Here is a 43004-nt window from a genome sequence, read left to right on the forward strand (position 1 = left end):
GTCAGCCGACGCACGCCCTGGGTTCCCGCTTTCGCGGGAATGACGAAGGTGGGGAAACGGCAGCTCCCCACCCCAAAGCAGGCATTGGCTTCAAACAGGCCTTTCCTACATTATCCGGCTGTGCCAGCTTTCATCCGGTGGATAAAGCGGTCGTGGTCCAGCTTGCGGATGCGACACGGCGAGGTGCGCCGGGCGCGTTCAACATATCGCGAGATCCCGATCTGGCGATGCAATAGGCTGAACTTTCCTGAACTTTGGAAGGATGGCGCGGGCCTTCCCAATCAGACACCGCGCGTCCGATCCTAGTCCTCCGCCAGCGGGAAGGCCACCGAAACCCGCGTGCCCTTGCCTAGCTCGCTTTCGATGTCGAGCAGCCCCTGATGGCGCTCGCTGATATGCTTGACGATCGCGAGGCCCAGGCCGGTGCCGCCGACCGAGCGGCTGCGCGCCTCGTCGACGCGGTAGAAGCGCTCGGTCAGGCGCGGTAGGTGATCGGGGGCGATGCCGTCGCCCTCGTCGCTCACCGACAGGCGGACGCGCTGTCCTTCGCGGGCCAGTTCGACCGTCACCGGCGTGCCGGCGCGGCCATATTTCATGGCGTTCGAGATGATGTTGTGCGCGAGCTGGCCGAGTTGCGCTTCGTCGCCGAGCATCGGCTGCGGTTCGGTCCCGAATTGTGCCACGATGTCCTTGGGCCGCGCGGCCTCGCTGTCCTGCAATTGCGCGATCGTCCGGCGCACGATCGCGGCGAGATCGACCGGCGTCGTCGGACGGCGGAAGCGGTCGGCCTCGACCCGCGAGATCGACAATAGGTCGATGACGAGCTGTTGCATCCGCCCGGCTTCGCGTTCGATGATCGAAAGGAAGCGGTGGCGCATCGGGCCGTCGCCTTCGCCGTTCATGTCCTGCAACGTCTCGACATAGCCGAGAATGGCGGCGAGCGGCGTGCGCAACTCGTGGCTGGCGTTGGCGACGAAGTCCGACCGCATCCGGTCGGCGGCGTCGATCGCCGAGCGGTCGGACAGAAAGATGATCCGGTCGCCCCCCGACAAGGCCGCGACGCGCATCGTCCAGCGCTGCCCCGGGCGCGGAAAGTCGACGAGATTCAATGTTTCGAGCGGCACTTCGCCGCCGATGCGCGCCAGCCATTCGGTTGCGGCGGGATGACGGATCGCGGTGCGGACGTCGGCGCCGACGATGTGCCGGCCGAGCAGGCGGACGGCCGCGTCGTTGGCGATCGTCACGATGGTGCCGGCGACCCCGATCAGCGGCTCCTGTTCCTGATCGACCCAGAGCGCAAAATCGGGATGGCGCAGCAAGGAAAGCGGCGGCACTTCGGCGGGAAGGGCTGCCTGCGGTTCGGGAAGCGACGCGGGGAGCGCGGCATGGACCGCCGCTACACCGATGATGCCCGCCAGCGCGAGAATCGCGATGGTCAGCGCGTCGCCGCCGGCCAGCGCGGCAAAGATCGCCGCGACCGCGATCAATGTCAGGGCGGCGACAAGGCTCGAAAGGCGATCGAACATCGGCTCCGCGCCTCGCATGAAGCGCGGGTCCGCGCAAGGATGTTCGCAGCCGTTAACCCCCGTCCGGGACATGTCCCATTGCGGGAAGCGCGGCGATGGGTGCGGTGTTTCGCTTTTCCTGGCGGCTGCGTTGGGCTATGCGCTTCGCGATGGAAAATAGTGATATCCCGGCCGAAAATCCCGTTCAGGATGAAGAAGGCGTGCCGTCGCGGCGCCGGATGCTGGCGCTGGGCGCGGTCGGCGTGTCGGCGGCGCTGACGATCCGCCCCGCCTTTGCCCAGGCCGCGGTGTCGGTGATGAACTGCGAGATTCCGGTGCCGGGGCCGACCGGCGCCGGTCAATATATCGATGCGGGCGGCAGGCTGGTGCCGGCCGGGACCAAGGGCGCTTTCCCCGGCTCGCCGCGTCCCTTTACCGGCGAAGAGGTCAAGCGCGCGTTTCGCGGCCAGACGCTCCCCGGCGCTACCTACAATCAGTCGCAGGCGTATCTTCAATATATCCGGCGCTTGCAGGCGGGGCAGAGCGGCTTTACCTGTTTCGCATCGATCCAGATGCCGCGCTGATCGTCCCTGCTCCGGGCGATGACCGGCATCGCCAGACAAAGGGATATTTGTGAAACTAGCTTCGCTCAAAGCCGGCCGCGACGGGCGGCTGGTCGTCGTGTCGGACGATCTTGCCTGGTATGCCGATGCGGGCCAGATCGCCCCGACGATGCAATATGCGCTCGACAATTGGGCCTATGCCGCGCCGCGCCTCGCCGCGCTGGCCGAAGACCTCAATCACGATGCGATCCCCAAGGAGCGGTTTCACGAACGCGACGCCGCCTCTCCGCTGCCGCGCGCCTATCAATGGGCCGACGGCAGCGCCTATGTGAACCATGTCGCGCTGGTGCGGCAGGCGCGGGGGGCGGAGATGCCCGACAGCTTCTGGCACGACCCGCTGATGTATCAGGGCGGCAGCGATGCCTTTCTGGCGCCGCGCGACCCGATCCCGCTCGGCGATCCGGCCTGGGGTTGCGATATGGAGGCCGAGGTCGTCGTCGTCACCGGCGACGTGCCGGCGGGGATCGACCCGGTCGCGGCGCGCGCGCATATCCTGCTCGTCGGGCTGACCAACGACGTGTCGCTGCGCGGGCTGATCCCCGCCGAACTCGCCAAGGGGTTCGGCTTCTTCCAGTCGAAGCCGTCGAGCGCGATGTCGCCGGTGTTCGTGACGCCCGAGGCGCTCGGCGACCGCTGGCAGGGCGGCAAGCTGCACGGCGCGCTGTGCGTCGACCTTAACGGCCAGCCGCTCGGCCGCGCCGACGCGGGGGTCGACATGACCTTCGACTTCGGCCAGCTCATCGCGCACGCCGCGAAGACGCGCAATCTTGGCGCGGGAACGATCATCGGGTCGGGCACGGTCTCGAACCGCGATGCCGACGGCGGTCCGGGCAAGCCGATCGGCGAAGGCGGGCTCGGCTATTGCTGCCTCGCCGAGGTGCGGACGGTCGAGACCATTCGGCAGGGCGAACCGAAGACGCCCTTCATGCAGAAGGGCGACGTCGTGCGCATCTGGATGGACGACGAACGCCATCACAGCATCTTCGGCGCGATCGAACAGCAGGTCGGCTGATAGAAAAAGGGCGGGATCGCTCCCGCCCTTCGTCGTTGCATCGATCTTTGCGATCAGCCTTTTCCGCCGCCGAACCCGCCGCCCGACATCGCGTCGCTCAGCGAACAGGCCGCCGGGCCGAGGATGACGATGAACAGCACCGGCAGGATGAACAGGATCAGCGGCACGGTCATGATCGCGGGCAGGCGCGCGGCCTTTTCCTCGGCGCGCATCATGCGTTCGTTGCGGAATTCGGCCGACAGCACGCGGAGCGCGCTCGCCAGCGGCGTGCCGTATTTTTCGGTCTGGATCATGGTCGTGACCACACCCTTCACCGATTCCAGATTGACGCGATAGGCCAGATTTTCGAACGCCTGCCGGCGCTCGGTCAGGAAGCCGAGTTCGATCGAGGTCAGCGCGAATTCCTCGCCCAGTTCGGGATAGGCGCGGCCAAGCTCCTTGGCGACGCGCGCGAAGGCGGCATCGACGGTCAGACCCGCTTCGGCGCAGATCACGAGCAGATCGAGCGCGTCGGGCAGGCCCTTGCGGATCGCGTCGGTGCGCTTTTGCCGTTTGTTCTGCACGAACAGGTCGGGCGCCTTGTAACCAAGGATCAGCGCGGCCATCGTAAAGCCGGAACGCTTGAACGGCGTCATGTCGGGCCACATGTCGACCCAATAGATCAGAAAGGCGGCCAGCCCGCCGAACAGGATCGGCAGTACGAGACGGCCGAAGATGACGGTGACCGCGAGATCCTTGGACCGGATACCGGCCTGCGCCAGCTTTTGCTGAACCTCCTGGATCTGCCCTTCCTGCAAGACCTGCAACCGGCCGAGGAAGGTGCGCATCTTGTCGGCGGTCTGATTCTTGCGAACCAGCTTCGCGCGGCGCTTGGCGGTCGAAGCGGTGATCCCGGCCTTGAGCTGTTCGCGGCGGTCGTTGAGCGCCTTGACGCGCTTCGCCATCGGATTGCGGACGGTCAGCGCGCCATAGATGGCGAAGAGCACCGCGCCGACACCGACCGCGGCCAGCATCGTTGCCGCCCACACGACATCGACGCCCATCAGCGTCGGGCCGGGCTGTGCTCCGGAAAATGCGGCGAGGAGGAAATTGCTGTTCATCTGCCGCCCTTCAAATCTCGAAGCTGATCATTTTTTTCATGATGAAGGCGCCGATGCTCATCCAGATAAGCCCCCCGATTCCCGCGATGATCAGACGCTGTTCGGAGAAGAAGCCCGCAAGATAGGAGGGATTCATCGACCAGACGACGCCGAAGACGAAGAAGGGCAGGGCGCCGACGATATAGGCCGAGGCCTTGGCTTCCGACGACATGGCGCGGATTTTCAGCTTCATCTGCGCGCGCTTGCGCAACACGTCGGACAGGTTGGCGAGCGTTTCGGCCAGGTTGCCGCCGGTCTCGCGCTGGATCGCGATGGTGATGCAAAAGAACTGGAATTCGGGCGTGCCGATCATCTCGGCGGTTTCCTGAAGCGCGGCTTCCATCGTGTTGCCGATGCGGATTCGCTCGATCACGCCCTTGAATTCCTCGCCGACCGGGCCCGGCAATTCCTGGCTGACGACCTGAAAGGTTTCGGTGACGGGAAGGCCCGACTTCAAACCGCGAACGAGCAGGTCGATCGCGTCGGGAAAGCGGGTATTGAATTTCTGGACGCGCCTCGAGATCACTCTGCCGACAAAGGCGTGAGGCAGGCCGATGCCGGCCATCAATCCCGCCATCACGGCGAGCATGAAAGGCGTGCGCAGAACGAGCAATCCCCCGGTCGCGACGACGAACAGCCCCATGCACCAGAATATATATTGAGTGAGGTTCCAGCCCTTGCCGGTGCGGCGCAGGCGCTTTTCCATCAGGTCGCGGCGCGGCACCAGGTCGGAGAGGCTGCTTCCGCCCCGGCCGTCGACCGCCTGGATCGTCTTGCGCATCTGCGCCGCGACAACCGCCTCGGTCGATGCGGCATGGCGATCGCGCACCGACGCCAGCCGGCGGCTTTTCGCCTTGCCGGCCGACGGGCCCGCAAAGGCGAGAGCCAGCATGGCAAGCACCATGACGGCGGCGGTAACGATCAGGATCATTTGCAGGTTCATGATGGCCCTTTTGTCCGCTTCCTGCCTGGAAGATCGCGGCGGCCGGGAAGGCCCGGCCGCCGCGATGCCCTTATTTCGCGCCCTTTTTTGCGACCAGCGTGCCGAGGCCGCCGAGCTTGCCGAGCAGCGAGCCGCCGGCCGGTTTCGCTTTGCCGGTCGCGGCCGCTTCCTCGTTGCTTTCGTCGGCGCCGTCGATGACGATGCGCATCAGGCTGGACCAGGCCTGGGCGCCCTTGGTGCCCTTGCAGATTTCGGCATAGGATTTGCCGAGCTTCGCGGCCTGGCTGACCAGCTTGGGGTCGAACGGAATCGTGATGTCGATCGGACGTTCGATCGACGATTCGAATTCCTTGCGCGACAATTCGCCGACGGCATTCTGATATTTGTTCGCGGCCAGGATCACCCGCGCGCCCGGCACGTGATGTTTGAACCACGAGAGGAGGCGGATGGTGTCGCGCGCCGAGGCGAGCGTCACGTCGCTGACGAGCAGGATCGTGCCCGCTTCCTGCACCAGGTGCGGAAAGGGGATCAGGACGTGGCGCGGAATGTCGACGATCGTCATTTCGAACGCGCCGCGCAATTCCTCTTCGAGCTGGAAGAAGGCCGACCCGTCTGTCATCACCGGCTGATGGATCGGCGCCTCCGCCGACAGCAGGCTGAGCTTGTCGGAGGCACGCACCATCGCGCGTTCGATGAACAGGCCGTCGATACGGCTGGGGTTGTCGATCGCGTCGATCAGCCCGCGGCCAGGCTCCAGGTCGAGCGTCAGCGCGCCGGTTCCGAAATGCACGTCGAGGTCGAGCAACGCCGTCTGCCGGCCGCCCTGTTCGCTCATCACCCACGCCAGCGACGTCGATACCAGCGACGCGCCGACCCCGCCGCGCACGCCGACGACCGCCGTCATGTGGTGCGGCTTGTCGTCGTGCATGTCGGCATGTTTCGGCGCCGACAGCATCGCCTGCGCCATGGTGAAGCTTTCACGCACCTGGTCGAGCGAAAGCGGCTTGAGCAGATAATCCTGGATGCCGCTCGACAAAAGGTCGCGGTACAGGCGAACGTCGTTCACCTGACCCGCCGCGATCACCACCGTGCCCGGTTCGCAGACTTCGGCGAGTGCGTTGATGTCGTTGATCGGATCTCCCGATTCGGACATGTCGACAAACAGGATGTTCGGGCTTGCCGACACCGAAAGCGACTGGACGGCATTGCGCAGCCCGCCCTTGTTGCACTTCTCGATCGGCCAGCCCAGATCGGCGGCGGCGACGCGGATCAACTCCAGCGTATCGTCGTCGCAGACGAAGGCGTTGAACGGATCGCGCAGCCCGGCTGCTTTGAAAGGAGCGTTCACTGGCCGCCTCCGCTGTTGCTCGTTGCCGTCTCCTTGAGTTGACCGGCACCCGTCTGGGGCTTTTCACGATAGGTCTTGATCGCGCGCGTCGCCGCGTTGGGATCGTTGACCGTGGCCCGGTTGCCCTTGATCAGGTCATTCGGGTCGGCGACCATCGCCGCGAGATTGCTGTTCGTCGCGCAGCCATAGTTGGACGAGGTCGCGTTGGTCGGATTGATCGACGACCGGCTCGACCAGTCTGGGCAACCCGGCACATGCGCCGATGCGCGCGTCACGATGACGCGAACATAGCCGGGCGGCACCGCGCCGGTCGTCACCGGAACGTCGGAACTCAGCAGCAGGCCGCGACGCTCGACCATCGCGCGGATCGTCGCCTGCGCTTCGCCCGCGCCGTAAACCGACGGGTCCTCGATCGACACGCGGTCGCCATAGCGAACGCCCATCGCGTCGAGCCATCCCTGGAGACGGCCCTGTTCGCTCGGCACCAGGTCGCCGCTGTCGACGGCGACGTCGAACTGGTGGATGCTGTTGCGGACCACCGGCTGGTGGATCGATTCCAGGCTGTGGTTGCTGTTTGCCGCTCCCGTGCAGCCCGTCAGCGACGTTGCCAGTGCCAGGGCGGCGGTCCAAGTTGCAATTCTGCTCATCACTCTGCTCCCCAAAACCAGCGTCATTTCTTGTTCAGGCTAAAGCCCGGCGCGACATCTGCGCCGCCCCGCGCGCGATCCGCATCGCCGACCGTCGTGTCGAGCGTCGGCTTCGGCCGGTCGCCGCCGGTCACGCCGTCGCTCGTCTGATTGAGCAGCAGGCGCTGGAGGTCGTTGGCGTCCTGATAGGCGTCGGTCGGCAGCTTGATCTCGTTCGCCGACACCGGCTGAACCAGATAAGGCGTGACGACGATGACGAGTTCGGTCTCGCCGCGGCGGAAGCTGTCCGACTTGAATAGCGTGCCGAGGATCGGCACGTCGCCGAGGCCCGGAATCTTGTCGATCGCGCCGATCGAGCGGTTGTTCATCAGGCCCGCGATCATGAAGCTTTCGCCCGAACCCAGTTCGACCGTCGTTTCCGCGCGGCGGATGGTGAGCGCCGGGATCTGGAACCCCTGCATCTCGATCGCGCCTTCGGTCGACAGTTCCGACACTTCGGGGCGGACGCGCAGGCTGATGCGGCCGTTCGACAGCACCGTCGGCGTATAGGCGAGGCTGACGCCATATTTGCGATATTCGATCGTCGTGCCGGCGAAATTGCCGGGGATCGGGATCGGGAATTCGCCGCCCGCCAAAAAGTCGGCCGTCTCGCCTGAAATCGCGGTCAGGTTGGGCTGCGCCAGCGTCGCGACCATGCCCGATCGTTCGCCAAGGTCGAGCGACGCCATCAGGTCGAGCCCGAACAGACGACCCGCGCCGGCAAGGCTGCTGGTGCCGGCGGGCGTGGTGAACTGATATTGCGTGCCCAACGTGGTGCTCGTGATCGGCAGGCCGGTCCGTGGATCATAGGGCCGCGGCACAGGGCTGCCGGGAAAGACCGCCGTCGGCGCGGGGATGTCGGAGATCGTGCCCGGCGACCGGCCACGGAAAATGCCGCCCAGGAAGCCGCCCGTCATGTCGCGGGTCAGCAGATTGCCGCTGATCTCCTTGACCAGCGAGCGATTCACTTCGGCGATGCGGACCTGCAGATTGACCTGCAGCGGCGTCGCCGTACGCAGGCGTGAAAGCACCTTGGTCTGCTCGCCGACGAACGCCTGGACCAGCCGTTCGGCCTCGGCGGCGTCGTCGGGCGACGCGACCGTGCCGGTGAGCAGCACGAAGCCGTTCATCGTGTTCGAGGTGATCTTTGCATCGGGCATCGCCAGCGTCAGCATCTGGTCGATCGTCTCGATATTGTTGCCGACGCGGGCGACGGTCGAATAGACGACCCGGCCGCTGGCGTCGGTCGCATAGATGCTCGTTTCGCCCGGCGCCTTGCCGAAGACATACAGCTGGCGGCCCGAGCGGACCTGGACGTCGGCGACCTTGTCGTCGGCGACGAAGACGTCGGTCATCGGCGCCGACAGGCTGACCAGGCGGCCGCGGCCGACCGACAGGTCGATGCTGCTGCTGGCATTCTGCGTCGCCTGGGCCGAAGCCTGCTGCGTCGGGGCGGAGATCAGGGTCGCCGCGACCAGGCCGATCGCCAGGGTGCGGGCGAGCGCGGCCGCCTTGAAACGGGTTTTGCTGGTCATCTTACTTACCCCCAACCGGAACTTCGGTCATCTTGTCGCCGCGGGTTACGCGAACCACGGGACCCCGCGGCGCCGCGGGGGCGCCCATCGCCGCCGGCGTGCTGCCGCCAAAGGACTGCTGTTGCGGCTGCTGGCGCGGGGCCGACACGCGGCCGCTCACCGGAACCCAGAAGCGCGAGACATCGCCGCCCGTGGTGGCCGAGCTTTTGTTCGCGGTCGGCCGCGCGGCGGCTTCGGCGAGCATCTTCTTTTCGGCGGCGGTGCCGCCGCCGGCCGGGACGTTGACTTCGCCCGACGCGATCGCCGCTTCCAGGTCGCCGCTGTTTTCGGCGAGCGGACGGAGCGCGAGCGACAGCTTGCCCATATTCTGCGCGACGGCGATCTTCTCGGCGATCTCCGGCGTCGCTTCGAGCGTCACAGAGCCGAAGGTGCGGACCGGCGTCTTGCCGGTTTCATCCTCGGCATCGTAGCGCTGGTCGGTCGCAAGGACGCGAACGTTGCGGACGATCGTCTCGGCCGTATAGAGTTCGTCGTCGGGATAGGCGCTGCCTTCCTTGACCTTGAGCTCCTGTGCCAGAACCACGTCGACGCGGTCGCCCGGGAAGACGAAGCCGGCGACGCCCTGTTCCTGCGAGACCTTGACCGTCACGGCGCGCATCCCCGGCCCGAGCGCCGCGGCGAGGAAGCCGCGGTCGTCGGGATGGACGAGCGCGCCCTGCGTCAGCGGCTGACCGGCGGTGATCGGATAGCGCACCACGGTGCCGACCAGCGTCTGGACGTCGGTCTTTTCCTTCAGGAAATAGGCCTTCTCGACCAGCTCCTTCGGCCAGGGCTGAAAGCGGAAGCTGTCGGGACCGATGATCGTGCCGGTCGGCAGCTGCCGGGTCGCGACCAATATCATGGGTCCGTTGATTTCCGGCGCAGCGGCCGCCCGTGCGGTCGGCGTCGACGCGCCGCGCATCATCTGATTGACCCCGAACGCAGCCCCGATCGCAATGACCAGCGCGCCGACGATCAGCATAATCTTTCGTGTATCCACGATTTTCGCCTCCTACGCCGAACCAGAGATGGTGGCGCTTGCCCTCAACTCGATGCGATAGACTGAAACTGGTTAAGATAGTGTTGGTGAAGCGCCCAAAGGCCGGCGATTGCGATCGCAACGCCGTAGGGAACCTCTATCGCCTTGTCCGAAGGCCGTATTTTCGACTGGATCAGCATGACGGCCGACAGGACGCCTCCGCCGATCGCCATGACGGTCAGCATCGGAACGAACAGCGGCAGCGGAATCCACAGCATGACCGCGCCGATCATCTTGACGTCGCCGCCGCCCATCGCGCCGATCGCGAACAGCCCGGCAAAGAGCAGAAAGACGCCGAAGGCGGCCGCGAACTGAAGCGCAATATCGGGCCAGACCGGCCACCCCGCCGCGATCCAGAAGGGGATGGCGAGTAACGCCATCGCCGCGTTGAGACCGTTGGAGATGGTGCGCGAACGCAGGTCGCTGACTGCCGCGGCGATCATCAGCACGCCGAGAAGAGCTATCAGGCCAAGGGAAATCGAGCCGCTTTGCATCGGCTTTCCTTTACGCATCATGGCTTACCAAAGAGTAACCATATCCCCCGCGCGGGTTGCATTCCGGCGCGCAGCCGATATGCGGCGGCGATGACCGATGCGCTGCCTTCCTCGACCGACGTGTTGATCGTCGGCGCGGGCATCGCGGGTGCTGGCCTCGCGGCGATGCTGGCGCCTCATCGCCGCGTCATGATGATCGAGGCCGAGGATGTTCCCGGCTATCACGCGACCGGGCGGTCGGCGGCCTTTTGGCAGGAAACCTATGGCGGGCCCGGTGTCCAGCCGCTGTCGATCGCGTCGTTCGAGACATTGCAGGCGCCGCCGCGCGAATTTTCGGCGCGCGGTTTTCTGTCGCCGCGGACGGCCATCAACCTCGCTCGGCGCGGGGATGCCGCCGCGGTCGATACCTTCGTCGCCGGCTTTGCCGCTCAGGCCGTGCCGATGGAGCGGATGTCGGCGGCCGAGATCGCGCGCCTTGTTCCGGGAATCCGGTGCGAATGGAGCGAGGCTGCCTTCGAGGCATCGTGCAGCGATATCGACGTCGGCGGGCTTCACGCCGCCTATCTGCGCGCGGCCCGGCGCGCGGGCGCGATGCTGGCGACGCGCGCTCGTCTGACCGGCGCGCGCCGCACCGGCGCGGGGTGGGAGGTCCGCCTGGGGGACGAGACCGTCCACGCGAAGCTGATCGTCAACGCCGCCGGGGCCTGGGCCGACCGGGTCGCCGAAGCGTGCGGCGCCGCGCCGCTGGGCATTCAGCCCTATCGGCGAACCGTCATTCAACTTCGGCTCGACTATCCGGTGCCCGCCAGCCTGCCGCTGGTGATCGACATCGGCGGAAATTTCTATTTCAAGGGCGAAAGCGAAGGGCGGATCTGGCTCAGCCCGCATGACGAAACGCCGTCGCCGCCCTGCGACGCGGCGCCCGAAGAGCTGGATGTCGCGCTGGCGATCGAGCGGCTGCGGCAGGTCGTCGACTGGCCGATTGCGGCGGTCGAGCGGAAATGGGCGGGCCTGCGCAGTTTTGCGCCCGACCGCTTGCCCATCTTCGGCGCCGATCCTCACGTTCCCGGTTTCGTCTGGTGCGCGGGGCAGGGCGGGTTCGGGATTCAGACCTCGCCGGCGATCTCCGCGCTGCTCGCGGCCGAGCTCGGCGCAGCCGCGCCGGAGGGCGCGATAGGGCGTGTCGATCCGGCGCCCTATGCCCCATCGCGGTTCGCCTGAGCCGCATCTAGCCGCTTGCGCGGCGAGATGGGTGGATTACCATGGGCTTAGCCGCGCCACCCCCGTCGCGGCCTGACCTGTGGAGGATGGCATGGCCCATTATTTCGAGATCAAGAAGAACAAGAAGGGCGAATTTGTCGCCTATTTCAAATATAATAGCGAATCCATCTTCTGGACCGAAGGCTATAGCAGCAAAGCTTCGGCGAAGAACGCCATCGAGTCGATCCTCAAGAACGGGCCGGGCGCCGAAGTCCGCGAAGCCGAATAACAGCGAGGGCGCGGGCGTTCAGCGCGCCCGCGCCACCTCCAGCGCCGCATCGCTCGCCAGCTTGTCGGCCAGTTCATTGTCGCCGTGCCCGGCATGGCCCTTGACCCACAGCCATTCGATGTCGTGCCGCGCCGCCTCGGCGACGAGCCGCTGCCACAGATCGGCGTTGGCGACCGGCTTCTTCGCCGCGGTCTTCCAGCCGTTGCGCTGCCAGCCGTGCACCCATTTGGTGATGCCGTCGCGGACATAGATGCTGTCGGTCGACAGTTCGACCTGGCAGCGCCGCTTGAGCGCGGCGAGCGCTTCGATCGCGGCCATCAATTCCATGCGGTTGTTCGTCGTGTCGCGCTCGCCGCCCGCCAGCGTCTTGACCACATCGCCCCAGCGCAGCACCGCGCCCCAGCCCCCCGGGCCGGGATTGCCCTTGCACGCGCCGTCGGTGGCGACGATCACCGTCCTGCCTGCGGTCATGCGGCGGCGAACAGGCTGGCCGCGTCGTCGGCACGATAGCGGCGCAGGCGGGCGAGGAAAGGTGCCGGGTCCTTGCGCATGACGAGCGCGTCGGCGGGTGTGTGCACCCAGTCGTGCGCGCGGGTCAGCAGGAAGCGCAGCGCCGCGCCGCGCGCGAGCAGCGGCAGCGCGGCGATTTCCGCTTCGCTCAGCGCGATCTCGCGCGCATAGCCGCGCATCAGCGCCTGCGCGCGGGCTGGGTCGCAATGGCTGCCGTCGTCCGAAAAGGTCCACGACGCATGGGTGACCGCGAGGTCATAGGCGCGAAAGTCGCTCGCCGCGAAATAGAAGTCGATGAGTCCGGTCACCGTTTCGCCGAGCATCAGCACATTGTCGGGGAAGAGGTCGGCGTGGATGACGTGCGCGGGAAGCTCCGCGGGCCAGTTCGCGTCGAGAAAGGCGAGCTCCGCTTCGACGATATCCTGCAATCCCGAAATCACCGCGTCGAGGTCGCCGGTCGCATCGGCGATCGCGCGCCAGTGGCGGTGGCCCATGCTGTTCTCGCGCCCGCCGGGAAAATCGGCGGCGGCTCGGTGCATCGCGCCGAGCGCCGCGCCGACCGCTTCGCACTGGCCCGCCGTCGGATGGCTCGGCGATATGCCCGACAGAAACTGGATGATGCAGGCGGCGCGCCCCGCGATCTGCTGGATCGCGATGCCTTCGCGGTCGTGGATCATCGCCGGAACCGGGCAATCGCGGCCCGCGAGATGGTCGAGCAGATCGACGAAGAAGGGCAGATCGCCGACCTGCACCCGCTTTTCATAAAGGGTCAGGATGAAGCGCCCGCCGCTCGTTTCGAGCAGGTAATTGCTGTTCTCGACCCCTTCGGCGATGCCCTTGCACGACCGGACGGTGCCGATGTCGTAGCGGGAAACAAGGGTCGCGAGGTCGTCGGGATCGACGTGCGTATAGACCGCCATCAATCGGCCACCGGATCGAGCCCGCGCGGCAGCTTGAACACCATATTCTCCTCGGCGGTCACCACGACGTCCTCGATGATCGGGCGGTGCGCGGCGACGGCGTCGATAACCTCGCGGACCAGCGTTTCGGGCGCGCTGGCGCCTGCGGTGATGCCGAGCGTGGCGATGTCCGTCAGCCAGGCGGGATCGATGTCGCTGCCGCGCTGAACGAGATGCGCCGGGGTGCCCAGCCGCTCGGCGACCTCGACGAGGCGCAGGCTGTTCGAGCTGTTGGGCGCGCCGATCACGATCATCCGGTCGCAGCGCTGCGCGATCGCCTTCACCGCGTCCTGCCGGTTCGATGTCGCGTAGCAGATATCTTCGCCGCGCGGTCCGGCGATCGACGGGAAACGATGCTGGAGCGCCGCGACGATGTCGCGCGTGTCGTCGACCGACAGCGTCGTCTGGGTCAGGAAGGACAGCATGTCGGGATCGGGCGGCGCCAGCGCGGCGACATCGTCGACCGATTCGACCAGGGTCATCGCACCCTCGGGCAATTGGCCAAGCGTTCCGATTACCTCGGGATGGCCGGCGTGGCCGATGAAGATGATGTGGCGGCCGCTCTCGTTCGCGCGTTCGGCCTGGCGATGCACCTTCGAGACCAGCGGGCAGGTCGCGTCGATATAGTCGAGCCCCCGCGCCTCGGCCTTGGCGGGCACCGCTTTGGGTACGCCGTGGGCGCTGAACACGACCGGAACGCCGTCGGGAACCTGATCGAGCGATTCGACGAAAATCGCGCCCTTGGCCTTCAGCGATTCCACGACATAGCGGTTGTGGACGATTTCGTGGCGGACATAGACCGGCGCGCCGAAGCGGATCAGCGCCAGTTCGACGATGCGGATCGCCCGGTCCACCCCGGCGCAAAAGCCGCGCGGTGCCGCGATCAGGACCGCAAGTTCGGCGCTTTCCTGCGCGATCGGTTGGGGAGCGTTCATGATCCGCGCGCTCTAGCCTAGCTCGGTATATGCGGTAAAGCAGGTTCGTCCGTGTTGCGCCTCGTTCATCGCACCGATAAGAAGCGGCGCGCATGGAACGTCGGACAGCCGGTTCGTCGGACCTGCCAGAGATTTGGAAAGCCCGGTTTCTATGATGTTCATGTCCTCTTCGTCCCGCAAACTCGTCGCCATGTTGTGCGGGGGCGCGGCCCTGGCGACGATAGCCGGGTGCGCGAAGGACAATGACATCGACGTGTCGGCGGGCGGTGCGGGCATCACCGCGACGCGCAGCACCTGTCCGGCGGTCGCCGTCCCGGCCTATACGGGCGACATCACCCTGTTCGACCCGGCGACCAGCCGCGACGCGCGGGCGATCGACGTCGTCGCTACGATCACCAACGTCACGCCGCAATGCAACGATGAGGGCGAGAAGGTCTATCAGCTCGCCAATTTCGACGTCGTGGCGACGCGCCGCGACGCGGGCCCCGCGCGCACCGTGACCTTGCCCTATTTCTCGACCGTGGTGCAGGGCGGCACCGCGGTCATCGCCAAGCGCGTCGGCCAGGTTACGGTCAGCTTTGCCGAAGGTCAGCTGCGCGGCACCGGGCACGGCGAGGCCGCCGCCTATGTTGATCGCGCGGCGGCGACGCTGCCCGCCGACATCCGCGAACGCATCACGCGCAAGCGCAAGGCGGGCGAGGAGGATGCCGCGATCGACCCGCTGAGCATCCCGGAAGTTCGCGCCGCGGTGCAGCGCGCCAGCTTTGAACTGCTCGTCGGCTTCCAGCTCACGCAGGACCAGCTCGAATATAACGTCCGACGATAAGGTCGGCGGCGGCGCACCCGCGCCGTTCGCTTTCGTTCATGCCCTGCCGCGCCGACGCGAGGCAGGGCTTTTCGCGTGCCCAAAGCTGCGTTAGGGCGCGCGCGACTGTTTTCTTCGCTTCAAGATAGGCCCGCCGTGACCCTGTTCAGCCGTTTTTCCGCCCATATCGACGCCGCGCTCGATGCGCTGGAGGCGCGCGACGCGCTTCCCGCCGGGCTCGACCGGAGCGCGATCAGCGTCGAGCCGCCGCGCGATCCCTCGCACGGCGACGTCGCCACCAACGCTGCGATGGTGCTCGCCAAGCCCGCGCGCACCAATCCGCGCGCGCTCGCCGAACAGCTTGTCGCCGAACTCGGCGCGCTGGCCGAGGTGACCGAAGCGAGCGTCGCCGGGCCCGGCTTCATCAACCTGCGCCTTGCCGACGACAGCTGGCGGAGCGAGCTCGCGCTGATCCATGCCGAGGGCGGCGATTACGGCCGCTCGGCGATGGGCGAGGGGCGGCGGGTCAATGTCGAATATGTTTCGGCGAATCCGACCGGACCGATGCACGTCGGCCATTGCCGCGGCGCGGTCGTCGGCGATGCGCTCGCCGCGCTGCTCGAATATGCGGGGCACCGGGTCACCCGCGAATATTATGTCAACGACGCCGGGGCGCAGGTCGACGTGCTCGCGCGCTCGGTCCACATGCGCTACCGCGAGGCGCTGGGCGAGGCCGTCGGGGCGATCCCCGAGGGGCTCTATCCCGGCGACTATCTGAAGCCCGTCGCCGCGAAGCTCGCCGCCGAATATGGCGACCGCTACGCCGCCGCGCCCGAAAGCGCATGGCTCGGTCTGTTCCGCGCCGAGGCGGTCAGCGCGATGATGGACATGATCCGCGCCGACCTCGCCAAGCTCGGCATCCATCACGATCTCTTCTCGTCCGAAGCGGAGCTTCAGGCGGAGGGCAAACCCGCCGCCGCCGAAAAATGGCTGCGCGATCACGATCTGGTCTACGATGGTCAGCTCGAAGCCCCGAAGGGCGAGACGCCCGAGGATTGGGAGCCGGTCGAACTGCCGCTGTTCCGTTCGACCGAGTTCGGCGACGATCAGGATCGGCCGATCAAGAAATCGGACGGAAGCTGGACCTATTTCGGCGCCGACCTCGCCTATCATTACCAGAAGGCGCAGGACGCCGACGAGCTGATCGACATCTGGGGCGCCGACCATGCGGGGACGGTCAAGCGGATCAAGGCCGCGGTCGCGGCGCTGACCGGCGGCAAGACGCGTTTCGACGTCAAGCTGGTGCAGATGGTCCGGTTGCTCAAGAATGGCGAGCCGTTCAAAATGTCGAAGCGCGCGGGCAATTTCGTCACCCTCGCCGATATCGTCGACGAGGTCGGCAAGGATGCGGTGCGCTTCACCATGCTGACGCGCAAGGCCGATGCCCAGATGGATTTCGATTTCGCCAAGGTCGTCGAGGCATCGCGCGACAATCCGGTCTTCTATGTCCAATATGCCCATGCGCGGATCGCGTCGCTGAAGCGCAAGCTCGCCGAGGCCGGCGTTGCGGCGGCGGCGCCGGACCCGGCGCGGCTCGACGACTATGAACTCGGCCTCGTCAAGCTGCTCGCGCAATTCCCGCGTATCGTCGAGGCGGCGGCATCGGCGCGCGAGCCGCACCGTATCGCCTTCTACCTCGGCGACCTCGCCGCGGCGTTCCATGCCTGGTGGAACATGGGTAACGACCGGCCCGAAGCGCGTGTCATTTTGGCAAACGACCCCGAACTGACCGCGACGCGGCTTTATTTGGCCGACGGAATCGGGCAGGTTATCCGCAACGGGCTCCACCTGATGGGAGTGGAAGCCCTTGAGGAGATGAGCTGATGGCGGACGGTAAGGGCGAAACGGGGGCCGGCGAGGGCCTGGGGCTCGAAGACGACGACCGCCTGCCGTGGCTCGAAGCCGCCGACGGCTATGAAGAAGATGGCGAAGTGTCGCCGGTCCGCCTGCTGGTGATGGTGCTCGGCGGGCTGCTGCTGATCGGTGCGGTGCTCGGCGCGCTCTGGTGGCTTCAGAACGGCGGCGCGCGCGGGCAGGGCGAACTGATCGCGGCGCAGCAGGGCGATTACAAGGTCGCGCCGAAGACCGACGGCGCCAAGACCTTCGAGGGCGAGGGCGCCGCGAGCTTCGCCGCGACCGAGGGCGCGGTTCCGGCGGGCAAGGTCGATCCGACGCGGATGCCCGAGGAGCCCGCGGTGACCCCGGCCGAGCGCGAAGCCGCCGCCCGGGCCGAAAAGGCGAAGGCCGACAGCGAAAAGGCGGCCGCGGCAAAGGCCGAGGCGGCGCGCATCGCCGCCGCCGACAAGGGCAAGCCGGGACCCGCCGCCATGTCGGTCAAGACCGGCGATACAGCGGCGGCGGACAAGGCGCAGGCGGGCGGTTCGGCGACGATCCAGCTCGGCGCGTTCAGCAGCGAAGCCGCGGCGGCGAAGGCGTGGACCAATTTGTCGAAGCGCTTTCCCTATCTGGCCGGCCTCGGCAAATCGGTGTCGCCGGCGACGGCGGGGGGCAAGACCGTCTATCGGCTCCGCGCCGCGGCGGGGACGGCCGCCAACGCGGCGTCGCTTTGCGGAAAATTGCGCGTCGCGGGTGAAAATTGCGTCGTCGTCCGCTGATTCGGCCCGCTTGGCCGCAGAGGACATTGGTTCGCTCCCTCCGCCATGCCATGTTGAGGGCCAGGTTGGAGATGAGGGGGCGCCGGCCGATGGAGGTTGACGCACGATGATACCCGCGATTTTCGGGCTTTCGGGCCTGACCCTGACCGATGACGAGCGCGCCTTCTTCCGCGACAGCGACCCCGCGGGCTACATCCTGTTCGGCCGCAATATCGCGAACCGCGAGCAGCTTCGGCGCCTGACCGACGATCTGCGCAGCCTCGACGGGCGCGCCAGCCTGCCGATCCTCATCGACCAGGAGGGCGGCCGCGTCGCGCGGATGAAGGCCCCCGAATGGCCCGATTTCCCGAGCGGCGCAGCGTTCGACGCGCTTTACGAGCGCGCCCCGGCCAGCGCGATCGAAGCAGCGCGGCTCAACGCGATGGCGCTCGCGGTGATGCTTGCCGAGGTCGGGATCACCGTCGATTGCCTGCCGCTGCTCGACGTGCGGCAGCCGGGGGCGAGCGATGTGATCGGCGACCGCGCGCTCGGCAGCGAGCCGATGCGCGTCGCGGCGCTCGGCCGCGCGATCCTGAGCGGGCTTCAGGACGGCGGCGTCGTTGGCGTCGTCAAGCATATCCCCGGCCACGGCCGCGCGATGCTCGATACCCACGAGGCGCTGCCGATCGTCACCGCGTCCGACCATGATTTGCAGAGCGATCTCGCGCCTTTCGCGGCGCTGCGCGACGCGGCGATGGCGATGACCTGCCATGTCATCTTCGACGCGTGGGACCGCGAGCGGCCTGCGACCCTGTCGCCGACCGTGATCGACGGCATCATCCGCCAACGTGTCGGCTTTCACGGCCTGCTGATGACCGACGACCTCGATATGAAGGCGCTGTCGGGCACCGTCCCGTCGCGCGCCGCCGATGCGGTCGCCGCGGGATGCGACATCGCGCTCAACTGCTGGGCGAAGATGGACGACATGGTCGGCATCGCAAAGGCGCTCGACCCGATCAGCACGCTCTCCCTCGCGCGGCTCGAAAGCGCGATGGACAGGATTTCGGGTGCGCACGACCCGCGTCAGTTCGCGGTGCTCATCGATCAGCGCGACGCGCTGCTGGCGCTCGCCTGATGGAGGAGCTGCCGCTCGCCTTCGAACTGGCACCGGCGGCAGCGGCCGAGCGCGAGGATGCGCTGCAACTCAATCTCGACAGCTGGGAAGGGCCGCTCGACCTGCTGCTGACGCTCGCGCGCGGGCAGAAGGTCGACCTTCGGCAGATTTCGATCCTCCAGCTCGTCGAGCAATATCTCGCCTTCATCGCCGAAATGCGCGCGAAGCTGGAGGTCGCGGCCGATTATCTGGTGATGGCGGCGTGGCTCGCTTATCTCAAATCGGCGCTGCTGCTGCCCAAGGACCCGCTGGAGGAGCCGTCGCCCGACGAACTCGCGCTGCGGCTGCAACTGCGGCTCCAGCGTCTGGCGGCGATGCGCGAATCGGCGGCGCGGCTGCTCGCGCGCGACCGCATCGGCCGCGACGTCTTTCTGCGCGCGAAGCCGGAAGGGCTGCGCGACGTCCGGGTGCGGCGCTGGGATGCCAGCCTTTACGACCTGCTGGCGGCCTATGGTCAGGTCAAGCTGCGCACCGAGCCCGTCGTCCACATGGTCGCGCGGCGCCCGGTGATCACCCTCGACGCGGCGCTTCAGCATCTCGAACGGATGATCGGGATCAAGGTCGACTGGGCCGAACTGTCCGATTTCCTGCCGTCCGACTATCAGGGTCCGCTGCGCCGCTCGGCGATCGCGTCGAGCTTCGTCGCCGCGCTCGAACTGGCGCGACAGGGTCGCGTCGACCTCAAGCAGGACGGCGCGTTCGAGCCCCTCTACCTGAAGGCAGCCTCAATGGGACAGCACCCGGCATGATCGACGATCTGGAACGCGCGATAGAGGCGATGCTGTTCGCGAGCGACGAACCGCTCGATGCGCGGCAAGTCGCGGGGCGTCTCGGCGATGAGATGACGCCGGGCGAGGTGCGCGCGATCATTGTGCGGATTGCCGACCGTCACAAGGGCAGCGGTATCGAACTGGTCGAACGCGGCGGGCATTGGCATTTCCAGACCCCCGCCGACCTTGCCCATCTGCTGCGCCGCGAGCGCGACGATCCGCGCAAATTGTCGCGCGCGGCGGCCGAGGTGCTGGCGATCGTCGCCTATCACGAGCCCGTCAGCCGCGCGGAGATCGAGGCGATCCGCGGCGTTCAGACCTCGAAGGGCACGCTCGACGTGCTGATGGAGGCCGAATGGATCGCGCCCGCGGGGCGGCGCGAGGTGCCGGGGCGGCCGCTGATCTACAAGACCACCGACGCCTTTTTGCAGCATTTCGGGCTGGCGAGCCGCAAGGACCTGCCCGGGATCGAGGATCTGCGCGCCGCCGGCCTGCTCGACCCGGTCGACCTTGCTTTCGAGGAGGCGATGGGCGAACTCGACCTAGTAAAAGACGGCGAGGACGCCTAGATGGGGTTAAAGGAGAAATCTCATGGGTCTTAGTTGGCAGCATCTGCTCCTGCTGGCGTTGGTTGTTCTGCTGCTGTTCGGGAAAGGCCGCTTTTCCGAGATGATGGGCGACGTCGCCAAGGGCATTAAGAATTTCAAGAAGGGCATGTCGGAAGACGATGCGCCGCCCCCCGCGCCGCGCCAGATCGAAGGCCAGCGGACGCCCGAGGCGACTCCGACACCGACCGCGGAAACTGAGATTCGCTGACCGCGGTCCGTTCGCGAAGTCCTGAATCATGTTCGATGTCGCGCCCACCGAGCTGCTGCTCGTCTTGGTGGTGGCCTTGGTGGTCATCGGCCCCAAGGATTTACCCAAGGCGATGCGTTTTGTCGGCAAATGGGTCGGCAAGGCGCGCGGTATGGCGCGCCATTTCCGCGCCGGACTCGACACGATGATGCGTGAGGCTGAGCTGGAGGAGCTCGAAAAACAGTGGCGTGAGCAGAACGATGCGATCATGAAAGAATTCCCGCGTGTCGACGATGTCGCCGCCGCCACGCCGCCAGTGCTTCCTGCCGAGCCGGCCGCTGAAACGCCGTCCGCGAATTCCGAGCCTGAAGTTATCGCGGCCAAGCCCGAGACGCATGAGGTGCCGCCGCCGGGCGGGCCGCTGCCATGACCGCCGAGGTGCCCGTGATTGCTCCCGATACAGCGGATGAGGATGGCGCGGGGGGCAAGATGCCACTGCTTGACCATCTGATTGAGCTGCGCTCTCGACTGCTCAAGTCGCTGCTCGCTATTGCGGTTGCGTTCGGCATCTGTCTCTATTTCGCGCGGGCCCTATTGACGGTTCTGGTTCATCCGCTGACCGTCGCGGGGCTCAAGAAGCTGATCTATACGAAGCCGACCGAAGCTTTTTTCGTCGAGATGAAGGTCGCTCTTTTCGCGGCCATGATGCTCGCCTTTCCGGTGATCGCCAATCAACTCTGGAAGTTCGTCGCGCCGGGATTATTCCGAAAGGAACGGCGCGCGCTGCTGCCGTTCCTGATCGCGACGCCGCTGTTGTTTGCGGCGGGCGCCAGCTTCGCCTATTTCGTTACCATTCCGATCGCGCTGCACTTCCTTTTCGGATTCCAGCGGGATCTGGGCGGAGTCACGCAGGAAGCGCTGCCGGCGACCGGCGAATATATCACCTTCATCATGCAGTTCCTGATGGCGTTCGGTATCGCCTTTCTGTTGCCGATCCTGCTGATGCTCGTCGAACGATCGGGACTGGTGACGCGGGAGCAACTCGTTTCCGCGCGTCGCTACATGATCGTCGCCGCAGTAGCGATCGGCGCCGTCTTCACGCCGCCTGACGTGCTGAGCCAGTTGCTGCTCGCCGGGCCACTGATCCTGCTTTACGAATTGTCGCTGATCGCGATCTGGTTCACCCAGCGCCGACGCAAAAAGACAGGCGCCGAAGCGGCGCCTGTCGAGCCTCTCGAAGAGGCCTAGGGGTAAGTCAGCACCACGCCGATCAGTGAATGGCGTCGTCGCCGGCCTGTCCGACCGACTCGATATCGCGGCCGACGCCTTTCACCGTGTTGCAGCCAGCGACCAGAAAGCTGGCTAGCAGAGTGAGAAGGATTACACGGACACTCGTCATTGATCACCTCTTGCGGGTCATGTCTTGAGCGCAAAATGGCCCGGCACGCGTTCGAGGGGGGGGGGAGGGAATGCGGGCCGGGCCAATGTTGCTGAGCAGCGCTGCGGGGGGGCGATGCCGCTGCTCGAAAAGGAAACGACCGGCGCGGCGAATAAGTTCCCGAAAAAAGTTGCGGCGATGAAAATTTTTTCGCGATTCTTTTGAATCGCTTGGATTCCGGGGCTTTGATCAGTTCATCGCGGTCAGGCCGCTCAGCACCGCGAGCCCGAGGAACGAGAAAAATCCCATGATGTCGGTCAGCGTCGTCACGAAAACCGCCGACGAAACGGCGGGATCGACGTCAAGCCGGTCGAGCGTCACCGGAACCAGGATGCCGGCGAGCCCCGCGACCAGATTGTTGATCAGCATCGCCGATGCGATGACGGCGCCGAGCAGCGGGTTGCCGAAGATCAGCGCGGTGCCGATGCCGATCAGCACGCCGAGCGACAGGCCGTTCACCGTCGCGATGCGGAGCTCGCGGAAGATCATGCGCAAAGTGTTCGACGCGGTGAGCTGATTGGTCGCGATCGCGCGCACGGTAACCGCCAGCGTTTGCGTTCCCGCATTGCCGCCCATGCCCGAGACGATCGGCATCAGCACCGCGAGCAGCGCGAATTTGGCGATCGCGCCCTCGAAAAAGCCGACCACCGACGCCGCGAGCATCGCGGTGCCCAGATTGACGACCAGCCAGCTCAGGCGGGTGCGGATCGTCATCGCGATCGGTTCGTTGATGTCGCCGTCGCCCGCACCCGACAGGCGCAAAATGTCCTCGCCCGCCTCTTCCTGGATGATGTGGACGACGTCGTCGACGGTGATCATGCCGACGAGGCGCCCGGCCTTGTCGACCACCGCGGCGGAGATCAGCGCATATTTCTGGAAGCGCAGCGCGACCTCTTCCTGATCCATGTCGACCGGGATCAGCGTCTGCTCGCGCTTCATCAGATCGCTGATCGCGATGGTGCGCGGCGCGCGCAATATCCAGCTCAACTGGCAGGTGCCGACCGGGCGGTGCATCGGGTCGACGATGAAGATTTCCCAGAAATCGGTGGCAAGGTCGACATCTTCGCGCAGCCGGTCGATGACGTCGCCGACGGTCACATGCTCGGGCACCGCGACATATTCGCGCTGCATCAGGCGCCCGGCGGTCTCCTCGGGATAGGAGAGGGCGTCCTCGATCGCCGCGCGATCCTCGGGCTCCATCGCCTGGAGGACGGCCTGCTGCTCGTCCTCCTCCATATCCTCGATGATCGCGACGGCGTCGTCGGTATCGAGTTCGGACGCGATTTCGGCCACTTGCTCCGGCGCGAGCAGATCGATCAACCGCTCGCGCACATGGTCGTTCATCTCCGCGAGCACGTCGGGCGAGACCATGTCGCCGAGCACATGCGCGAGCAGCGGGCGATCCTCGTCCGAGACGAGCTCGAACAGGTCGGCGATGTCGGCGGGGTGGAGGCGGCCGACGCGCTCGCGCGCCGCCTCGACCTCGCCCGCTTCGGCAAGGTCGATCACGTCGCGGACGAAGGCCGGTTTCAGCCGGTCGTCCTCGTCGAGTTCGGTTTCGGGTTCGCGCTGGGCCGGATCGCGATCGATCTCGCGATCGTCGGTGATGGTCACGTCGTCGGGGGGCAGGGATTCTTCGCGTTTGTCCATCGCGCGGTCCTCCCTGGAATATGCGGCGTGTGATGTGGCTTCCGGCCTTCCCCTAATCCCGCCGCCGCATGATGGCAACGCCGCCGCGACGCTTTTTGCGCAATTAGGGCGTGGCTTTGCCGCGCGGCGCGGCTATGGCGCTCGCATATCCATCATGCCTTTCCCAAGGCCTTCCAACCAGGAGTTCCTCATGTCCGACCAGACGCTCACTCTTTCGCTGTCGACCGGCGATGTCGTCATCCGCCTGCGCCCCGATCTTGCCCCGCTGCACGTCGAGCGCATCACGACGCTGGCCAAGGAAGGCTTTTACGATGATGTCGTCTTTCATCGCGTGATCCCGGGCTTCATGGCGCAGGGCGGCGACCCGACGGGCACCGGCATGGGCGGCAGCAAGCTTCCCGACCTGCCGCAGGAATTCAACGCTGAACCGCACGTACGCGGCGTCTGCTCGATGGCGCGCGCGCAGAACCCGAACAGTGCGAACAGCCAGTTCTTCATCTGCTTCGACGATGCCCGCTTCCTCGACAATCAATATACCGTCTGGGGCGAAGTGATCGAAGGCATGGAAAATGTCGACGCGCTGCCGAAGGGCGAACCGCCGCGCGAGCCGGGGAAGATCGTCAAGGCGACCGTGGCCTGATTTCCCGCCCCCTCCTCTTCAGAGGAGGGGCAGCGAGACTTGGGAACTTGTTCCCTAGTCGCAGCGGGGTGGTGCTTCCGCACCGGCGTCCACCACCCCAACCCCTCGTCTGAAGAGGAGGGGCTTTTTATTGGTTAATCCCCCACGAACCCGTTCAGCCGTTCGCAGGCGCTGATCCAGTCTTCCTTGAACGCCTGCACGACCTGCCCGGCGCCCATCGGCTCGTTCATCAGGCCGACGCCCTGGCCGACCCAGTAAGTTGCGAGTGCCTTGGCGCCTTCGTGGCCGCCCTCGGACAATTTGTCGACCTTGCGCAGCGCCGGTTCGCTGACCAGCGACTGGAGCGGCATGGGGAGCGGCTTGGGCGCGCCCTCGGCTTCCCAGGCGTCGGTCCAGGGCGAGCGGAGCTGGCGCGAGGGCTTGCCGGTGCGGCTTTTCGATCGCACCGTGTCGCGCGCCGAGGCGGCGAGCATCTTTTCCTTCACGACCGGATTAGTTTCGGCCTCGGCGGTGGTCAGCCAGACCGATCCGGTCCAGGCGCCGTGCGCGCCCATCGCCATCGCCGCCGCCATCTGGCGCCCGGTGACGATGCCGCCCGCGGCGAGGATCGGCGTCGTCGCGCCGACCGCCTCGACCGCCGCCGCGACCTCGGGCACCAGCACCATCGTCGCGACCTCGCCGCAATGCCCGCCGGCCTCGCCGCCCGCGACGACGAGGATATCGACCCCCGCGCGCACCTGTGCCAGCGCATGATCGCGAGTGCCGACGAGCGCGGCGACGGGCACTTCGTGGCGCTTGCCGAGTTCGAGCATCAGCGGCGGCGGCACGCCGAGCGCGTTGGCGATCAGCGCGATCGGGTGGCGGAAGGCGACTTCGAGCAGCCGCGCCGCGCCGTCCTCATGCATATTGTCGCCGAAGCTCTGCCGCATCTCCATCGCCGCTTCGAGCCCCGCCGCATCGACGTCGAACTTGCCGAGCAGGTCGGCGGCGAAGCGCAGGTGCGATTCGGGAACTTTGGCGGCGTTGGAAGCCGGCGCCTCGCCCTTGCCCGCGAAGCTGTTGGGGACGATCAGGTCGACGCCATAGGGGCGGCCGCCGATATGCGCGTCGATCCACGCCAGCTCCTCCTCCAGCCGCTCGGGCGGCAGCGCGGCGGCGCCGAACACCCCCATACCCCCCGCCTTCGACACCGCGACGACGACGTCGCGACAGTGCGAGAAAGCGAGCAGGGGAAATTCGATGCCGAGCATGGCGCAGATGGGGGATTGCAAATTTCTTCTCCGATTACCCCACGCGCGTCATTGCGAACCCGGCGCAGCCGGGTGAAGCAATCCAGGGCGGCCTACGCCTGCTCTGGATTGCCGCGTCGCCTTCGGCTCCTCGCAATGACGGAGTGGGCTTGGCTATTGCGCCCATGTCAGCGCCAGTTGACGTAAACGTCAAGTTGATTTGCGCAGGGTTCGCTCTATCGCTCGCCCAATGAGCGATTTTTCTCTTTCCGGTTTCGACCTCGACGCCTTTGTCCGCAACACCCTGGCCGAGGATCTGGGGTCGGGCGGCGACATCACCTCGATGGCGACCATCCCCGCCGACGCGCGCTTTTCGGGGGTGATGGACAGCCGCGACGCGATCACCGTCGCGGGGCTGCCGATCGCCGAGGCCTTTTTCCGCGCGCTCGATCCCGCGATGGAGATCGACATCCTGGTCGCCGAAGGCGAGCGGGTGGCGGCGGGAAGCGACCTGATGCGGCTGTCGGGCAATGCCCGCGCGATGCTGACCGCCGAGCGGTCGGCGCTGAACACGGTGCAGCATCTGTCGGGAATCGCGACGATGACGCGGGGCTATGTCGATGCGCTCGGCGGCACCGCGACTCTGCTCGACACGCGCAAGACGATCCCCGGGCTGCGGGTGCTGGAAAAATATGCGACGCGGATGGGCGGCGCGACCAATCATCGCATGGGGCTGTGGGACGCGGCGATGATCAAGGACAATCATGTCGCGGTTGCAGGATCGGTCGAGGAAGCGGTGCGCCGAGCGGTCGCCGCGGGGATCGAAAACATCATCGTCGAGGTCGACCGCGTCGATCAGGTCGAACCCGCGTTGAAGGCCGGGGCGACGCACCTGCTGCTCGACAATATGGGGCCGGATGCCCTGCGCGAGGCGGTCGCAATCGTCGGTGGCCGCGTGCCGACCGAGGCGTCGGGCGGGGTGCGGCTCGACACCATCGGCGCGATCGGCGCGACGGGGGTGACGTATGTCTCGGTGGGCCGGTTGACGCAGTCGGCGCCGGCGGCCGACATCGGGCTCGATTTTGCGCTGGCTTGATATTGCGCTGGCGTTGCTGCTCACGCCCTCTGCCGCGCAGGCGCAATCGCCCGCCTGCGTCGCGCCCGATCGCGTTCCCGTCCCGCGCCTCGAACAGCCGCGGCGCGGCGAGCCGGTGCGCAAGGTGCCGGTCGCGGGCTATCTGCTCAGCATGAGCTGGTCGCCGCAGCGCTGCGCGGGGGTGCGCAATCCGAGGGACGCGCGCGACCGCTTCCAATGTTCGGGAGAGAATGGCCGTTTCGGCTGGGTGCTGCACGGCCTGTGGCCCGAGGCGGGCGATCCGGGCTATCCGCAATGGTGCCGCCCGGCGAAGATCGTGCCGCAGCCGGTGTTGAAGAAACATATGTGCATGACCCCGTCGGCGCAGCTCTTGCAGCATGAATGGGCGAAGCACGGCACCTGCATGAGCCCGCATCCCGCCGCCTATTTCCGCGCCGCCGAGATATTGTTCCGCGCGGTGCGCTTTCCCGACATGACGCGGCTGGCCGCGGCGCCGCAGACCGCGGGCAGCGTCCGGCGCGCTTTCGCGGCGGTCAATCCGGGGGTGAAGGAGGCGATGATCGCGGTCGCGGCCGACCGCGACGGCTGGCTGGACGAGGTGCGCCTGTGCCTCGGCCCGCGGATGAAACCGCAGCAATGCCGGCCGTTCCAGAAGGGGCTGGCCGATCGCCGCAGCGTGCGCGTGCGGCCGATGCCGCGCGATTAAGCAAATCGGGCGCTTTCGTCCCGCGCCGGGACAGGGACGGCGTTAACGCTTTTTTAACCTTATCGACTCGTTAGGCACGCCCTAGCTTCGCGGCATGGACTCGAACCGGCAGATCGACATTCGCGAACGGCTGCGCGCGCACGCGGCGCGGCAGGTGACCATCGCGCGGCTGAATGCGCCCGAGGATTGGCAGGGCGAATTGGTGAGCGCGCTGCGCGCGGGACGGGCGGTTCCGTCCTTCTGGTCGCGCGACGGCGATATGCGGCTGTTTCTGGAAAGTTTCGCGATCTTCTTCGTCGCGACGATGATGTTCCTGATCTAATCGCAGGCCTTATGTAGCTTCCACGCGAGGAAGGACGATATCAGGCACATCGCCGCGACCATCAGCAGCGTGTCGTCGATCGTCAATCCGAGGCCGATCAGCACGCTGAGCAGCAGCGTCGCCGCCACCATGAAGCCAGAATTGACGATATTGTTCGCGGCGACGGTGCGCGCGGTCTGCGACTTGGCGACGGTGGTGGTCAGGAAGGCATAGAGCGGAACGACGAACATGCCCCCGGCGACCGCGATGCCGAACAGGTCGAAGATGATGCGATCGCCCGCGTTGAGCGACAGAAATTCGCGCCAGTCCATCAGCGTCGCATCGGCGTGGACCCAGCCCCTGACCGACCACCAGAGGTCGAGGACGAACAGCCCCATGACGATCACCGATCCCGGCGAATAGCGCGCCGAGACATGACCCTTGAGCAGCCGGTTGACGACGATCGAGCCGATCGCGACGCCGATCGAGAAGATGGCGGTGAACATCGTCGCGACGGTGTTGTCGCCGCCGAGCGCATTTTTGACGAGCGGCGGGAATTGCGCCGCCAATATCGCACCGATCGCCCAGAAGAAGCTGATCGAGACGATGGCGAGGAACAGGCGCGGAATATGCATCGTGCCGCTCACGATCTGCCACGACGACCGCAGCACATTATGATCGATGGCGAGGCCCTCGGCCTCCTTTTCCGGCGGCGCGGCGGGGACGAAGCTGGCGGTCAGGCGGCCGATGACCGCGACGACGACGATGCCGGGGATCGCGATATGCGGCGGGGTCAGGCCGCCGACGATCGTGCCGCCGAGGATGGCGATATAGGTGCCCGCCTCGACCCAGCCGGTGCCGGCGAGGACCTCATCCTCCTCGAGGTGCTGGGGCAGGATGGCATATTTGATCGGCCCGAAGAAGGTCGAGTGCATCCCCATCGAAAAGAGCGCGAGCAGCATCAGCGGGACATTGTGCAGCCAGATGCCGCTGGCGCCCACGATCATGATCCCGATTTCCGCCGACTTGATGAGGCGGATCATCCGCGTCTTGTCGGTGCTGTCGGCAAGCTGGCCGGCGAGCGCGGAGAAGAGGAAGAAGGGCAGGATGAACAGCCCCCCCGCAAGGGCGTTGAACCACGCCTCGGTTTCCGGGTCCTTGTAGATGGTGAAGGTGACGAGGATCACCATCGCCATCTTGTAGAAATTGTCGTTGAAGGCGTTGAGGAACTGCGTCGCGAACAGGGGCAGGAACCGGCGTTGCTTCATCAGCGCAAAGGAACCGGTCATTGAAAATCCACTCTTGCAGCCCGACATCCGGACAACGCCCGCCCCGGATTATCCCCCCAAAGGCAATCTTGTTGTCGCCGGGGGGGCTTATCGGTTAGGGCTTGCACGGTCAAAGCCCATTTTGGAACGGATACGCCCGCAGGGATCATGCTCAGCCTTCCGAATATATTGACGCTGTCGCGCATTTTGGCAGTTCCGATCCTGTTGTTCCTGTTGTGGCCGGGGGTCGCTCCGGGCGGACCGCAGCCGAAGCCGATCGATTATGGTTTCGCCTTTGGCCTTTATTGCCTGATGGGCATTACCGATTATTTTGACGGCTATGTTGCGCGCTCGCGCGGCATCGTGTCGCGGCTGGGCGCCTTTCTCGATCCGATCGCCGACAAGATCATGATCGCTGCGGTCATCCTGCTGCTCGTCTTTACGCGCGACATCACCGGCTATCATGTCATCGCCGCGCTGATGATCCTGCTGCGCGAGATCATCGTCTCCGGCCTGCGCGAATTCCTCGCGACGTTGCAGGTGTCGATGCCGGTGACCCAGCTTGCCAAGTGGAAGACGACCTTTCAACTGATCGCCTTCGGTGCGCTGATCCTGGCGGGAGCGTTGCCGGAGATGGCGTGGATCAAGACCGTTGGTCTCGCGTCGCTGTGGGGCGCGGCGGTGCTGACGCTGATTACCGGCTGGGATTATCTGCGCGTCGGCCTCAAGCATATGGACTAAGCCGTGGCGCTGACGGTCAGCTATTTCGCCTGGGTGCGCGAGCGGATGGGAGTTTCCGAAGAGGTGATCGAGCCGCCCGCCGGGGTGACAACGATGGCCGATCTGGTCGGCTGGCTCGCGGCGCGCGATGCGCGGGGCGCGCTGGCCTTTGCTGAGCCGGCGCGCATCCGCGGCGCGATCGATGGCGTCATGGCGGCGCCGGACGCGGCGCTGGGACGCGAAATCGCGCTGTTTCCGCCGGTGACGGGCGGATGATCCACGTTGCGGTCCAGACCGATGCGATCGATGTCGCGGCCGAGATCGACCGGCACGACGCCGGGGGACACGGCGCGAGCGCGAGCTTCATCGGGCGGGTGCGCGGCGAAGATGGCCTCACCGAACTGTTCCTCGACCATCATCCGGTGTTGACCGAGGCGGGGCTGGCCGGGCTGGCCCACACCGCCGCCGATCGCTGGGGATTGGCCGCGCTGACGCTGATCCACCGTGTCGGCGCGATGACGCCCGGCGAGACGATCGTGCTGGTGCTGGCGAGCAGCCCGCATCGCGCCGAAGCGCTCGCGGCCTGCGAATATCTGATCGACCGGCTCAAGACCGATGTGATGCTGTGGAAGCGCGAGACGTTCGCCGACGGGCGGGTGCGCTGGGTCGAGCCGCGCGAGGGCGATCAGGGCCGCGCTGAGCGGTGGGATTGAACAGCGTCATCCCGGCGAAGGCCGGGATCTCAAACTCGCGTCATGATGAACCGGCGAGATCCCGGCCTTCACCGGGATGACGGTTGGACTCAATTCGCCTTATGCTTCCTGAAAATGTCCGCGAGCAGGCGGAATTCGTCGGCGCGCGGGCTGCCCTTGCGCCAGACGAGCGCGATCGTGCGCCAGTCGTGATCCGAATCGAGCGGCCGCGTGTCGATGTCGGTATGGTCGAGGATTCCCGCCTCGATCGCCATCTGCGGCAGCATGGTGATGCCCAGGCCATTGTCGACCATCTGAACGAGGGTGTGGAGCGAGGTGCCCATCATCCGTGCGCCGGCGCGCAGTTCAGGGCGGTTGCACGCGGCAAGTGCGTGATCCTTCAGGCAATGCCCGTCCTCGAGCATCAGCATCTGTGCCGGGTCGATCTGGTCGGCGCTGACCATCGCCGGAAGGTCCTCGGCCTGCTCGCCGGGAAAGGCGACGAACAGCGCGTCGTCGAACAGCGCCTCGCTCTCGACATCGCCGCACGCATAAGGGAGCGCGAGGAGGACGCAGTCGACGGCGCCGTGATGGAGCGAATCGCACGCCTGCGCGCTCGGTTCCTCGCGCAGGAAAAGCTTGAGCGACGGGCGTTCCTTGCGCAGCCGCGGGAGCAGGCCGGGAAGCAGGAAGGGCGCGATCGTCGGAATGACGCTCATGCGTAGCTCGCCGACCAGCGGCGCGGCGGCGGCGGCGGCCATGTCGGCCAACTCCTCGGCCTCGCGCAGCACGCGGTGCGCCTTGGCGACGATCTTGTCGCCGAGCACGGTGAAGCGAACGACGCGGCGGGTGCGCTCGACCAGCGTCTGGCCGAGCAAAGTCTCGAGTTCGCGAATGCCGGCCGACAGCGTCGACTGGGTGACGTTGCAGGCGTCGGCGGCGCGGCCGAAATGGCCGTGATCGTGGAGCGCAACGAGATATTGCATCTGTTTGAGCGTGGGCAGGTAATTTTGCATTGATCGGATATAGCAATTGATGCGCGCATTTTGAATTGCTCTTTCGATAAAAACTCGTCGCCCCCGCGAAGGCGGGGGCCGCTGGAGGCATAGCGCAGGGCTGTCGGCGGCCCCCGCCTCGCGGGGGCGACGGGTGGGAATCGAACCAATATGGCGGCGTTTGGTGCTGGCCTTGCCCGCGTCATGATAGCAAGCCTGTCCGCGGGAGGGGCTGATGGCGATTTCCAGATTCCTGATCGGCGGCGTGGCGAGCGCGCTTCTGCTCACCGGCGGGCTGTTCCTGTGGAAAGGCTATAGCCAGGTCGCCGAGGAAGAGGTGCCGCCCGAGCCGCCGCCCGGCCTGCTGGCGATCCCCATCGCGGGCGCCCATGCGCCGAAGCGTGGCCCTGCGCCGCCCGCGCTGCCCGCCGCGAAGGAAACGTCGCGCGAGGAACGGCGCTTCAACCGCTTCGACCGCGATCGCAACGACCGGATCAGCCGTGTCGAGCTGATGTCCTCGCGCACCGCCGCGTTCCGCAAGCTCGACAGGAACGGCGACAATCTGCTGACGTTCGAGGAATGGGCGGTTGCGACCGGCGAGCGCTTCGCCAGGGCCGACGCCGACAAATCGGGCGACCTGACGCGAGCCGAGTTCGCGACGACCGCGCCGAAGCGGGCGGCGAAGCCGAAGTGCAGTTGCTGAAGGGATTCTCGCTCAGAAGCGCAGAGACTTCTTGGTTCGCGCGGAGCCGCGGAGCCGCGGAGGGATCGGGCCGATAGGTCCATTTATTTTTCTGACTTTGATTTCCCCCGCGAGATCGCAGGAGAAAGGCCGCTTCGCGGTTAGTGCCATATCTCCGCGGCTCCGCGTCTTCGCGTGAACCCCTTTCTTCTCTTTACCCAGTCAGCTTCATCCACTCCGCCAGCGCCGCTCCGGCGCGCTGGGTGTAGCCCAGTTTGCGGTCCTTCTTGCGCACCTCCTCGGCGAGCGGGGGGAAGAGGCCGAAATTGACGTTCATCGGCTGATAGCTCGCGGCATCGGCGCCGCCGGTGATGTGGCCGAGCAGCGCGCCGAGCGCGGTTTCGCCCGGCGGCGGGGGCAGGGTGCGGCCGCCGAGTTCGGCGGCAGCGAAACGCGCGGCGATCAGGCCGATCGCGGCGCTTTCGACATAGCCCTCGCAGCCGGTGATCTGGCCGGCAAAGCGGATATGCGGCGCCGACTTGAGGCGAAGCTGGCCGTCGAGCAGTTCGGGCGAGCGGATGAAACTGTTGCGGTGAAGCCCGCCGAGCCGCGCGAACTCCGCCTTTTCGAGGCCGGGGATGGTGCGGAACAGTTCGATCTGCGCCGCATGTTTGAGCTTGGTCTGGAAACCGACCATGTTCCACAGCGTGCCGAGCGCATTGTCCTGGCGAAGCTGGACGACGGCATAGGGCCAGCGCCCGGTGCGCGGATTGTCGAGGCCGACGCCTTTCATCGGACCGAAGCGCAGCGTTTCGGGGCCGCGCTCGGCCATCACCTCGATCGGCATACAGCCTTCGAAATAGGGGGTGTCGGTTTCCCAGTCCTTGAACTCGGTCTTGTCGCCGTCGATCAGGCCCTGGACGAAGGCGTGATATTGATCCTTGTCCATCGGGCAGTTGATATAATCCTTGCCGTCGCCGATCGGCCCGACCTTGTCCCAGCGGCTTGCCATCCACGCGACGTCCATGTCGATGCTGTCGCGGTAGACGATCGGCGCGATCGCGTCGAAGAAGGCGAGCGCGTCCTTGCCGGTCGCGGCGCCGATGCTGGTCGCCAGACCGGGCGCGGTCAGCGGGCCGGTCGCGACGATCGTCAGCCCCTCCGAAGGCAGCGTATCGACACGCTCGCGGACGATGGCGATGTTGGGATGCTCGGACAAAGCGCGGGTGACGCCGCCCGAGAAAAGATCGCGATCGACCGCGAGCGCGGAGCCCGCGGGGACTTTCGTAGCGTCGGCCTCGCGCATGATGAGCGAGCCGAGCGCGCGCATCTCGCGGTGAAGGAGGCCGACCGCGTTGCTGTCGCCGTCGTCGCTGCGGAAGCTGTTCGAGCAGACCATCTCGGCGAGCGTGTCGCCCTGATGCGCCGGAGTCATGTCGCCGCCCCCGCGCATTTCGGACAGGCGCACGCGATAGCCCGCCTCGGCGAGTTGCCACGCCGCCTCGGAGCCCGCGAGGCCGCCGCCGATGATGTGAATGTCGTGGGTCATGACTCTATCCGTTGACTTGCGCGCTGTGCGCCGCGCACTAGGCGGGTTGGAAACAAGATGCAAAGGGGTGGACGATGGTCGGAGGAAGAGGCTGGGATCGCGCGCGCTGGCTGTGGGGGCTGGCGCTGGTCGGCGGCATCAGCTTTTTCATCGCGGTTCACCAGCATTGGGACGGCGCCGCCATCCATCTGTGGAAGACTTCGGGCGTTGCGTTGCTTGCGGTCTGGGCCGCGGTCAATGCGCGGAATGGCGACGGACGGCTGATCGCCGCCGTCCTCGGTTTCGGGGCGCTCGGCGATTGGGCGCTCGATGCGATCGGGCTGATGCAGGGCGCGGCGGCCTTTGCAATGGGGCACCTTGTCGCCATCGCGCTCTATCTGCGCAATCGGCGGGCCGCGATGACCGGATCGCAGCGCCTGCTCGTCTTCGCCGTCGTGCCGCTGGCGATGCTGATCGCCTGGGCGCTGACCCGGCATGGCGAAACGGGTGAGATGAGTGCGGCGGTCGGTTATAGCGCGCTCGTCGCGGCGATGGCCGCAACCGCCTGGGCGAGCCGCTTTCCGCGCTACCGCACCGGCATCGGCGCGATGATGTTTCTCGCCAGCGACCTGTTCATCTTCGCGGGCGAGGGCGGGACGCTCGGAAAGGATGTAACGATGTGGTTCGTCTGGCCGCTTTATTTCGCGGGGCAGGCGCTGATCGCGTGGGGCGTGGTCAAGACGCTGTCGAGCGAGGGGAACGCATAGATCGCTGTTAGTCCTGGCCTTGCAGGCAGGACGCCATCCAGGCCTTGTCCTCGGGTTCGGGGCCTTCGCTGCCCAATGTGCGCACTTTCGGCAATCCGGCACCGGGACGGGCGCTGGCGCAACTGAAGCTGTCGCCGTCCTTCACGCTGTGGAGCCGGTTGCCGCAGGTCTGGAGCGTCTGGTCCGACAGGCCCCAGCCGACCTTTTCAGCGCCTGCCGGGGCCTGTCCGGCGCAATAGGTATCGGTTTCCGATCCGGGGTCGCCGCAGATGCGGTCGATATGCGCACGGTTGTCCCTGGCGGTCGCGACGAAGCGCTGGGTATAATAAGCGTTGGTCGCGAAATCGCGCTGGACCCCGCACACGCGTTCGCCGCGCTGCGCCATCAGCGTATAGGCGCAGATATTCGCCCCCTGATAGGTTTCGCAGGCCATCCACGCGCCGTCGAAGGGTGCGGGTTCGTGCTGCGGGGCTGCGCCTCCCGTTGCGAGCGCCGCAAAGGGCAAGGCAGCGAGTAGGGCAAAGCGCATCGAAATTCTCTCTATCGAATGGTTGTAGGCCCTGTCTTATGGCCGACCGGGCGCGCGGCAATGTCGCGGATCACAGGGCAAGGAAATCGGCCTATCCATCCCACGCCGCGATCGTCGTGCGGTGGAGCAGGCGGTCGTGCCCGTCATAGCCGCCGGTCGCGCGATGCAGCACCGAGCGATTGTCCCATAGGACGAGCATGTCGGGCTCCCATATGTGGCTGTAGCGAAATTCCTCGCGGCCCTGCCATTCGAGCAGCTCGACGATCAGCGGGATCGCCTCCGCATCGTCCATGCCGTCGAAGCCGATGATATAGCCCGCGCAGCCGAACAGGCCCTCGCGGCCGGTCTCGGGATGATTGCGGACAAAGGGATGGCGCTGGGTCGCCAGCGCTTCCTCGCCCGAGCGGATGTCCATGCTGCGGCCCTGATCCCGGGCGCCATACATGCCCGAGGGGGCGTAGCCGCCGCGCGCGCTGTGGACGGCCTGCAACCCCTCGATGCGGGCGCGCAGGTCCGCAGGCATCGCATCGAGCGCGGCGTGCTGGTTCGAAAATTCGGTGTTGCCGCCAACGGGAGGTATGGTGATCCCGAAGAGACAGGTGCCCGCGGGCGGGCGGTCCTGAAAGCTCCAGTCGCTGTGCCAGTTTTCGGCGAACAGCGGCGCGGTCTCGTCGGCGCGGCGCCTGACCGCGATGATATGCTCGCGGCCGGGGATCGGCTTGATGAACGGATCGTCGCCGAAGCCGCCGAAATAGCCGGTGAAGCGCTCGAGATCGTCGTCGCTCATCTTCTGGCCGGGGAAGACGAGGACGTGATGATCGAGCCACGCCGCGCGGATTTCGGCGACGGTTTCGGGTGCGAGCGGCCGGGTCAGATCGACGCCGGTGATGCGGGCGCCGCAGGCCTGGCCACTGGGGGTGATGGTAAGCGTCATGCACGGAAGGTGCGCCGATTGGGGAGAGAGGTCAATTGGAGACCGAGGTTCTATGTTTCGTCACCCCGGACTTGATCCGGGGTCCATTCGCGCAGCGCCGGAGGAATGGATTCCGGATCAAGTCCGGAATGACGAAAGGGATAAATGTCCTTCTCTCCGGGGTCTCAATCCCGCGTCTGCAATCCCACCACCGCGTGCATCGGCAGTTCGCCGTAAAGGTGCGGGAAGAGCGCGCCCTCGCGCGCTTCCTCCCAGCGCAGCGCGTCGCCGAATTGCGACAGGTCGACCTCGGCGATCATCAGGCAGTCCTGGCCCGCGAAATGCTTCGCCAGCGTCCCTTCGAGCTGGTCCGCGGTCGACAGGTGGATATAGCCGTCGGCGATATCCACCGGTGCCCCGCGGAACACGCGCTCGCGCTCGAAATCGACCCATTGCTGGTGCGTCAGCACCTTGAAGGCCGTCGCGGCGCTCATTCGGAGGGCGCCTCCGTCGCGGGGGCCTCGGGGGTTTCCGTTTCGGTGCCGCCTTCGGTCTCCTCTTCGTCGCTGTCCTCGATCAGCGCGGCGGAGACGACATGCTCGCCCTCCGCGACGTCGAACAGGCGCACGCCCGCCGAGCCGCGGCCGATGACGCGCAAGGAGTCGAGGCCCATGCGGATCAGCTTTGCCTGATCGGTGACGAGCATCAACTGATGCGCCTGCGTCGCGGGGAAGCTGGCGACCACCAGCCCGTTGCGGGCGATATTGTCGATGTTGGTGATCCCCTGGCCACCGCGGCCGGTGCGGCGATATTCATAGGCCGACGACAGCTTGCCATAGCCGTTGGCGCAGACGGTCAGGATGAACTGCTCGCGGCCCGCCAACTCGGCGAAGCGGTCGGCGTCCATGTCGGGCGCGCCTTCCTTTTCGGCCTTCCACGGGGCGAAGCGGAGGTAATCCTCGCGCTCGTCCTGATCGCGCATCCCGCCGCGATGGAGGATCGACAGCGAAATCACCTCGTCGTCATCCTTGCCGAGCTTCATGCCGCGCACACCGGTCGAGTTGCGGCTCTGAAACTCGCGGACGTCGTCGCCGGCGAAGCGGATCGCCTTGCCCTGGCGCGTCGCGAGCAGGACATCGTCATTCTCGCCCAGCAGCGCGACGCCGATCAGCCGGTCGTCCTCGTCCTCGCCCTCGAATTTCATGGCGATCTTGCCGTTCGAGGGCACGTTGGTGAAGGCGTCCATGCTGTTACGACGCACATGGCCCTTTGCGGTTGCAAACATGACGTGCAGCTTGCCCCATTCGCCCTCATCCTCGGGCAGCGGCAGCACGGTCGAGATCGTCTCGCCCTGCGCCAGCGGCAGCAAATTGATCATCGGCCGGCCGCGCGTCGCGGGCCCGCCCTCGGGCAGGCGCCACACTTTCAGGCGATAGACCTTGCCCGCGGTCGAGAAGAAGAGCACCGGCGTGTGGGTCGAGGTGACGAAGAGTTCGGTGACGACGTCCTCGTCCTTCGTTGCCATGCCGGCACGGCCCTTGCCGCCGCGGCGCTGGGCGCGGAAGGTGTCGAGCGGGGTGCGCTTGATATAGCCGTCGAGGGTGACGGTGACGACCATCTCCTCGCGCTCGATCAGATCCTCGTCGTCGATGCCGTCGGCGGCGGGGGCGACGAGTGTCTTGCGCGGCGTCGCAAACTCCTCGCGCACCGCGATCAGCTCCTCGCGCATCACCGCATAGAGTTTTTCACGGTCGGCGAGGATCGCAAGCAGTTCCTCAATCTCGGCCGCCAACTCCCCGAGTTCCTTGCCGATTTCATCGCGGCCGAGCGCGGTCAGGCGGTGGAGGCGGAGGTCGAGGATCGCCTTCACCTGAATTTCGGAGAGGCGATAGGTGGCGCTTTCCTCCATCTCGCCCTCGATCGCCTCGACGAGGCGAATGTAGGGCGCGATTTCGCCGATCGGCCATTCGCGGGCGAGCAGCGCCTCGCGCGCGGCGGCGGGCGAGGGCGAGCCGCGGATGATGCGGACGACTTCGTCGAGGTTCGAGACCGCGACGACGAGGCCGAGCAAGATGTGCGCACGGTCGCGCGCCTTCGCGAGTTCGAACTTGCAGCGGCGGGTGATCACCTCTTCGCGGAAGGCGATGAAGGAGGTCAAAATCTCCTTGAGGCCGAGCATTTCGGGGCGGCCGCCGCGGATCGCGAGCATGTTCGCGGGGAAGCTCGACTGCGCGGGGGTGTGGCGCCAGAGCTGGTTGAGCACGACCTCGGCGGTCGCGTCGCGCTTCAGTTCGATGACGACGCGGACGCCCTCGCGGTTCGATTCGTCGCGAATGTCGGCGACGCCCTCGATGCGCTTGTCGCGCGCCGCTTCGGCGATCTTCTCGACCAGCCCGGACTTGCCGACCTGGAAGGGGATCGCGGTGAGGACGATCGACTGGCGGTCGTTGCGTCCTTCCTCGATGACATAGTTCGACCGCATCATGATCGAGCCGCGCCCGGTCAGATAGGCATTGCGCGCGCCGCCCTGGCCGAGCATCGTCGCGCCGGTCGGGAAATCGGGGCCGGGGACGATCGCCATCAGATCTTCGAGGCTTATCGAAGGGTTGTCGATCGTCGCTAAGGTCGCATCGATGACTTCGCCGAGGTTGTGCGGCGGGATGTTGGTCGCCATGCCGACCGCGATGCCGCCCGCGCCGTTGACGAGCAGGTTCGGAAAGCGCGCCGGGAGCACCGTCGGCTCGTCGCGGCTCGCGTCGTAATTGGGCTGGAAGTCGACGGTATCCTTGTCGAGGTCGTTCAGCAGCACCATCGCGGTCTTGGCGAGGCGCGCTTCGGTATAGCGCATCGATGCCGGCGGATCGGGGTCCATCGATCCGAAATTGCCCTGGCCGTCGATCAGCGGGACGCGGAGCGACCAGTCCTGCGTCATGCGCGCGAGCGCGTCGTAGATCGCGCTGTCGCCGTGCGGGTGATAGTTGCCCATCACGTCGCCGACGATCTTCGCCGATTTCTTGTACGGGCGGCCGGGGATGAAACCGCCTTCCTGCGCCGCGTAGAGGATACGGCGATGGACGGGCTTCAGACCGTCGCGCACGTCGGGGAGCGCGCGGCTGACGATCACGCTCATCGCATAATCGAGGTAGCTGGTCTTCATTTCGTCGACGATGTTGATCGGCGACACGCCGTCGTCGGACGGCTGCATAGGCGTATTTTCTTCGGTCAAGACCCGGCCTTTTTTCTGCTTATCGGGAGATGGATTTTGCCTAGCCCATGGGGGCGGCGAATGCCAGCGATTCGGTCGGTTTTCGGCAGATTTTTTGCGCCCTTCGGGCCGTGGAACGGACGGCGCGCCGGGCGGCTTCGCATGACGTCAAGGCGACACGGGTGAAGGCCGGATTCATGCGCGCAGAGGCGCAAAGATCGCAGAGATTCTAGTTCACGCGGAGACGCGGAGAATCAGCGCGTTCCGCGAAGCGGTCTTATCCAGCGACTTTTGGATAGGCGGGACGTGGAAGAGGGAGGGGACCTGACGGTCCGAATTCCATATCTCCGCGTCTCCGCGTCTCCGCGTGAACCCTTTCCGGCATCTCCGCGATCTTTGCGCCTCTGCGCGCATCATTCGGGACTGAGCTGGAAAGCGGATATTCCAAGCATCTTGCCAATCCTTCGCGCGCCCCTAAAGCTGGCGCGCGATGACCAACTGCCAGCCTGGGGGGCGCCGGTGGCCCTGATCGCGCTCGTCGGCGCGAGCGAAATGCTGCCCGACGGGTCGCTGCGCGCGCTCGTCACCGTGGCGGGCGAGACGCTGATCGAGCGGCAGGCGGCGCGGCTCGCCGATGTCGGGGTGACGCACATCGCGGTCGCGGTCGCCGCGGTGCCGGCGGAGCTGCTCGGCGTTTGCGATCGCATCCGCCGCCGCGGCCTGAAGGTGACGCCGGTGCGCGCCGCCGCCGACCTCGTCGCGCTGGTCGAGAGCGACGACCGCATCCTGCTCGTCGCCGATGGCCTGCGCGCCGGGGGCACCCATTATGCGGCGATCGCCAAGCCCGGATCGCCCGCGATCCTCGTCACCGGCGATACGGTGCTGACGCAGGCGTTCGAGCGGATCGACGCGACGCGGCGCTGGGGCGGGCTGGCGTCGATTTCGCAGCCGATGGCGGCCGAACTGGCGGCGATGCCCGGCGAATGGGACATGATGCTGACCTTGCTCCGCATGGCGGTGCAGGCGGGCGCGCGGCGGCTCTATTGCGAGCCGGCGCTGTTCGAGCAGGGCGAGATCGCGATCGTCGCCGACCGTCCGACCGCCGCGCTGATCGAGCAATCGAGCCTGCAACAGGTCGAATATGGCGGCATGGGGCTCGGCCGCTCGGCGATCATGATGCCGCTGGTGCGATTGGTCGGCCCCTTGCTCGTGCGTTCCGCAAAGACCGCGCGCTATCTTCCTTATGTTACGGGGATTTTGTGGATCGGCGTCGCGCTGCTCGCGGCGAGCGGACTGGCGGCGGCGGGGGCGATCGTCGCGGTGTTCGGCGGGCTGGGGCTCGCCGCGATGCGTTTCCTCTCCGCCTTCCGTGCGGAGAGCGCGGCGCAGGACCGGGTGCGCCACGTCATCCGCATTTTCGGCTGGCTGCTGCTGGGGCTCTTTCCCTGGCTGCTGTCGCTCGGCGGAGCCGATCATCTGATGCCGCGTTTTTCCGAGGCCGCGCTCGCACCCTGCCTCGCGGCGACCATCTTGCTCGCGCGCTGGCTTTACGAGGATGGGGGGGAGAAGCGCCGGTTTCACTGGCTGCTTCCCGATGCCGATCAGGCGTGGATGATGCTGGTTCCGGCCTTGCTGTTCGATTTCGCGACGCTGATGTTCGCGGTGCTGCCGCTGCTGGCGCTGCTCCAGATCATGATCTGGCTTCGTCTCGCGCGGCGGCCGGATGTGCCCTGAAACAAAGCGCTGCAAGGTTTAACGCCTATTAACGATAGGCTGCTATCGCGGGCGTGCATGGCCGAATCCCTCTCCTCGCCCGGCATCGAATTGCCGTCGCCGATGCTGTCGGCGCGCCTGCGCGAACTCGCCGGTTTCCTGGCGGCACCGATCGCCGGACGGCTGACCGAGGAGCAGCGCGCGCTGTCGCTGGGAATCGCGCGGCGGCTGGTGGAAGACGCTGCGCGGGCGTCCGATGAGACGATCGACACCGCGATGCTGTGGCACGACTGGTTAGAGGGCGGATTGCCGACCGCGGCGCGGCTGGCGGCGGCCTGCTACACGCGTGCCGAAGAGCATCGCTGGCGCGACCATTCGGCGATGCGCGCGATTGCGCCTGCCACCGACGAATCCTCCGACTCCGCCGTCGCGGTAGCGGCGCCCGAGATGCCGCCAAAGGTCGACCGCGCCTATCTGGCGCTTCAGATCGCCGACCGGCGGCGCTTCGACGCGCGCAGCCATCCGCGTATCGCGCTCGCCGATGCCGATCCCGACCTGCTCCGCGCGCTGCTGCGGGACATTGCGGCATGGCGCGTGCACCAGCCGGGGACGGAAGGTGTGTCGGCGTTCGACCCCGACGATTTCGTCCAGCGCGCGCTCGACCGGCATTCGCCGGCTGCGGGGATCGACCGCGCCGCGCGCGCCTATCATGCGTCGCTGGGGGCCGCTTTGGATGTCACGGCGGCTGCGGCGGCGGCGATCGCTGCGCACGACTGGCCCGCGCTGATCGCGCTGGCCGCCTGCGAGCATCGCCGGTCCTATGCCGATATGGCGTTTGCGCTGCTCAGTGCGGCGCCGGCGGCGCTGCCGATCCTGCTGGCCCCGCTGCGCCTCGACCGGGCCGCGCTGGCGCCGCTCGAGGCGTCGCTCGCCGCGCTTCCGTCGCGCACCGATGGCGAGGCGGGCCTATGAACGAACGCGTCATTCACGGACGGATCGACCGGGCGGGCGCGCTGATCAGTGCCGATGCGCCGTTGCTGCGGCTTCAGCAGCGTGCGGGCGCCGGGATCGGCAAGCCGCTCGCGCTGCCGCACCTCGCGCGGCTCGTCGCGCTGGCGCAGCGGCTGCAACGCGATCTTTCGCGCCCGCTTTATACCGCCGACGATCATAGCGACATTCACGCGCTCGTCCGCGTCCTGCCCGACGGCGACGGCGCCAGCCTGGAAATCAGCGACTGGCGCGCCGGTGCGATGCCGATGCCGCAGGCCGCGACCGCCGACACGGCCCCGCCGCTGCACGGGTGGACGTGGGAATGCGACCAGCAACTGCGGATGATCGCCTTGCAGGGCGCCGCCGATGCGCCGTTCGCTCCGGCGGAGTGGGAAGGGCGGTCGCTGTCCGAACTGTTCGAGTTGCAGCCCGACGAGCAGGGGCGATTTCCGGTGCTGCGCGCGCTCGCCAGCCAATCGCGTTTCGAGGGACAGCGCGTCCGCGCCGACGGCTCAGCGGGGCGGGTCGCGATGACGCTCGCCGCCGCCCCGATCTTCGACGCGACCGGGCGTTTTACCGGCTTTCGCGGCGAGGCCGATGTCGAGAGCGAGGCCGCGGCGCTGGCGGGCAGCGCGACCGCCGCGCTCGCCGACCCCGCTTTAGGATAGCTGCCGGTGTCGGACCCGCAAATAGGGCGGCGGATAGACGGCGCGCAGCGCGGGCCGCTCAGCCGCATCATCGCGACCGCCGAGACGATCCACGGCCAGTTCGACGGGCCGATCCGCGCCGATTATGCGCGCTATGCCGGCGACATCGCGCACGCCGGGCGTCATTTGCTCGGGCTGGTCGATGATCTGGCCGATTTGCAGAATATCGAGCGGCCCGGGTTCAAGGCGGCGGCCGACGAGATCGACCTTGGCGATCTGGCGCGCCGCGCGGTCGGTCTGCTCGGCATGAAGGCCGAGGAAAAGCAGATTCGCATCGACGCCCCGAAGGTCGACGACAAGATGCCCGCAACGGGCGAATTCCGCCGCGTCTTGCAGGTGCTGCTCAACCTGCTCGGCAATGCGATCCGCTATTCGCCCGAAAATTCGCAGATCTGGATTCGCGTCGACCGCGAAGGCGACCGCGCGATGGTCACCGTTGCCGACCAGGGGCAGGGGATTTCGGGCGAGCAACAGACGGTGGTGTTCGAGAAGTTCGAACGGCTCGGCCGCACCGACAGCGGCGGATCGGGGCTGGGCCTCTATATCGCGCGGCGTCTGGCGCGGGCGATGGACGGCGACCTGACAGTGGAAAGCGCGCCGGGACAGGGCGCGCGGTTCACGCTGAGCCTGCCGGCGCGGGATGTGGGGTAGCGGACGGGCTTCGGCAGAAAGCGGATATTCCCAAGGTAAGAGATGAAAACTGTCGCTCACGTGCCGCCTATAATTTCTCGTCATCCCGGACTTGATCCGGGATCCATTCTCTCAGCGCCGGATGAATGGA

The 43004-nt window shown here is 66.6% G+C and carries 48 protein-coding genes; 27 read left to right on the forward strand and 21 right to left on the reverse strand.

The window, feature by feature from the left end; genetic code table 11:
* On the forward strand, window positions 1–236 hold a 236-nt coding region (locus OJI97_RS08760), incomplete at its 5' end, for a hypothetical protein (protein ID WP_297662697.1).
* A gap of 66 nt (window positions 237–302) precedes the next feature.
* On the opposite strand, the gene OJI97_RS08765 is transcribed toward OJI97_RS08760, so the two are convergent.
* Complete coding sequence (locus OJI97_RS08765; RefSeq protein ID WP_297662698.1) at window positions 303–1526, reverse strand: ATP-binding protein; 1224 nt, start codon at window positions 1524–1526, stop codon at window positions 303–305.
* 149 nt (window positions 1527–1675) lie between these two features.
* On the opposite strand from OJI97_RS08765, the gene OJI97_RS08770 reads away from it, so the two are divergent.
* Window positions 1676–2089: a hypothetical protein gene (locus tag OJI97_RS08770; RefSeq protein WP_297662700.1), complete on the forward strand. Its 414-nt coding sequence runs from the start codon at window positions 1676–1678 to the stop codon at window positions 2087–2089.
* Between the two features lie 49 nt (window positions 2090–2138).
* Window positions 2139–3140: a fumarylacetoacetate hydrolase family protein gene (locus OJI97_RS08775; RefSeq protein WP_297662702.1), complete on the forward strand. Its 1002-nt coding sequence runs from the start codon at window positions 2139–2141 to the stop codon at window positions 3138–3140.
* A gap of 53 nt (window positions 3141–3193) precedes the next feature.
* On the opposite strand, the gene OJI97_RS08780 is transcribed toward OJI97_RS08775, so the two are convergent.
* From OJI97_RS08780 to OJI97_RS08810, 7 genes are all read right to left on the reverse strand, one after another.
* A complete protein-coding gene (locus tag OJI97_RS08780; protein WP_297662704.1) occupies window positions 3194–4240 on the reverse strand; it encodes a type II secretion system F family protein in 1047 nt (348 codons plus the stop codon).
* Window positions 4241–4250: 10 nt separating this feature from the next.
* Window positions 4251–5222, reverse strand: coding sequence for a type II secretion system F family protein (locus OJI97_RS08785; RefSeq protein WP_297662706.1), 972 nt, complete (start codon window positions 5220–5222; stop codon window positions 4251–4253).
* A 70-nt stretch (window positions 5223–5292) separates the two neighbouring features.
* The gene (locus OJI97_RS08790; RefSeq protein ID WP_297662708.1) at window positions 5293–6570 is read right to left on the reverse strand and encodes a pilus assembly protein CpaE; all 1278 of its coding nucleotides are present in this window, start codon (window positions 6568–6570) and stop codon (window positions 5293–5295) included.
* Entirely contained in the window at window positions 6567–7217 is a 651-nt protein-coding gene (locus OJI97_RS08795) for a CpaD family pilus assembly protein (RefSeq protein WP_297662709.1), read from the reverse strand. Before OJI97_RS08795 ends, OJI97_RS08790 begins: the two co-directional genes overlap by 4 nt.
* A 23-nt stretch (window positions 7218–7240) precedes the next feature.
* Window positions 7241–8791: a type II and III secretion system protein family protein gene (locus OJI97_RS08800; protein WP_297662710.1), complete on the reverse strand. Its 1551-nt coding sequence runs from the start codon at window positions 8789–8791 to the stop codon at window positions 7241–7243.
* Between the two features lies 1 nt (window position 8792).
* Window positions 8793–9830: a Flp pilus assembly protein CpaB gene (gene cpaB / locus OJI97_RS08805; RefSeq protein ID WP_297662711.1), complete on the reverse strand. Its 1038-nt coding sequence runs from the start codon at window positions 9828–9830 to the stop codon at window positions 8793–8795.
* A 44-nt stretch (window positions 9831–9874) separates the two neighbouring features.
* Entirely contained in the window at window positions 9875–10363 is a 489-nt protein-coding gene (locus OJI97_RS08810; RefSeq protein ID WP_297662713.1) for a prepilin peptidase, read from the reverse strand.
* Window positions 10364–10453: 90 nt separating this feature from the next.
* Here OJI97_RS08810 and OJI97_RS08815 point away from each other — a divergent pair, with 90 nt between their 5' ends.
* Window positions 10454–11584 (forward strand): FAD-binding oxidoreductase, encoded by a 1131-nt coding sequence (locus tag OJI97_RS08815; protein ID WP_297662715.1) that lies wholly within the window; start codon window positions 10454–10456, stop codon window positions 11582–11584.
* Window positions 11585–11675: 91 nt separating this feature from the next.
* Entirely contained in the window at window positions 11676–11852 is a 177-nt protein-coding gene (locus OJI97_RS08820; protein WP_105997898.1) for a DUF1508 domain-containing protein, read from the forward strand.
* A gap of 18 nt (window positions 11853–11870) precedes the next feature.
* On the opposite strand, the gene rnhA is transcribed toward OJI97_RS08820, so the two are convergent.
* From rnhA to ispH, 3 genes are read right to left on the reverse strand one after another with little or no spacing between them, the layout of a single operon-like run.
* The gene (gene rnhA, locus OJI97_RS08825) at window positions 11871–12323 is read right to left on the reverse strand and encodes a ribonuclease HI (RefSeq protein ID WP_297662719.1); all 453 of its coding nucleotides are present in this window, start codon (window positions 12321–12323) and stop codon (window positions 11871–11873) included.
* Window positions 12320–13282, reverse strand: coding sequence for a homoserine kinase (gene thrB / locus OJI97_RS08830; protein ID WP_297662721.1), 963 nt, complete (start codon window positions 13280–13282; stop codon window positions 12320–12322). Before thrB ends, rnhA begins: the two co-directional genes overlap by 4 nt.
* Window positions 13282–14256, reverse strand: coding sequence for a 4-hydroxy-3-methylbut-2-enyl diphosphate reductase (gene ispH / locus OJI97_RS08835; RefSeq protein WP_297662723.1), 975 nt, complete (start codon window positions 14254–14256; stop codon window positions 13282–13284). Before ispH ends, thrB begins: the two co-directional genes overlap by 1 nt.
* Window positions 14257–14416: 160 nt before the next feature.
* Here ispH and OJI97_RS08840 point away from each other — a divergent pair, with 160 nt between their 5' ends.
* The 9 genes from OJI97_RS08840 to tatC all read left to right on the forward strand — a co-directional run bounded on the left by OJI97_RS08840 (window position 14417) and on the right by tatC (window position 21702).
* Complete coding sequence (locus tag OJI97_RS08840) at window positions 14417–15082, forward strand: hypothetical protein (RefSeq protein ID WP_297662724.1); 666 nt, start codon at window positions 14417–14419, stop codon at window positions 15080–15082.
* Window positions 15083–15217: 135 nt separating this feature from the next.
* Window positions 15218–16945 carry an arginine--tRNA ligase gene (gene argS / locus OJI97_RS08845; protein ID WP_297662726.1) on the forward strand — a complete coding sequence of 576 codons (1728 nt, stop codon included), beginning with the start codon at window positions 15218–15220 and terminating at the stop codon, window positions 16943–16945.
* Entirely contained in the window at window positions 16945–17736 is a 792-nt protein-coding gene (locus tag OJI97_RS08850) for an SPOR domain-containing protein (RefSeq protein ID WP_297662728.1), read from the forward strand. The genes argS and OJI97_RS08850 overlap by 1 nt, the downstream gene beginning before the upstream one ends.
* Window positions 17737–17842: 106 nt before the next feature.
* The gene (gene nagZ, locus OJI97_RS08855; protein ID WP_297662730.1) at window positions 17843–18850 is read left to right on the forward strand and encodes a beta-N-acetylhexosaminidase; all 1008 of its coding nucleotides are present in this window, start codon (window positions 17843–17845) and stop codon (window positions 18848–18850) included.
* Window positions 18850–19638: a ScpA family protein gene (locus tag OJI97_RS08860; protein WP_297662732.1), complete on the forward strand. Its 789-nt coding sequence runs from the start codon at window positions 18850–18852 to the stop codon at window positions 19636–19638. The genes nagZ and OJI97_RS08860 overlap by 1 nt, the downstream gene beginning before the upstream one ends.
* Window positions 19635–20228, forward strand: coding sequence for an SMC-Scp complex subunit ScpB (gene scpB / locus OJI97_RS08865; RefSeq protein ID WP_297662735.1), 594 nt, complete (start codon window positions 19635–19637; stop codon window positions 20226–20228). The genes OJI97_RS08860 and scpB overlap by 4 nt, the downstream gene beginning before the upstream one ends.
* A 22-nt stretch (window positions 20229–20250) precedes the next feature.
* Window positions 20251–20475, forward strand: a complete 225-nt coding sequence (locus tag OJI97_RS08870; RefSeq protein WP_297662737.1) for a twin-arginine translocase TatA/TatE family subunit — start codon at window positions 20251–20253, stop codon at window positions 20473–20475.
* A gap of 28 nt (window positions 20476–20503) precedes the next feature.
* Window positions 20504–20884 (forward strand): Sec-independent protein translocase protein TatB, encoded by a 381-nt coding sequence (gene tatB, locus OJI97_RS08875; RefSeq protein WP_297662738.1) that lies wholly within the window; start codon window positions 20504–20506, stop codon window positions 20882–20884.
* The gene (tatC, locus tag OJI97_RS08880; protein WP_297662740.1) at window positions 20881–21702 is read left to right on the forward strand and encodes a twin-arginine translocase subunit TatC; all 822 of its coding nucleotides are present in this window, start codon (window positions 20881–20883) and stop codon (window positions 21700–21702) included. The genes tatB and tatC overlap by 4 nt, the downstream gene beginning before the upstream one ends.
* A 22-nt stretch (window positions 21703–21724) precedes the next feature.
* On the opposite strand, the gene OJI97_RS08885 is transcribed toward tatC, so the two are convergent.
* Together OJI97_RS08885 and mgtE are read right to left on the reverse strand one after the other, a co-directional pair.
* Window positions 21725–21853, reverse strand: a complete 129-nt coding sequence (locus tag OJI97_RS08885) for an entericidin A/B family lipoprotein (RefSeq protein WP_257549682.1) — start codon at window positions 21851–21853, stop codon at window positions 21725–21727.
* Window positions 21854–22081: 228 nt separating this feature from the next.
* Window positions 22082–23542: a magnesium transporter gene (mgtE, locus tag OJI97_RS08890; RefSeq protein ID WP_297662743.1), complete on the reverse strand. Its 1461-nt coding sequence runs from the start codon at window positions 23540–23542 to the stop codon at window positions 22082–22084.
* 190 nt (window positions 23543–23732) lie between these two features.
* On the opposite strand from mgtE, the gene OJI97_RS08895 reads away from it, so the two are divergent.
* Window positions 23733–24182, forward strand: coding sequence for a peptidylprolyl isomerase (locus OJI97_RS08895; RefSeq protein ID WP_297662745.1), 450 nt, complete (start codon window positions 23733–23735; stop codon window positions 24180–24182).
* A 134-nt stretch (window positions 24183–24316) separates the two neighbouring features.
* Here the strand turns inward: OJI97_RS08895 and OJI97_RS08900 are convergent, their stop codons facing one another.
* Window positions 24317–25432 (reverse strand): nitronate monooxygenase, encoded by a 1116-nt coding sequence (locus tag OJI97_RS08900; RefSeq protein WP_297662747.1) that lies wholly within the window; start codon window positions 25430–25432, stop codon window positions 24317–24319.
* 229 nt (window positions 25433–25661) lie between these two features.
* Between OJI97_RS08900 and nadC the strand changes: the two genes are divergently transcribed.
* From nadC to OJI97_RS08915, 3 genes are all read left to right on the forward strand, one after another.
* A complete protein-coding gene (gene nadC / locus OJI97_RS08905; protein ID WP_257549690.1) occupies window positions 25662–26507 on the forward strand; it encodes a carboxylating nicotinate-nucleotide diphosphorylase in 846 nt (281 codons plus the stop codon).
* Between the two features lie 13 nt (window positions 26508–26520).
* The gene (locus tag OJI97_RS08910) at window positions 26521–27213 is read left to right on the forward strand and encodes a ribonuclease T(2) (protein WP_297662750.1); all 693 of its coding nucleotides are present in this window, start codon (window positions 26521–26523) and stop codon (window positions 27211–27213) included.
* 94 nt (window positions 27214–27307) lie between these two features.
* Window positions 27308–27535 (forward strand): hypothetical protein, encoded by a 228-nt coding sequence (locus OJI97_RS08915; protein WP_297662752.1) that lies wholly within the window; start codon window positions 27308–27310, stop codon window positions 27533–27535.
* Here the strand turns inward: OJI97_RS08915 and OJI97_RS08920 are convergent.
* On the reverse strand, window positions 27532–28782 hold the full coding sequence (locus tag OJI97_RS08920; protein ID WP_297662753.1) for an MFS transporter: 1251 nt from the start codon (window positions 28780–28782) through the stop codon (window positions 27532–27534). The two genes, OJI97_RS08915 and OJI97_RS08920, sit on opposite strands and share 4 nt — an antisense overlap.
* Window positions 28783–28950: 168 nt before the next feature.
* Between OJI97_RS08920 and pgsA the strand changes: the two genes are divergently transcribed.
* From pgsA to OJI97_RS08935, 3 genes are read left to right on the forward strand one after another with little or no spacing between them, the layout of a single operon-like run.
* Window positions 28951–29523 (forward strand): CDP-diacylglycerol--glycerol-3-phosphate 3-phosphatidyltransferase, encoded by a 573-nt coding sequence (gene pgsA / locus OJI97_RS08925; protein ID WP_297662754.1) that lies wholly within the window; start codon window positions 28951–28953, stop codon window positions 29521–29523.
* Window positions 29524–29526: 3 nt separating this feature from the next.
* Window positions 29527–29778 carry a MoaD/ThiS family protein gene (locus tag OJI97_RS08930; RefSeq protein ID WP_297662756.1) on the forward strand — a complete coding sequence of 84 codons (252 nt, stop codon included), beginning with the start codon at window positions 29527–29529 and terminating at the stop codon, window positions 29776–29778.
* A complete protein-coding gene (locus OJI97_RS08935; protein ID WP_297662758.1) occupies window positions 29775–30215 on the forward strand; it encodes a molybdenum cofactor biosynthesis protein MoaE in 441 nt (146 codons plus the stop codon). The genes OJI97_RS08930 and OJI97_RS08935 overlap by 4 nt, the downstream gene beginning before the upstream one ends.
* Before the next feature lie 89 nt (window positions 30216–30304).
* On the opposite strand, the gene OJI97_RS08940 is transcribed toward OJI97_RS08935, so the two are convergent.
* Complete coding sequence (locus tag OJI97_RS08940; RefSeq protein ID WP_297662759.1) at window positions 30305–31210, reverse strand: hydrogen peroxide-inducible genes activator; 906 nt, start codon at window positions 31208–31210, stop codon at window positions 30305–30307.
* Between the two features lie 214 nt (window positions 31211–31424).
* Here OJI97_RS08940 and OJI97_RS08945 point away from each other — a divergent pair, with 214 nt between their 5' ends.
* The gene (locus OJI97_RS08945; RefSeq protein ID WP_297662760.1) at window positions 31425–31892 is read left to right on the forward strand and encodes an EF-hand domain-containing protein; all 468 of its coding nucleotides are present in this window, start codon (window positions 31425–31427) and stop codon (window positions 31890–31892) included.
* 193 nt (window positions 31893–32085) lie between these two features.
* Here OJI97_RS08945 and trmFO read toward each other — a convergent pair whose 3' ends face one another.
* Complete coding sequence (gene trmFO, locus OJI97_RS08950) at window positions 32086–33420, reverse strand: methylenetetrahydrofolate--tRNA-(uracil(54)-C(5))-methyltransferase (FADH(2)-oxidizing) TrmFO (protein WP_297662761.1); 1335 nt, start codon at window positions 33418–33420, stop codon at window positions 32086–32088.
* A 74-nt stretch (window positions 33421–33494) separates the two neighbouring features.
* On the opposite strand from trmFO, the gene OJI97_RS08955 reads away from it, so the two are divergent.
* Window positions 33495–34166, forward strand: coding sequence for a lysoplasmalogenase (locus tag OJI97_RS08955; RefSeq protein ID WP_297662762.1), 672 nt, complete (start codon window positions 33495–33497; stop codon window positions 34164–34166).
* Between the two features lie 7 nt (window positions 34167–34173).
* On the opposite strand, the gene OJI97_RS08960 is transcribed toward OJI97_RS08955, so the two are convergent.
* The 4 genes from OJI97_RS08960 to gyrA all read right to left on the reverse strand — a co-directional run bounded on the left by OJI97_RS08960 (window position 34174) and on the right by gyrA (window position 38813).
* The gene (locus tag OJI97_RS08960) at window positions 34174–34695 is read right to left on the reverse strand and encodes a hypothetical protein (protein ID WP_297662763.1); all 522 of its coding nucleotides are present in this window, start codon (window positions 34693–34695) and stop codon (window positions 34174–34176) included.
* A 91-nt stretch (window positions 34696–34786) separates the two neighbouring features.
* Window positions 34787–35629 (reverse strand): TauD/TfdA family dioxygenase, encoded by an 843-nt coding sequence (locus OJI97_RS08965; protein WP_297662764.1) that lies wholly within the window; start codon window positions 35627–35629, stop codon window positions 34787–34789.
* 164 nt (window positions 35630–35793) lie between these two features.
* Entirely contained in the window at window positions 35794–36102 is a 309-nt protein-coding gene (locus OJI97_RS08970) for a DUF952 domain-containing protein (RefSeq protein ID WP_297662766.1), read from the reverse strand.
* Window positions 36099–38813, reverse strand: coding sequence for a DNA gyrase subunit A (gene gyrA, locus OJI97_RS08975; protein WP_297662769.1), 2715 nt, complete (start codon window positions 38811–38813; stop codon window positions 36099–36101). The genes OJI97_RS08970 and gyrA overlap by 4 nt, the downstream gene beginning before the upstream one ends.
* A gap of 519 nt (window positions 38814–39332) precedes the next feature.
* Between gyrA and OJI97_RS08980 the strand changes: the two genes are divergently transcribed.
* Genes OJI97_RS08980 through OJI97_RS19030 form a run of 4 tightly spaced genes read left to right on the forward strand, consistent with a single transcriptional unit; the run spans window position 39333 to window position 42874 of the window.
* A complete protein-coding gene (locus OJI97_RS08980) occupies window positions 39333–40547 on the forward strand; it encodes a hypothetical protein (RefSeq protein ID WP_297662767.1) in 1215 nt (404 codons plus the stop codon).
* A 57-nt stretch (window positions 40548–40604) separates the two neighbouring features.
* Window positions 40605–41498, forward strand: coding sequence for a hypothetical protein (locus OJI97_RS08985; protein ID WP_297662768.1), 894 nt, complete (start codon window positions 40605–40607; stop codon window positions 41496–41498).
* Window positions 41495–42184 carry a hypothetical protein gene (locus tag OJI97_RS19025; RefSeq protein WP_367184761.1) on the forward strand — a complete coding sequence of 230 codons (690 nt, stop codon included), beginning with the start codon at window positions 41495–41497 and terminating at the stop codon, window positions 42182–42184. Before OJI97_RS08985 ends, OJI97_RS19025 begins: the two co-directional genes overlap by 4 nt.
* A gap of 6 nt (window positions 42185–42190) precedes the next feature.
* Window positions 42191–42874 (forward strand): sensor histidine kinase, encoded by a 684-nt coding sequence (locus tag OJI97_RS19030; protein WP_367184762.1) that lies wholly within the window; start codon window positions 42191–42193, stop codon window positions 42872–42874.
* Window positions 42875–43004 lie beyond the last annotated feature (130 nt).

Origin of the sequence: Sphingopyxis sp. (genome assembly GCF_025869345.1) — a bacterium.
Taxonomy (GTDB): domain Bacteria; phylum Pseudomonadota; class Alphaproteobacteria; order Sphingomonadales; family Sphingomonadaceae; genus Sphingopyxis.

What these genes read in the sequence shown, in the direction of transcription:
- tatB (WP_297662738.1), top strand. Translation starts at nt 20,504, where the DNA reads ATGTTCGATGTCGCGCCCACCGAGCTGCTGCTCGTCTTGGTGGTGGCC.
- OJI97_RS08885 (WP_257549682.1), bottom strand. Translation starts at nt 21,853, where the DNA reads ATGACGAGTGTCCGTGTAATCCTTCTCACTCTGCTAGCCAGCTTTCTG.
- OJI97_RS08985 (WP_297662768.1), top strand. Translation starts at nt 40,605, where the DNA reads ATGGCCGAATCCCTCTCCTCGCCCGGCATCGAATTGCCGTCGCCGATG.
- nadC (WP_257549690.1), top strand. Translation starts at nt 25,662, where the DNA reads ATGAGCGATTTTTCTCTTTCCGGTTTCGACCTCGACGCCTTTGTCCGC.
- OJI97_RS08970 (WP_297662766.1), bottom strand. Translation starts at nt 36,102, where the DNA reads ATGAGCGCCGCGACGGCCTTCAAGGTGCTGACGCACCAGCAATGGGTC.
- OJI97_RS08815 (WP_297662715.1), top strand. Translation starts at nt 10,454, where the DNA reads ATGACCGATGCGCTGCCTTCCTCGACCGACGTGTTGATCGTCGGCGCG.
- mgtE (WP_297662743.1), bottom strand. Translation starts at nt 23,542, where the DNA reads ATGGACAAACGCGAAGAATCCCTGCCCCCCGACGACGTGACCATCACC.
- OJI97_RS08920 (WP_297662753.1), bottom strand. Translation starts at nt 28,782, where the DNA reads ATGAAGCAACGCCGGTTCCTGCCCCTGTTCGCGACGCAGTTCCTCAAC.
- OJI97_RS08765 (WP_297662698.1), bottom strand. Translation starts at nt 1,526, where the DNA reads ATGTTCGATCGCCTTTCGAGCCTTGTCGCCGCCCTGACATTGATCGCG.
- ispH (WP_297662723.1), bottom strand. Translation starts at nt 14,256, where the DNA reads ATGAACGCTCCCCAACCGATCGCGCAGGAAAGCGCCGAACTTGCGGTC.
- nagZ (WP_297662730.1), top strand. Translation starts at nt 17,843, where the DNA reads ATGATACCCGCGATTTTCGGGCTTTCGGGCCTGACCCTGACCGATGAC.
- scpB (WP_297662735.1), top strand. Translation starts at nt 19,635, where the DNA reads ATGATCGACGATCTGGAACGCGCGATAGAGGCGATGCTGTTCGCGAGC.
- OJI97_RS08795 (WP_297662709.1), bottom strand. Translation starts at nt 7,217, where the DNA reads ATGAGCAGAATTGCAACTTGGACCGCCGCCCTGGCACTGGCAACGTCG.
- OJI97_RS08935 (WP_297662758.1), top strand. Translation starts at nt 29,775, where the DNA reads ATGATCCACGTTGCGGTCCAGACCGATGCGATCGATGTCGCGGCCGAG.
- thrB (WP_297662721.1), bottom strand. Translation starts at nt 13,282, where the DNA reads ATGGCGGTCTATACGCACGTCGATCCCGACGACCTCGCGACCCTTGTT.
- rnhA (WP_297662719.1), bottom strand. Translation starts at nt 12,323, where the DNA reads ATGACCGCAGGCAGGACGGTGATCGTCGCCACCGACGGCGCGTGCAAG.
- OJI97_RS08800 (WP_297662710.1), bottom strand. Translation starts at nt 8,791, where the DNA reads ATGACCAGCAAAACCCGTTTCAAGGCGGCCGCGCTCGCCCGCACCCTG.
- OJI97_RS08820 (WP_105997898.1), top strand. Translation starts at nt 11,676, where the DNA reads ATGGCCCATTATTTCGAGATCAAGAAGAACAAGAAGGGCGAATTTGTC.
- pgsA (WP_297662754.1), top strand. Translation starts at nt 28,951, where the DNA reads ATGCTCAGCCTTCCGAATATATTGACGCTGTCGCGCATTTTGGCAGTT.
- tatC (WP_297662740.1), top strand. Translation starts at nt 20,881, where the DNA reads ATGACCGCCGAGGTGCCCGTGATTGCTCCCGATACAGCGGATGAGGAT.
- OJI97_RS19025 (WP_367184761.1), top strand. Translation starts at nt 41,495, where the DNA reads ATGAACGAACGCGTCATTCACGGACGGATCGACCGGGCGGGCGCGCTG.
- OJI97_RS08870 (WP_297662737.1), top strand. Translation starts at nt 20,251, where the DNA reads ATGGGTCTTAGTTGGCAGCATCTGCTCCTGCTGGCGTTGGTTGTTCTG.
- OJI97_RS08780 (WP_297662704.1), bottom strand. Translation starts at nt 4,240, where the DNA reads ATGAACAGCAATTTCCTCCTCGCCGCATTTTCCGGAGCACAGCCCGGC.
- OJI97_RS08770 (WP_297662700.1), top strand. Translation starts at nt 1,676, where the DNA reads ATGGAAAATAGTGATATCCCGGCCGAAAATCCCGTTCAGGATGAAGAA.
- OJI97_RS08895 (WP_297662745.1), top strand. Translation starts at nt 23,733, where the DNA reads ATGTCCGACCAGACGCTCACTCTTTCGCTGTCGACCGGCGATGTCGTC.
- OJI97_RS08955 (WP_297662762.1), top strand. Translation starts at nt 33,495, where the DNA reads ATGGTCGGAGGAAGAGGCTGGGATCGCGCGCGCTGGCTGTGGGGGCTG.
- OJI97_RS08965 (WP_297662764.1), bottom strand. Translation starts at nt 35,629, where the DNA reads ATGACGCTTACCATCACCCCCAGTGGCCAGGCCTGCGGCGCCCGCATC.
- OJI97_RS08915 (WP_297662752.1), top strand. Translation starts at nt 27,308, where the DNA reads ATGGACTCGAACCGGCAGATCGACATTCGCGAACGGCTGCGCGCGCAC.
- OJI97_RS08850 (WP_297662728.1), top strand. Translation starts at nt 16,945, where the DNA reads ATGGCGGACGGTAAGGGCGAAACGGGGGCCGGCGAGGGCCTGGGGCTC.
- OJI97_RS08900 (WP_297662747.1), bottom strand. Translation starts at nt 25,432, where the DNA reads ATGCTCGGCATCGAATTTCCCCTGCTCGCTTTCTCGCACTGTCGCGAC.
- OJI97_RS08960 (WP_297662763.1), bottom strand. Translation starts at nt 34,695, where the DNA reads ATGCGCTTTGCCCTACTCGCTGCCTTGCCCTTTGCGGCGCTCGCAACG.
- OJI97_RS08785 (WP_297662706.1), bottom strand. Translation starts at nt 5,222, where the DNA reads ATGAACCTGCAAATGATCCTGATCGTTACCGCCGCCGTCATGGTGCTT.
- gyrA (WP_297662769.1), bottom strand. Translation starts at nt 38,813, where the DNA reads ATGCAGCCGTCCGACGACGGCGTGTCGCCGATCAACATCGTCGACGAA.
- OJI97_RS08940 (WP_297662759.1), bottom strand. Translation starts at nt 31,210, where the DNA reads ATGCAAAATTACCTGCCCACGCTCAAACAGATGCAATATCTCGTTGCG.
- trmFO (WP_297662761.1), bottom strand. Translation starts at nt 33,420, where the DNA reads ATGACCCACGACATTCACATCATCGGCGGCGGCCTCGCGGGCTCCGAG.
- OJI97_RS08860 (WP_297662732.1), top strand. Translation starts at nt 18,850, where the DNA reads ATGGAGGAGCTGCCGCTCGCCTTCGAACTGGCACCGGCGGCAGCGGCC.
- OJI97_RS08810 (WP_297662713.1), bottom strand. Translation starts at nt 10,363, where the DNA reads ATGCAAAGCGGCTCGATTTCCCTTGGCCTGATAGCTCTTCTCGGCGTG.
- OJI97_RS08840 (WP_297662724.1), top strand. Translation starts at nt 14,417, where the DNA reads ATGTCCTCTTCGTCCCGCAAACTCGTCGCCATGTTGTGCGGGGGCGCG.
- OJI97_RS08945 (WP_297662760.1), top strand. Translation starts at nt 31,425, where the DNA reads ATGGCGATTTCCAGATTCCTGATCGGCGGCGTGGCGAGCGCGCTTCTG.